The sequence below is a fragment of the Brumimicrobium sp. genome, from assembly GCF_048268645.1.
In the GTDB taxonomy this organism is placed as follows: domain Bacteria; phylum Bacteroidota; class Bacteroidia; order Flavobacteriales_D; family Crocinitomicaceae; genus Brumimicrobium; species Brumimicrobium ulvae.
This window is the reverse complement of record NZ_JBLWVE010000010.1, coordinates 1-57,671: the sequence shown is the minus strand read 5'-3', so window position 1 is coordinate 57,671 and position 57,671 is coordinate 1. Positions and strand designations below refer to the sequence as shown.

Sequence of the window (57,671 nt, the reverse complement as noted above, 5' to 3'; positions counted from 1 at the left end):
CTTCCGCAAGTATTATCGCATTTTCTTTGGCTAAACTATACATTGATAGCCTACTGATCAAAGGTGGAATACAGGTAGAATCTGGATATACATTATTGAGTATTCTTGCGGTAATTCTAGCGTTTGGAATTTACACTATCGTTAATTATTTCAACGCGAAACGAGGAGTATTAAAAACACAGTAAACATTTTCGTTAAAAATATGTTAAAAGAGAAGACCATTATCAATTTCGAACGTCTATGTTCATAAATACCAATTATATTAGCATAAACTGAACAATCAATATGAAGTTAATAAACACACTAATATTCACTGCAATCATCGGAATCAGTGGATTTGCACAAGACTTAACATTTAAAGTAACAGGAATAAAAGACACTACAGTTCATCTGGTGAAATATGTGGGTAGTAAACTTTATTATGCCGACACTGCCCAGTTGGTCAACAGTGTTGTTACATTCGACGGTAGCAAACAAGAACCTGGAATCATGGCGGTGCTTATGCCTGGACAGAATTACTTCCAGTTCATTCACAACAATGAAAAAGTACACATAGAAACAAAGTCACCAAACTATGTAAAACACATGGTAGTAAAATCCTCTGATGAAAACAAAATTTTCTTAGACTACATTCGATTCATGAAAACAAGACGTGAGAATGCCAATGCTTTGCAACAAGAAATGCAAGGATTGAATGAATCACAAACAGCTGAAAAAGAAGCTATTTCTGCTAAAATCAACAAGATTGGTAAAGACGTTTTAGCGTATCAAAATAAAGTTGTTAAGGACAATCCGAAGAAATTAGTTGCTAAAATCATTAAAATGTCATCGGATGTTCAAATTCCAGAGGCGCCAAAAAATGAGGAAGGTGAGCCCATTAATAAAAATTTCGCTTACGAATATTTTAGAGATCACTTTTTTGACAACATTGACTTAACAGACGACAGATTGGTGAATACTCCAGTTTTACAAAACAAGGTTGAGTATTTCTATTCTAAAAACATGTTGATTCAACATCCAGATTCGATCATCAAATACATTCACCCAGTTGTTGACCAACTCGACCCAAGTTCAATGATGTACCGTTTCTTTGTGACCAATATTACATCTCATTTTGAAAGGTCTAAGATTATGGGAATGGACAAAGTAACTAACTACATGATCAACAGATACTATTGTGCACCTGATAAAAACGGAAATCCAAAAGGTCACTGGATGGACGCTGAAAAACTAGATGAATTGTGTAAAGACACGAAAAAGAGATTGCGTTTAGTTCAAGGAGAGGTACCACCAAACATCATTTTACCTGATACAACAAGTAAAAAATGGTATAATTTACACGAAATAGAGGCGGATTACATCATTCTTTATTTCTGGGATCCAGGGTGTGGTCACTGTAAAAAGGTAACACCTAAGTTAGAAACGCTTTATTCACAAAAACTGAAAGCTAGAAATGTTGAGATTTTCTCAGTTGGAAAAGCTACTGGTGACGACTATGAAGATTGGAAAGAGTTCATTAAGAAAAATAAATTATCATACATTAATGTGGGTGTGACACGTGATATTTACGAGCAAGCCTCAGCTAATCCACATTCACTTATTCCTTCAAAAACAACCTTGGAGTCCATTAATTATCAAGATACTTATGATATTTATTCTACTCCACGTGTTTGGATTTTGAATAAAGACAAGGAAATTATTGCCAAATCTCTTAGTGTGGCTCAAATCGAAACAATGCTGGATGAATTGCAAGGGTTCAAAGATGCCGAAAAGCTATTTGAATTGGAAGAAAATCCAGAAGAGATGAAGCACTAAGCTTATATTAAGTTTTTAAATTACAGGGGGACGCACTTTGAGTGCGTCCTTTTTTTTGGTTCTATATGAATTTGTTTTTTAATTTATTCCTTAACACCAAGCAAATTGAATATTTGCAATTGACACACTAAACCTTTGGAGTGTAGGAAACGAAACTATAATTCCAGAGGTATTATATTAGATTTATCCATTTCTATAACTCGGAATGGGATGACGAGAAATCTCGATCTATTCAATAAGAATTAAATCAATAATGCATAATGAAAACAATTGGGGTTAGAAAATTCTGGAAGCACGTCATACTATTGGGGATGGACTTCAGTCTACCTATGATAATTAGACTGTGATTTCTCAAATCCAAAATATATGGCGAAATAGCGTGCTATTTCGCCATATATTTTGGATTTGATTTTCATTCAATTTTTAACCAAGGACTCACGTCCTTGGCTAAAAACATGCCGTACCTTCGGCACTTTTTTGTTTAGCTGCTATGACACCTATTAATTGCAAATGCTACGTTAAACTTTTATGAATACGGGAAATGAGATTTTGATTCCAAACTATAATTCCAGAAGTATAATATTAGATTTCTCCATTTCTAAATTCTTCGACCTTAGAAATGATCGAAATGACAAATTTATAGGATCTAGTTGGTGAAAAAATAGGGATACATAAAATGCATCCCTATTTGTGATTTTAATATTTACTTTTACTTATCGCTTTTACATTGCTCGTCTGGTTGAGCACCACACATTCCGCAAGCTGCTCCTTCTTCTTGTAAAACAGGATTATTACTTGCACATGTTCCAGCGAATTCTCCGTCCTTCTTTGCCCAGATTTTGATTGCTATTCCACCAAATGCTAAGGCCAATAAAAGGATTGCTATTAATACTAAGTCCATTACGTTTTATTTCTATAATTTATACTGCAAAGTTAAGGGAATTAACTTAATTATTCAAATCTATGAGTTCTCCTTTTCCTGTTCGCTCTAATGTTTTTGTCCCCGGAATTCCAACGTATTTGATGTCACCCTTTTGTCTGATTATTGCTTGCAGATTATTTGTATTTGCATTAATCAACATGTTAGATACTGTATTCGAATTAACAATGAGCCAATTGGCCGAAACCAGCTCCCTTGTATCACAGTAGCTATTGGTGTTACAATTCAAAAAGGTTGAATACGTTTTTCCTCTTAAGGTAAAATTCCCAAATCCATGTGTAACCACTGCGCTTGTATAACTGTTCTTTAAAGTCAAATCGACATCCCCCGCCCCATCAGTGATGGTCAAGCGCAATTCATCTGAACGCAAAGTATCCTGACTCTTTAATTCACTTGATCCTTCGTAATGTATAGCACGAATTGTATCCACGTAGACAAAAGCGTGGATTTTATTTTTGAAGGACCGTAAAAAATTGCACTTATTTTTGTTGCGAATAAAAAGATTTCCGTTATCCGCGACAATTTCAACATGAGGAAGCAAATTCTCCCCTCCTGACAATACTACCTTTGATTCAGCACTTTGAACAAGCGTATAATACAAATCATCATAGAGTTTTAGACTATCAATCTTTTGATCCACCAGCAATTCTAAAGTTCCATCCTCTCCTTTCGATTTAAAACACGATCTTTCACTGGCTTTTTTACAAGAAGAAAGCGCGATCATTAAAACCAACAATGTGAATATATTTTTCATTACCATCTATAACTTAGTCCGTATTCAAAATAATCTGCTTTTGCCCAATGTGATTTAATGGAAATGTTTGCCCAAAGTTTATCAATGATTTGAAATCTTCCCCCAAACTTATGGTACCACATTCCTGCTGGGTATAATGGTTTATAAAGATATCTTCCCATCGCTACAAACATATGAAACTTATGAATGGGTAAGACATATGCTCCATACACCCCCACTTGGAAATTCTTATCCCTACTGTAACCTCCACCATTATAAGCTACCGTTGAACCATTATAAATCAGATCTAAACCACCTTCAATCATACATTTATGCGTTGCTTTAAATTGTGCATAATTGGTCAAGGCAATCACACCATAACTATTTCCACCTGTTGGGTATATTTGTTTTACAGAACCAATCAATTGGGTAGAGAAATTCCACGATTTTAATTCAGTTCCTTCCCTTTCAAAAGATGCGCTGTCTTTTCTGTTTATCGGTTGCATGAAATAAGTGTAATTCAATCCCAAGAAAGGAAGGTTCAATCCTAAATTGGGTAATTTATAAGCCCCATTTGAAAAATGCGTCATACTCACTTTCATTCCCAGGACATGCTGTAAAATCTGTTTTTCAAAGCGCAGTCCAAAACTGACCAAACAATTCACATGCGATCCAATGGCATTGTTTTTAGGGTTAAGATCAACATCATAATGCTTGGTAACATAACCAATTCCTGCTTGTAATTCCGATCCTAAACTCCAGCCATTTTGTTTAACAAAAGGCAAGTAAATCCCTCCTGAAAAGGCATAAGCTTCACCAAGCACATTTGGGTTGCCCAGGTCTGAATAAAACAAATTGACACTGATTTTTGGAAAATTAAAATCATGATGCCACTGTTTTGTTCCATCAGTTTGTAAAACTCCACTTAACTCGACTGCATACGAATGTTGCTCAACCAAATGCGCCATTGTAGAACGATGAGGCATCAAGTATCCAATTTTAGGTTCGGCACCTATTCCGAAGTTATACTGTTGCGACCATAATGAACTCGTCGTCAAAACAGTAAAAAAACACAAAAGAAGAATTAAACTTGTTTTAAATTTCACGTAATAAAATAGTATTGATTTGATTCTCTTGCAAATATCGAATTTTATTTTTGAATGGCTTTCATAAATTTATTTGAAAGACCAATAAATGCTATTATTTTTGAAAAAAAACGAAAATGGACGAGCGATTAAAGGCCTTTGAGCGCCTACTAGATATTATGGACGATTTACGAGAGAAATGTCCTTGGGATAAAAAACAAACTTTAGAATCATTACGTCATTTGACCATAGAAGAAACTTATGAATTAGCAGATGCTATTTTAGACAATGATCTTGAAGAGTTGAAAGGTGAAATTGGGGACATCATGTTACACATGGTGTTTTACAGTAAGATTGCGAGTGAGAAAAATGCCTTTGACATTACCGATGTACTGAATGCAATTTGCGACAAACTGGTTCACCGCCACCCGCATATATATGGAGATGTGGTAGCTGAAGATGAAGCTACTGTAAAAGCCAATTGGGAAAAACTCAAGCTTAAGGAAGGAAAAAAATCTGTTTTATCTGGTGTTCCTAGATCTCTTCCCTCTCTTGTTAAAGCAGCAAGAATTCAGGAAAAAGTAAAAGGAATTGGATTTGATTGGGACGATTCAGAACAGGTTTTAGCCAAGGTTCATGAAGAATTAGGAGAACTAAAAGAAGAAGTCGAAAATAAAACAGACCGCGTTGAGGAAGAATTCGGTGATGTATTGTTTTCCATGATTAATTATGCCCGATTTATTGGAGTAAATCCAGAAACTGCCCTTGAAAGAACCAATAAAAAGTTCATCCAACGTTTTCAACAGATGGAAGTAATGCTTAATGCGGAAGACAAGTCCTTCGACGACATGAATTTGGAACAAATGGACGTTTATTGGGACAAGGCAAAATCCATCGTAGGTTAGAGCCTAAAACACTCCTCAATAAACAAAAACTACTTTTTAAAGATTTCACAGGCTATAAAACGTAAAAAAACATTATCTATGCGTGATAATTACTCAATAAAACTAAACATTTTGAAGAAGTTACTTTTTTTACTCCTCTTTGTTCTTTCATCGGGCGCACTACTTGCTCAAAAAAATTACACCATTCGTGGTTTTGTATACAACAGCGACAACGGTGAGGCTGAGAGCTATGTAAAGGTTCTTTTAAAACCTATTGTCATTAATCAAAGTAGTGAAATCAACGGTGCCCTAACAGATTTAGATGGATTTTTTCAATTCAACTCTATGCCTGCCGGTGATTACGTTCTTGAAATCAGAAGCCTTGAACACGAAGACATTATCGATACATTAAAGATAGGTGATAAAGAAATTACCACTTTACGCTATGAACTTCAAAAAAGTGAGGCTGTAAAAGAAATTGAAGAAGTGTCAATTGTCGGTCAAGACCAATCCAAAAGAACAAACATAGATATGTCTGTGAACAAACTGGATCAAGAAGGTCTAGAAAGACTTCCAAGTTTTGGTGCAGAAAACGATATTCTTGCGGCTTTCTCTGTAACCCCTGGAGTTGTTAGCACGGGAGATCAAGGTGGACAATTGTATGTACGTGGAGGAACACCAATTCAAAATAAAATTTTATTGGACGGAATGACCATTTACAATCCATTCCACTCAATAGGATTCTTTTCTGTTTTTGAAACAGAATTAATCAAAAGCGCAGATATCTATACTGGAGGATATTCTTCAGAATTTGGAGGACGAATTTCTTCAATTATGGACATCACCTACCGAGATGGTGATCTAAAAAAGCATGGTGGATTGGTATCTGTTTCTCCGTTTATGGGAAAAGCAGTATTAGAAGGACCAGTATTTAAAAACAAAAATGCTGCAGGAAGCGGAGGTTCGTATATTATCTCTGCAAAACATTCTTTATTAGACTACACTTCATCAGGCTTATATCCACATGCAAATGACGGTCAGGGGCTTCCTTTTACTTTTACAGATATCTACGGAAAGTTTACCATAAAAAGTCCAGAGGGAAGTAAATTCTCAGCCTTCGGATTCAGTAACAATGATGCTGTAAACTATACCAACATTGCAGATTTAAATTGGAAGTCATACGGTGGAGGAATAAACTTCATGCTTGTTCCAACTTCGAACCCTGTAATCATCAAAGGACACTTGAATGCTTCGAATTACGAAATCTTCTTTCAAGAAGAAAACGGACAAGCTCCAAGAACCAGTCAAATTGGTGGATTCGATCTTGGATTTGATTTTACTTACTTCTTGAAAAATCAATCTCAAATCACCTACGGATTTAATATTGGAGGATTCTCTACTTCGTTTAAAACATTTAACGAAGTGGGTAGAGAAATTAAAGTTGAAAATTACAATACCGAGTTAAGCGGTTACTTAAATTACCGTTTGGTGAAAGGGTTATGGGTGGTTAATCCAGGAGTACGTGTTCAAGCTTATCCTTCAGCATCAACAGTTATTCCAGAGCCACGTTTAGGTGTGAAATTAAACGCAACTGAAAACTTACGCTTTAAAATGTCTGGAGGTTATTATTCGCAAAACTTCACTTCTTCTTCTTCAGATAAAGACATTGTTACTTTATTTTACGGATTCTTAGCAGCCCCCACAAACGTGCAATCTTCATTTACAAAACCGAATGGAGCTGAAACAGAACCTAAAAACGGAATCCAAACTTCATGGCATGGTATCTTTGGTGTAGAATACGATTTCACACGTTCCTTCTCTGTGAATGTGGAAGGATACTACAAGTACTTCCCTAAGCTTTCAAACATCAACGTCAACAAACTTTATGATGACACTAAAGAATTCAGCGACGTACCTGACATTTACAAAAAGGATTTCTTAATCGAATCTGGAGTTTCTTACGGAGTTGATGTATTGTTAGAATACCAAAAAAACAGACTGTTCTTATGGGCTGTTTACTCTTTAGGTAAATCTGATCGTTGGGATGGTTTCTCAAACTACCCACCAGTATTTGACCGTAGACACAACATCAATTTAGTGGCTACTTACACTTTCTTAAAAGATAAGAGTTTAGAGGTAAGTGCACGTTGGAACTTTGGGTCTGGTTTGCCTTTTACTCCAACAGCAGGATATTATCAAGGTGAAAACTTTGATGACGGTATTACTACAGACTATACAACAACAAACCCTGATGATTTGAGCATTCTATTAGGTGGACTAAATACAAAACGTTTACCGACCTACCATCGTTTTGATATTACCATAAAAAAGCACTTCAAGTTTAAAAATGGAAATAAATTAGAAGTTAAAGGTGGAGTAACCAACATGTACAATAGAGACAACATTTTCTATGTCAACAGAGTTTCAAACGAAAAGATTTACCAATTGCCTTTCCTTCCAAGTTTAGGATTGAGTTTTAACTTTTAAGCAATGATATAATATCGATCAACCTATGGTTGGTGAAAAGCAGTCTTTTTAAGGCTGCTTTTTTTATTGGTAAATAAGAAGGAACTGGATTGAAAATTCTGAAAATAGTTTCAAGCAATTTCCTAGGATAAGCCCTATCGGCTCCCCTATTTAGATAGATGAATAAGCCGTCTAAACAGCGAGCAATAAAAGTATTAAATTAAGGATTGATCCCTTAATTCCACATCTCCATTTTATTTCTTTGTAAAACAAAAAGCCCTGACAAGCTTGCCAGGGCTTAATTTCAATATAAAATGACTATTTTAAAATCAATGTTTTTGTAACAACTGTGTTATCTGATGCAATTTTCACAAAGTACGCTCCCTCTTTTAAATGAGAAACATTCAGGTTTGCAAAAGTATCTTCAATATTAACATCCATAACAATTCTTCCAACAGCATCAACAATTGAAATACTTGCCTTATTTATACCATTAGGCAATTCAATATTTAATAACTGACTTGTTGGATTGGGATACAGTTTCGTTTCTGCTAATACTTCTTGTGAAAGCGATGTTGTTATAATATCTTTACTGAGTACAAAATTGAAGTCCCTAAGCACTGTTCCTCCAATTTGACCAAACCACATTGAGGTATGTGTAAATATGGGTAGGCTACTCACCGTATGATCATAATATTCATATTGATTGTGGATTACTGTAAAATCTGCTACTGGAGTTGTGATCACCATAGTATCTGTAATGTTATATCGCAACACATTGGTATAGACGCCAGTCAACCCCATATTCAATGTTCCTCTACCATCAACTTTAGTTCTTACTTTTCCACGAGCAGGCGCATTCATCAATTGGTTCATAAAGGTAAAAGTTGCCGTACCTTTGATGCTGTCTGTAATTTCATCTCCGAAGTCAAATGGATAAGTATAATACAAACCTTCATTAACCTCTAAGGTCAATATTAAATCACCATTATCAGCGTCATTAAAGACCAGTCCTTGACTGACTCTTTCATTGGCATCATCTGTAATAAAGGTAATGATTTCTCCTTCGGTTTCTATCGCCAAATCAGAATTAACAAAAGTTACATTATGTGCGGTTTGTTGAGGACTTTTAACATCTACCAATCGACTCTCACCATTATAGTCAATTAAATTTGAGTAATCCCAAGTTACACCATCTCCAGTAATGTTTGCGTAATCTGTAGCTGTACTATCAACAATGTAAAGTCGGATACTATCTCCTAACGCTGGAGCGTTACTTGCATCAAACTGAGCTGATAAAGAACCTGTTATTAGAGTAGCAATCAGTAAAATTTTATTTCTCATAGTGTTAAGTTTGTATTAGTTAATTATTTCAAATTTAGTCAATTAAATGAAATTTAAAAATACTAGGCAAAATAACTTTATAAGCTTATCTTATTCATAAGTAAAAAGCCTGACCTCAATTGCTTGAAATCAGGCTTTTCAATCTGTTTTAATTCTTGATTTATTTAATCACAACGTTTTTCGTCGTTGAATGAATACCATTTGAAATTTTAACAATGTAGATTCCTTTATTCATGTTAGAAACATCAACTGTTTTTACAGAAGCATCTACAGCTGCTGAATAAACGATACGTCCTAAAGCATCAGAAATCTCAACATTAGCACTTTCGATTGAAGACGGCAATTGAATGTTCAGGTTTTCAGTTGCTGGATTAGGATAAACAGCGGTTTTCTCTAACTCATTCTTGGTTACAGATACAAACTCTGTTGGTGCGTCCTTACTTAATACAAACGAAATATCAGACATTGGCGTACCACCAGCTTGACCAAACTGAACTCTCGTATGAACAAAAATAGGTAGATTACTAATTGAATGATCATAGTATTCATACTGCTCACGTGCCATTGTCATAGCACCAAAACCAGTAATAGTTACATGCATCGTATCCATAATTTTATACCTCAATACATCTGTATAATCGTTTCCCCATAGTTTTAAAGTACCTTTCCCATCAACTTCAGCAACTAAATTTCCAGTCATAGGCGCTGTTTGTGGCACTCCAAATGTATAGTCTACTTCTCCAACATAATCATCAACAATAGCAGCCGTTCCAAAGTCCATTGGGTAAGTGTACAACTGAGCTTGATCCGTTTCAAAACGAGCGACAACTTCACCAAGGCTTGCTTCTGTAAAAACAAACCCTTGACTTACTCGTCCTGTAGCATCATCTGTGGAATAATTCAATAAGAAGTTAGCAATATCTTGGGCTTTTGTAGAGAAGGGGTAACTTGTAGCATTCCCAGTAGATGTAGGATCTAAAATCTGGATATCTCTTGTTTCATTTTGATACCCCAATGTTGCACTATAATCCCAAGTGGCTGACGCACCTGTTTCAGCAGCATAATTTGGTGCTAAACTGTCTACGATGTATAAGGTAGCAGCGTCACCTACAGCTGGAGCATTAGACTCTACGAATTGTGCAAAAGCACTTCCTCCAAAAAGTACAGAAGCAACTAATAGTAAATTTCTTTTCATAATAATAGTTTTATTTGTAACAAAAATAACGAATTAAATCGAACAATAATAAAAAATTAAAAGTCCAAGTCTTTCCTTTCAGATATTCCTTAGCTTTGACATATAAAACGGAAATTAAACCATAAGCGTTGGAAAAAAAGTTAAAAAGGTATGCATACTTAGCGATTGCTGTAGTCTTATTGATCACTACTTTTTTCGCTCTTCAACTCCCCAATACGAAGCTCAATTATAATTTTGAAGAATTTTTTCCTTCCGAAGATGAAGAAACAAGCTTTTTTTATCAACACCGTGCCTTGTTTGAATCGGACAATGATTTTTTATTGATCGCTGTAGAAAGAAAGGACGGAATATTTAATCAACCCTTCTTACAAAAAGTTAATGCCTATGCAAAAGCTTTAGACACTGTTGATAATGTATTGTTCACCCGTGACATCACCCGAGAAAAAGAGACTTTCATTTACACCGGAGGAATGACCGGAGAACGTCCTTACATTCATTTAGACAGCACAAATTTTCAACAAGATTCTATAAACATTTACAAAAACAAAGAACTCATCAACACTTTGGTCAATGCCAAAGGTAATGCCATCGCTATTTTCCTTCGACATAAAGATTATTTAAGTAAAAAGAAAAGCGAACAATTGGTCAAGGATGTAAAAGCAGTTACCCACCAATTTGATTTTGAAAATGTTCGTATGGCAGGGAGAACTGTTGGACAAATTTACTACATCGAAATGATGCTCAACGAAATGACCTCCTACCTCCTCATTAGTATACTTCTTGTTGTTATTTTCTTATTGATTAGCTTCAAATCATTGTGGGGACTTCTGGTTCCGCAGATTGTTATACTGGGTTCAATGATTTGGATCGCTGGGTTTATGGCCTGGATAGACAAACCGATTAATATTTTATTAATTGTCCTTCCAGCAATTATGTTTGTGGTATCCATGTCCGATGTCATTCACCTTATTTCTAAATACCTCGAACTACTGAGGGAGAAAAAAACCAAACTTGAGGCGATAAAAATTGCGTTTAAGGAAATTGGAATGGCTACTTTTTTAACTTCTCTCACCACCTCCATCGGTTTCTTTTCTTTACTTTTTGTAAACATTATTCCCATACAAGATTTTGGTTTATACACAGGAATTGGAGTGCTCATGGCCTTTATCATTACCTATTCATCATTGCCTTTTTTATTTTACTTGACTAAAGTTCCAGCAATAGGAAAAAGAACAGACCGTAATTTTTGGAAACCCATCATGAGGAAAGTGTTCTTGATGACCATTAGAAATAGAAGGGTAATTCCACTTATAGGAATAATCGTCGTAGCTATTTTTGCGTATGGCGCCACTTTAATTGTGACCAATAATTACATCATGGATGATGTTAGTCCAAACAGTAGTGTCAAGAAAGACTTTGAATATTTTGATGCAACTTTTGGTGGTGTTCGCCCATTCGAACTTGCGATTAGTTTAAAAGACTCAACAGATAATATTTGGCATCCCGAAAGACTGGAGGATCTGGAAACAATTGATGCATACCTTCAGAATGAATACGGGGTCAATGTTAACATGTCATTGGTTCAGTATCTGAAAATTCTCAACAGGGCTTCACATGCTGGAAACACAGCTTATTTTAGTGTCCCAACCTCAAAAAAAGACATTCGACAATTCAAAAGAATGCTCAAAGTTGCAGACCAAGGAAGATTTATCGCTACGGTTTTGGATTCTACAGAGCAAACAACCCGAATCAATGGTGGAGTTCCAGATTGGGGAAACATCAAAGCCAGTGAAGAAAATAAAAAGTTATATCAATTTATTTCAGAAAATAATTTAGACCAGTATTTCAACATTAATGTAACGGGTACAGCTCAGCTTTTAGATAGAAATATGCGCTATATGTCTTCTAGCTTAGTGGAAGGTTTATCTTTTGCAATCCTGGTTGTTTCCATCCTAATGGCCCTTCTCTACCGTTCTTTTAGAATGCTCATTATCTCCATCATTCCGAACATCATTCCCTTGATTATCATTGCTGGGGTAATGGGCTTTTCTGGTATCAATTTAAAAATCACAACAGCCATTGTATTTACCATTTCTTTTGGAATTGCAATTGACGACACCATACATTTCTTAAGTAATTTTAAACTTGAACTGAAACGTGGAAAATCAAAACTTTACGCACTAAAAAGCACTTACTTAAGCACAGGTAAAGCAATTGTATTGACCTCTGTTATCCTGATCGGTGGATTTGGAATGTTATTGATATCAAGTTTTATGGGAACCTATTACATGGGACTAATGATTTGTATCACCTTGGTGGTTGCTGTGCTTTCTGACTTATTTATTCTTCCCTTACTTTTACTTTACTTTTTCCCCGATCCGAATAAAAACAAAGCTCTAGTTAAAAAAGTCCCAAGTGATTCCTAGGCGAATTAAGAAGGGCATAATAGGATAGTCGGGATCAATTTTTGTTGTTGGGTCTTGAAATAAGGAAGATAAATTTTCAGCTTTAACGAAAAACCTAAATTCTTCAATCGAGGCCGCAAAAAAGGCATTTAACTGAAGCAAATCAGTGGTTTTATTTACAGACTGCACCGGTTGAAGAATGTCTAAAACACCATTGTAAGCCATGTACTGGTACCCCGATTCGTATCCTAAATCAACACCGAGCGATACTCCTAACTTTTGGGCTTTGAACAACTTGGTCGTAAATGCAATTCTATTTAATGTAGAGAAAACAGGTTGATAATTGAAGTTGGCTGAGTTAAACCGTAGCGTTGCCGAAGGATAAAACGACCATTGACCAAGTTTTAATCCCCCTTTCAACTGAAAAGCACCAATGGAAACCAAAGCTAGAGTATCTTGTCTCCATTGATTGTTTATAAAGTAACGACCATTGTTAACACTCGTCCACACTACGTTTGCCTCTACAAACTGTGTTTCACCAAGCTGAATACTCCCCGCAACTTGTAGTTTTTGCTGCATTTTCAAGTTGTCAATACTCCATTGATAATAATTGGCTGTATGGAAGCGTTGATAAGGTGTTGGATAAAGGTTTTCAAAATTGAGTTTTCCCTTCACCGACAAGTTTTTCAGCATTTGAAAATTCATCTGGGTATAATTTTTCAATTCCCCTGTTGCCCCAAGCAAGTTAAAATAAAACTCGTTATGTAAATCCAATCGTTCACCTAAAGCAGTCCAAAGGTTAGAATGCAAAAAGACCTCGTTTGTATCTCTGTTGATTCCCAAGTTTTGGTTTCTCCAATAACTGTGATTTAATGTTGCATCTATTTGAAAAGCGGGTGAGTTAAAGTAAACTCCTGCACCATTTGAAAATCGAGCGGTTTGATACTGATCTCTTGTCGTTCCATTCGTATCTACAAAGAAGGTATCAACTATTGTTAAATCCGTTAGCTGTTCAGTATATTCACGTCCAACAATACTGTATTGATGTCTGGTTTTAAATCCAGAACCGATAATAGAATCACCGATAAATCTCATATAATTGTCCCACTGCACGTCTAGTTTTCTTATGCGAGAGCGTGCGTTTTCTCTTTGCACTGGGGTGAACTCAATTTCAAAATCACGCAATAGAGAGTCTGTGGATATACCACCATTTTGCGTCATTTCATGGGCTCCATAATAAGCTTCTAAGTGAGTTGAATATCGATTTTTAGCGTGAAAGAACTTCAGGTTTAAATCATTGAGTTTATAATCACTGTTTCTTAAAAAACCGTTACTCGTTTTTCTATTATAGCGAAAATGAATGTGTGTTTGAGGTCTAAAAAACTGGTGATATTCAAGGTCTAAATCTTGAGTCATCGAAGATCCAAAGGCATATCTAAACCCGAGGTAAGGCAATCCTGTAAATTTTGGTGTTACCTTTTGTTGAGTTGTTAAGTAACTAAAACCAGCCGGACTCACAAAAGTATTTCCTGCAAGATGGCGTTCATGAAGGTTTCCGTATCCACCACCTGGACGAAGGTTGTAGTTACCAATAAAACTGGCATCAATTGAATCTAGTTGAGCCCCTCCTGATCGATAGCCTATTTTCAAGGAGTCCATTTCGGAAAAAAACAGCGACCTCTGTCCAACAGCAGTGAAGGAGATAACTAGCAATAAAATAACGAACAGTGACCTCAATTGGTTCTATTTAATTAATGGAGATTATTCAAATTAACGATAAAGAAGCAAATTTATGATTTTAACCTTAAAAGAGCTTGAAATGCCTTAGAATTTTCACATGTTAATCTGAATTCCATAAAGGAAAGAGAGGATTGAGGATGAAGAGTAGATGAACGAACTTTATCTAATGAATGCTACTTTGAGTTTTTAATTACACGATAATAACTGTGTCGATCACGGTTAGAAATACGCAATAAAAAAACACCATCTTCAAAATCATCAATATTGAGGTTTGTAGAATTGTTATTGATTAAAAGTTCTGAAAGCGTTCTTCCTGAACCATCTATTAACTCCATAACATACTGGTCATTGGTTAGATTTTTTATAATAATATTCAACTCATTGCTGTTGGGGCTTTTTCTTACCACAACTTCTGATAAGCCCATGTAGTCTTCCAAACCTATAGTATTTACAACAATTCCTTGCGGCGCCTCAGATGCCGAATAATCACTATTCAATAGATCAACAGGGAAACTTTCTTGCATTCTTCTTTCAATTACGATATGATCTCCTGTATTATATTCGCGTTCAACATCTAAAGATGACTTTCTAGCACTTGGATCATCATGGGTGTGAATTGCATTACTCACATCGCTTCCACCAGCCGAAGTTTCTATATCTGCTAAGGTAAGTTCATCCAAAGTTGCTGAAATTGTATTAAAATCTAATACATTCACTGAGTCTGAAGTCATAAATCCAACAGGTGCATTACTAAAGATGTTATTTCCTTTAGAAACTATTTTTGGAGTACCGTTGTTGGACAAATTTGAACCTGCTTTAGGACTTGTCCAAATAATGCTTTCTTCCACGGTAATGATAGACGTCGCCGGAGATTCGTAGTTTATAGACAAAACACCACAACCTTCATGTGCTAAATTGTTAATGATCGAACTGTTATTAATGTTTACAATAGAAGAAGAATTCGAATCATAAGATTCTGATAAAATCCCACCACCTTCAAAAGCGGAATTATCTGATACACTACTGTTTGAAATTGAAACTGTAGATGAGATTTCTGAGGCAGATAAAATTCCACCTGCAGCATCAAATCCAGAATTTTCGTTAATCGTTGAAAGATTCACCTCTACTTCTGAAGATTGTTGGGAGTATGAAAAAATTCCACCACCGACTTCTGCCGAGTTGTTAGAAATAAAACTATTGTTTACAACAACTTTGGAGTATGGAGCTGATAAAGAATAAACGCCACCACCAGTATAAGATGAATTATTAAAAATCATGCTGTTGTTTAAGTTTACAGTAGAACCTGCAAAAGCAGTTGCATACAATCCTCCACCTTGGGTAGAAGAAATATTATTTGACACAAGGCAGTTGGATAAACCGACTGAAGAGTAATCACTAGCTTCAACAAACACACCTCCGCCAACATTTTTTGAAGCATTTCCATTCACCATGCAATTTACAAGGTTAACCTTAGCATAAGACAAGTTATTTCTTAGGTAAATTCCACCCCCTTTTGAAGAAGCAAAAAGCAGTCCTCCATAATTCAGAAACTCTCCTTGATCGTCAGCATTTCCACCGACAATATTGACTCCATCCATCCTTAAATTTTCTACACCAGCTAAAATAAAGACATGATAAGCGTTTTCAATGTTATTTGAAATACTCAAATCAAAACTATTGTCTGAAATGACATCATCGTTATTGAAATCTCCGCTAAAGGTGGTAACATGGTCCCCTATTTCTCTGTCATCAAGATGTTTTTCGCTACCTGAAAACCCACCATAAATGATAAGGTTTTTATCTGCTGCATGAAACGTTCTGTTTCTTTTGTCTTGAACATTTGCACCATCAAGGGTTTGAGTTGGGTGATAAACGCCCTCTGCCACCCAAATGGTATCTTGATAAACGGACTGGTCTAAAGCATTTTGGAAATCTGTAAATGCGTTCTCCCAAGAACTCCCATCATTCTTTCCTGATGTGGCCTTCTGATCAACATAGATTTGTGATTGTACATTGTTAAAAAAGAACATTACAATACCAAAGACCATGGAGATATTTCTTCGCTGATATTTCATAACATGTGATTCAGTTAGTTTAACTCATTCATTATAAATGAATTAATTCTTCATAATAGTATGAAAAATATGTTACAAAACAGCATTTTTTGTTGTGAAATATACTTTTTATTTTCAATTTGCCCGAAAACACTAGAAAACACTAGAAAACACTAGATTACTAAAAATCAGAAAGATAAGTTCTTATTAGAGAAGTCTATAATTTTCCTAAATAAAAAACAGTTCCTTTTAAAAAGGAAATCAGACCTTCATACAGTTCAGAATAATGTTTTGTTACTGGCTGATGAAATAACATTAAAAAAACATAAGACAGTGAACTTAGCATTCAGCAAACAACTCGTAAAAAAGGGGGGATATAAAAAAAACCCATGTAGCTTAAATCTGGAAACCTCAGACTGACATGTATAGAACCTCCGATTTATTTCTGTAATCCTCTGGGTTATCCTTTTCGTTTCCGACTTAGGGAGGCCCGCCATTGATAAATCAAGTACAGTTCTAATTGTAATATTTTAAGCTTCAAACAACGCTACATGGGCGGTCTTGCGACCTCAAACGAATCGAACACTAATAGGTGATCGTTTGTGATATAAAACTACTGAATAAATCGTGTTCCACCAAAATAAACCTATACTATTTATTACTTATTTTCACTTTTCATAAGCATTAGTGCCTAAGTTGCTGATTATCTTCAATCTGTTTTTTTCATAAAAAAAGCACCAAACCATTCAGTTCAGTGCCTTTTGAAATAATTAATCGATCTTTCTACTACTTTCTAAAATGAAAGATTCCCCAATTGTCCTTTAAGTTGTTCCTCAAAGGATTTCACAACTTGCTTTAATATATTTTCGTTTTTATCCTTCAAAACCAATTTCATCACTACTTCTTCGTTGTCACCAACAATAGAAAAATGATCTGCAAGGCGAAGTAACATATCATACTGACCTCCTGTTCTATCAAGTTCTGAACCTACAAACCTTTTCAAGTCAATATAGAAAGAGAATGGTTTTTCTCCAAAATCTTCCATGTCTGAAACTGCATCCATAGCATCAACCTTGAAAGATTCTTTTGATTCGTCTTCACTATGCATCACAATAGCATTGTCCTTGATCAACATCATTGACTGATTGTATTGGTAATATCCATCTCCTAAATCAACCACCTCTCCATCTTCAGAAAAGGTTTGCAATAAATTCATCATATTTTCCGTGTCCTTTCCCAATCCAAGATAAAGATTTACATTAGGAATACTTCCCATACCTACCAAGTCCTCTTTAGGCTCTTCGCTTCCAATCATCATTCCTACATTACCATTCATCATGTCAGACAATTCATCCCCCACAATTGATTCAATCATTTTTCCTTGTGTTCCAAATACACCAAATAGTGATTGGTCTGAATCTGGAGAAAAACGCTTCATTAAATCTTCTAATTTATCAACATCAAAAGACAAAGCCATTGCGACTAGTGGAGTCCCTGGCCCTATACTTTTAGTAATCTCGCTTGCACCATTCTTTTTAAAGAAATGAGCTTCCTTTAATTCATCACTTACATTAGAAATATTGATTCTTGTAGTTAAATCACCTTTATTGAAATCAAGGGCTAAAAAGAAATGTCCATCATCAACAAGATTTTCAACTTCTTCTTGCTGTTCTTTTGATAAGTTTTTCAGTGATGTATTAGAAGTCTTATATAAGTTTTCAAGATGAGAAGCCACTAAAACATCTGTTGGTTCTGCAAGAATTTTTGTTACTCTTTCATCTGCTTCCTTCAATTCAAAAGCAGCAAACGAATTGAGCAATAATCCTTTTGGATCATCTCCAAAGTTGGCCGAAACCATCACTGCTGTTTGATCGTTAAATCCTACTGCCATATTCATTTCATAAGACACCATCAAATCGCCTTCTTCCTCGAAGAAAAGTCCTGTTTTTTCAAACATGACCTGAAGACTATCCGTGTTCTCTACACTCATAAAGACATAAGCAACCTTAGGCAATCCATCATTATTTAAAGGTCCCTCAAGTGCAAAATGAATTTTATCTGACATTTTTAGTGCCGATTCAATCGTGGAAAGTTGATCTGTAATAAACGCTCCTAGATCTGGAATTTCCGTTAAGGCTGATTTATCTTTAATCGCGTTAAAGTCTATGTAACCATAACTCACCACGCTTTCAGAGTTGCTCACAAATTTCGCGACTTTGGAATTCAATTCACTTGTGCTTTTTGCTTTACAACCAATGAAGGCAGAAAATATTAAGGCTCCTGTAAAAAGGTAAAACAATTGTTTTTTCATCTTATCTATTCGGTTTTAATTTGTTATAATCTGTTTTTGATTTGATAAATATATATATTCTCTTTTTGATTCCCCGTTTTCTCACCACTAATTGTTCTTGAACTTGTAACAAACCTTTGGTTTTAAGCGACAAAACACTCCTTCTGACCTTTTACATTCAGAATATAAATATAGGCAGAGGCCATAAGATTGCTCAGTATTCCACACCAGTTACGCTGAATCAAAACTCCTATAAAATGGCAATGAATAAAATAAGCAGAAGGGAATTTTGCTTCTGCCCCATTAAGATAGTGTCTATTTCAGGTTCGATACATTAAAATTCTATTCCATTTGAGTTTCGAAAACAAATTTACGCAACTGGTGTTATCAAATTAGAATTGTCATTATGGTGAAGATTTATGTTCAATTACATCCAATGAAACATAAACCATCAATGAATTCATCTTGGAAATGGAACTTCATCCCTTTCTTATTTTAACTTTGTAACATGCATGAATTAGAGCCTTATTTTAATTGGAGAGACCATTATGTTTCATCTGAAGATGAACGCTCTCCTTTTTACAATAAAGAATATAGTGAATTTGAGTATTCTGAAGTGGTATACAATTACCTCCTGCATCCGCAGTGGGATAATTTTGGTTCTCCAACCTTATTTATCAAGATCTTATTTACAGACTATGAAGAAGGTTTTACGGTGATTGAACTTATTGGTGAATGGAACGATGCCATCAACAACGACATCATGATGCTTAAAAGAGATATTGTAGAGCACCTAATGCATGAAGGAATTGACAAATTTATTCTCATTGGTGAAAACGTGCTCAATTTCCACTATTCAGACGACTGTTATTACGAAGAATGGTTTGATGAACTTGATGATGGTTACATTGCCTTAGTGAACTTTCATGATCACGTCATACAGGAGTTCAACGAAATCCATTTGGACCAATACTTTGTTTCTGGTGGAGAACTAGAAGATTTTTCTTGGAGAACATATACGCCTAGTCAGTTTTATGAAAAGATTAACGCTTATGTTCAAAAAAGATTAATGTAATTAATGGTTTTTATCTATTAGCATTTTCGCAACAAGTTGATCGATAGGAAAAGTCAGTTCTTCTTTCTTCAACTCTTCAATCTTCTTCCAACGATGCGATTCGACTTCTTCTTCAGAGAAATCAAATGCAATTTTTGATGTTTTGATGTCATGAATTTGATCAGTTAAAACGAAATAATAAACACTTATAATTTGATCGTTTTTTCCGAAGGCTGACTTTTGATAAAAATCAGTGAGGTAAAAAAGCGTTCCTACTTCTATAGCAATTTCCAATTCTTCTTTGAATTCTCGGATCAAGCAATCTTTAATTCCTTCACCCAATTCCAAACCTCCCCCAGGAAACTTTGTGAATTTCTGACCCAACCGGCGTTCATCAGAAAGTAACACTTCATTATCTTCATTTATTAATATGCCGTAAACTCGAATATTGAAAGCCATATTTATTTTTCTAAAATTGATTGAATGTCGGGTTTGAAATAATTTTCTCCTTTAAGCACTTTGCCATCCGCTCTATAAATAGGATTCCCATCGGTATCTAATTTACTCATATTAGACCTTTGAATCTCCTCAAAAACTTCAGTGATGACATCTTGCATTCCATGCTTTAAAATCGTTCCACATAAAATATATAGTTGGTCTCCCAAAGCATCAGCTATTTCAACTAAATCTTCATTCTTCGCTGCTTCCAAATACTCATTGTTCTCTTCTTGCATTAAGCGGTGGCGCAACACAAACTGATCTTCACCAATAACTGTAGTAGGCACTTCTTTGTTTTCAATACCAAAACTGTTGTGAAATTGTGCTACATGTTTTATGGCTTCTTTTATTGTCAAGTCTTTCATAATCCACTAAATTATTGAACTAATTTAGAGATTCCTATTCCTTAAAATGTATTCTTTTATCAAAATTCTTGGTTATGGCTCAAAATTCAACTGATTTTCTTTACTTTGCATTCATGAAACGCCCTATCACATACCTACTTACTGCACTCTTTTTGATATTGAGAGTTGCTGGTTTTTCACAAAACATTTTCCCTCCAATTACCAATTACACCTCTGCAGACTATGGAAGTGAATTTGCTCCAGAGAACCTAGGTATTTGTCAAGACAGCAAAGGTGTTATGTACTTCGGAAATACAGGAAATATCCTTACTTACGATGGGAGTCGTTGGGGAGCAATACCAGTTGTTCCTACAAGGGTTTGTCATGCGCTTCACTACTCCTCAGAAGGTACTATATTTGTAGGAGTTATGGGTGATTTTGGGTACTTAAAACCCAACAGTAAAGGACAATTTAGTTATCATTCCCTTGTTGATTCAACAGTTAGAGCAAAAACGCCTTTCAATGAAGTATGGAGCATTTATGAAAATGATGAAGGTGTGTTTTTCCACAGTGAAGAGCAAATTTTTCTGTACAAAGAAAATAAAGTGCATCTGCTTGACATGCCTTCCACCGCACATACTGTCTTTGAGGTAGATGGAAAAATCATTGCCCGTATGCGAGGCATTGGATTGATGACTTGGGAAAACAATCAATGGAATAAAGTTCAAGGTTCAGATTTATTTGAACTCTTTGGTGTTTTTGGTATCGTTAAAGGCCACGAAAAATCTACTCAAATCATCGTTACTCAAGAAGTCGGACTTTACCAATGGAATACAAAACAGAACATTATTTCAGAAATCTCATCTAGCAATGATGAAGCATTGATGGAGTACCTCATTTTTGGCGCTCAAAACATCAACAACAATCGAATAAGTTTATTGACCAAAGGAAAAGGACTTATCATCGTTGACAAACAAGGTCGAGAATTAGGTCGAATTGACAAACGAATGGGATTGATTTCTAATGACATCAGTCAACAATTCACCGATGAAGATGGAAACCTTTGGATCACCACCGCCAATGGAATATCCCTCATCAATTTAGAGTCACGCCTTTCCTATTTTTCTAATGAACAAGGAATTCATGGAGGAGTTGAAGCTGTTGCACATCAAAAAGTAAACGGAAAGGATTTTCTTTTTGTTGGGACCAATGAAGGACTTTTTAGATTAAACCATGAAAATAAATCCCTTTCAAGAATCTTTGAAAAAATAGAAGGCATTAACTATCAAGTTTGGGACATTGACATCTATCAGCATCGTTTGTTTGTGAGCACTAGCGAAGGATTGTATACTGCTGATTTAACAGAAGAGCCATTCAGCATCAAAAAAACGACTCCCTACAACACCAATAGCACCTATATAGATGAAGAGAATCAAATCTTGGTTACGGGTGGATTAAACGGCATTTACATTTACCATTTATTGTCGATGGACCTACTTTATTCGATTAAAGAAAACTTAACGACCATCACTGGAATTGAAAAAAGCAGTAAAGACAATATGAGTCACTATTGGATAGGGATTCATGGTCAAGGGGTATTAAAAATAAGTAAAGGTCAGCATTACACTTACGAAATGTTTTCAGGAGTTGACTCAGGCCTTCCAAGCGACCATATCGTAGTTCCACAAAAACTTAATGGAGAAGTAGTTTTGGGCTCTACAGAAGGAATATTAAACATTGATGAAACAGAGTTAGATGGTGAAATATACACCTTCTTTATGCCTCAAGAATTTGGAGATAGCACGATTAACAATGCTCTTTTCTATCTGCATGATGATGAAGCACACACTTGGTATTGCATTGAAAACAATGTTGGCGTCTACAATAAAAACGAAAAATCCTTTACCAATAGGCCTTTTTGGGGAATAAAGAAAGGCAGAATCAACACCCTTTATCATTCTCATGAAGAACCTTATTTATGGATCGGAGCATCTGATGGACTCATCCGTTACGACATCAATGGACAAGTTCCGTTCAAGAACAATTTCAATGCAATAATTAGAGGTATATACGGTAGAAATAAAGAAATGCTGTTTGGTGGAAATCCACACGATGCTATTGAGGATATAGAAATTGAATACAACAAAAGTTTTTTAAGAATTCAATTTAGCGCCCCTTATTTTGAGGATCATCAGCCATTAGAATTTAGTTATTTTTTGGAAGGGTATGATGAGCATTGGTCTGTTTGGTCGAATAAAAACGAAATTGACTTTTCAAATCTTCCAGATGGACATTACACCTTTAAGGTAAAAGCACGAAATGTTTATTTACAAGAATCAGCAATTGATCATATTTCATTTACAGTATTAACACCTTGGTACAAAACTGCATGGGCCATTATCGGATACATTATTCTCTTGGTTTTCATTATTTACATCGTGGTTCGCATTGCTTCTTATCGCTTAAAACAACAAAACAAGAGACTAGAAATTGCAGTGACCGAGCGAACAAAAGAAATTGCAGAAAAAAACACGCGTTTAGAAGAGCAAAAGTCTGAGATTCTCACTCAAAAAACAGAAATTGAGGACAGTATCAACTATGCACAAAGAATTCAAAATGCAATTCTTCCCATTAAGGAGGAAATGCTAGAACAATTGGGCGATTCATTCATCTTGTTTTGGCCAAAAGATGTAGTCAGCGGTGATTTTTACTGGTACTACAAAAGGAATAACATTTCAGTTGTCGTTTGTGCGGACTGTACTGGGCATGGAGTCCCAGGAGCTTTTATGTCGATGATTGGTGTCGATAAACTTAACGTTTGTGTTGGAGAAAAAGGCATCACCAATCCTGCAAAAATATTAAGCTTTTTAAACGAAGGGATAAAAACATCATTGCGTCAAGATGAGAGTAAAAAAGCTACACGAGATGGAATGGACGCTGCAATTCTGACCATCAATCATGACGACAATACCATTCAATATGCGGGCGCACATCGTTCACTTTGGTTGATTCAAAATGAAGAACTTGAAGAGATTAAAGCGACAAAAGTAGCGGTAGGAGGATTCACACCGTCAGATCAAGAATATGAGTTGCATGAATTCAAACTAGAAACAACAACTCGTTTTTACATGAGCTCTGATGGTTATGCTGATCAATTTGGAGGTCCAAAAGGAAAGAAATTCATGGTCAAGAAAATGAAGAAGCTGATTTTAGAACATCATTTAATGCCGATGGAAAAACAACAAGAAGCACTCGAAAAAGCAATGAAAGAATGGGCAGAAAACGAAGAACAAATTGATGATATATGTGTCATTGGAATTGCGATTGAGATACCATAAGCGTAACAAAAATCACTGAATGAGTAACGAAAAATAATTACACTTGCAGAAACGAAGAAAATGCATTCATCCTATTATTTATACGCTTTCATAGGAGGACTCGTCCTTGGAGGCCTCAATAGCTGGTATTGGTACACGAAAGGCTACCGTGGTGGAAAACTATTTTTCATGGGAACAATTGGTTTTTTCGGAATAATCGTGCTAATTTTAAAATTGTTTACACCTAATTAATGACAGCATTTAAAGACCATATTTATGCATTTAAACGAGCCTTAACTCTTCTTTTCCAAGGGAAGTTCTTGGTGTACTTTATTCCAGGTTTAGTCATTGCTATTCTTTTTTACTTTTATACTTGGGGATTGAGTTCGTTGGGAGGTTCTTTAGGGTTCTTTTCCAAGATTCCTTGGATCGGATCATTCATTGCTGTTGGAATAGAAACACTTTTTGGTTGGGTGAATAGCTTTTCTATTTTCATTTTTCAATTTACCATTATCACTTTGCTCTCCCCTTTTCATACCATGTTAAGCGAGCAAGTTGAAACCAATGAAACAGGTCAAAAATTTGACTCCAACTGGTCCAAATTCTTCAACGATATATTGCGAACAATAGGCGTTGTAATTGTTGGAGGTATCTTTTATTTTATCATTTACATCTCGTGGGTGTTTTTTGCATGGATGCTAGGACTTTCCTTTTTATCTCCTTTGGTTTCCGCCATTTTAATTGGTTTTTTTACAGGATTTAATAGCTATGATTATTCCTTAGAACGTCACGACGTAAGTGTTCTCCAGAGTTGGATTTATGCTTTTAGTCACCCACTACAAATGATTTTAACAGGAGGAGTCTTTACACTATTATTGTTTATTCCTTATCTCGGTGTTGTAATTGCCCCTGTTTTGTTGACCATGGTGGGAACCATTAACTTTTTACGCATGAAAGAAAGAAAAAATGAAAAGTTAAAATAAACTAAAACATCTCTTCATCAACTCATTATCAGTAGTAGAATATCTAATCTCAATCGAAGCATTTCAGTCATACATCTGACTTTATTTCTACTCCCCATTGATTATCAATGTTTTATTTTTTTCTTGTGCTTTTAAGACTAAATAGTCTATATTTGAATTAAACTATTCAATATGGCATCTCTCAATCCTATTAGTGGAACCCTTGGAGCTCAGAATGCAGCTCATTTACTGCGCCGCGCAACACTTGGTCCTACTTTAGCAGATATTCAAACTTTTTCAAATCTGACTCCAGCAGCAGCTTTTCAACAATTGATTCAGGTGCAGCCAACTCCAGATTTACCCATAGATTATTTGAGTGGAACGGACTGGGTTTATCCAAATACAAAACATCCTGATCGATTTACCAACACCCTAAGTGATTTTACAAGTGCTTGGTGGATTGAAAACATGCGTATTTCTGGCGCTAATCTCACCGATCGTATGGTTTGGTTTTACCACACTCATTTTCCTTTAATTATTTCTAGGGTTGAAAACATCCCGCAATTCTCCTTAGACTATTTACGTTTGTTGCGCTTTTATGCCTTAGGGAATTATAAAGACTTATCCAAAGCCATTTGTATAGACAACGCCATTTTAATTCACTTGGATGGTAATTTAAACATCAAAGGCGTTCCTCAAGAAAATTTCGGACGTGAATTCTTGGAGTTATTCACCGTAGGAAAAGGCGATCAAGTAGGTCCAGAAGATTATACCAATTTCACAGAAGATGATGTAAAAGCACTAACTAAGGCATTAACTGGTTGGGGAATTGATCCAAGTTTTCAAACCATTGACCCTGTCACCAATTTACCTACAGGAAAGGTTAAAGGAAATGGAACAATCTCATCACAGCATGATGTTACCGACAAACAATTTTCAGCGGCTTTTAATAATCAATTAATTCAAACGGCCAACGTCACTGGAGGAAATACTACTGTCCAATCAGTATATGACGAACTAGATGACGTCATTGACATGATTTTCAACTCTCCTCACACCGCAAAGAATATTTGCAGAAGAGTGTATAGAGAATTTGTCTATTTCGAAATCACTCCAGAAATAGAAGCCGATATTATTGAACCTTTAGCCTTAATTTTAGAACAAAATAATTTTGAAATCACCTCTGTGTTAGAAGTACTCTTTGCGAGTGAACATTTCTATGATGTTGATTCAGTACAAACCAGTGACAATAACATTGGGGCAATAATTAAATCTCCTCTTGACCTTTTGGTCGGCACAATGCGATTGTTTGACTTAGAAGTACCCGATAAAACTACGGATCTTGAACGTCATTACACCTTGTACGGTCAATTACTGAACCAGTTAGAGCTTAAAGGGTTGAATTTCTTAGAGCCATACGACGTTGCAGGTTATGATGCCTATTTTCAAGTGCCCGACTTTCAGCGCTATTGGATTTCATCAAATTACCTGGCCAATCGATATAAATTTGCAGAATTTCTTATCAATGGATTCACCGATGGCAACGGAGCGGTTTTAATGCAACTTGATTTCGTGCAGTTTGTTAGAGACAATTGTACAGACCCTTCTGATTCGAATTTATTAATGCAAGAACTTGTTGCATGGATGCTACCGATTCAACTGACAACAGAACGATTTGATTATTTTAAAGACACCATTTTACTTGATCAGTTATCCCCTATCAATTGGTCCATTGAATGGAACAATTACATCAACACCAATGACGATACAAATGTGCGCATTCAGTTAGAGCGCTTAGCCTTAGCAATGATGCAATCACCAGAATACCAACTCTATTAAGCCAAGAACTATGAATAGAAGAGACTTTACACGATTAACAGCCCTTATGGGATCAGGAATGTTGGTTAAACTGAATGGTATGCCATTGCATGCATTTCAGGGGAATGGATATTTAGAACACATTGCAAAAAACAGCTTGAATGACCGCGTGCTTATTCTTATAGAATTACACGGAGGAAATGATGGTTTAAATATGGTTATTCCCATCGACCAGTATGGAAACTACTACAACCTAAGACCCAATATTGCCATTCCTCAAATTGGTTCACGAAAATACATTCCACTTGACTTGTCCTTACCGGACAACAAACTGGTCGGATTACATCCAGACATGGTTGGAGCTAAAGCAATGTATGACAATGGTCATTTGGCGGTAATTCAAAATGTATCTTACGAAAACAGTAACGGCTCTCACTTCCGAAGTCGAGATATATGGCAAATGGGTGTCAGCTATGACGAGTATGAAAGTTCAGGTTGGCTCGGAAGATATATCGAACACTACCATCCAGATTATCCAACAGGCTATCCCAACTCAAACTTTCCTGACCCTTTAGCTATAGAAATTGGAACAGGAGTATCATTGGCTTTTCATCGTGACCAAGGAATTCCAACAGGACTTTCTATTCAGAACCCTAATGCGTTCTATGATTTAATTAATAGTGTTGGCGGTCCTTCTCCGGTGAATTATCCTGACTCACACGCAGGAGATGAAATCGAATACATGATGCAAATCGAGCAACAATCAAATAATTATGCTCAACGATTAAAAGATGTTTATAATGCAGGAGCGAATTCTTCAGTAGTTTATCCAGAACAATATCCATTTATCGCCCCTCCAGGAGCCATAAATAATCCCCTGGCGCCACAATTAAAAATTATTTCTCGTTTGTTAAGCGGTGGAATTGGCACTAAAATATTTGTATGTCGTATCGGTGGCTTTGATACACATGCCAATCAAGTAGAATCGAACAACACTTCAATGGGGGCACACGCTGCCTTAATGTATCATATTTCTTCTGCAGTAAAAGCATTTTATGATGATTTAGGCAACCTAGGATTGGCAGACCGAGTATTGTCTATGACTTATTCAGAGTTTGGTCGCCGTGCTGCATCAAATGCAAGTTATGGAACAGATCACGGAAACGCAGCACCAATGTTGGTTTTTGGTACTTGTTTAAACCCGGGAGTCTTTGGAGAAAACCCAGACTTATCCAACCTTCAAAATGGAAATATTCCTATGCAACACGATTACCGTCAAGTGTATAGCTCTATTGTAAAAGATTGGTTCCAAGCCTCAGATGATGTAATCAATGATGTTCGATTCCAAGATTTTACGGCCAACAGAATAGACTACATTAAATGTAAAGAATTGAGCACAAGTGAAATTTTTAAAGAAAACCTATGGATGAACTGTTTCCCTAATCCGAGTACTTCAAAAACAACAGTTGAATATTATTTGCACAAAGCTTCTCATGTTGAAATTGAGGTCATCGATTTGACAGGTCGTTCTGTTGCAACCTTAATTAAAGGAAATACGAACCAAGGAAAACACAGCGCCGACTTTGACTTATCGAATTTCGAAAATGGAACATATATTTTCGTTTTAACAACAAATACTACATCAATTACTAAAAAAGTAATCTTACAAAAATGATTCAACCCAAAAAACTACCATTGTTTTTATTGGTATGCTTAATTGCACAGTTTTCTCTCGGTCAGAGATATTCTGTTCATAAAGAAAAGAAATCTTACTTCGAGTTCTCCGCAGGACTCAACTTTTCGATTCCAAAAGTTACTGAACGTTATTCCGTCTTAAGCTCAACAGACGAAGACTTTGAAAAAGATTATGACAAATTCGGTAAAAATACAGGAGCGCAATTTGGAATTTCTTACAGTTACAATTTCACCAATGCCATTTCAATCAATGCAGGATTTGGCTATCAAATTCAAGGGTTCAAATACTTTACAGATTATTCTTGGAACGATACCATAGAACAGCAAAATCTTGATCGTGAAATGCATCACATCCAGAAAATCACCTACTTTACTGTTCCGGTTATGGCCAGGTGGGACATGACCAACTCGCAGTTGATTCCTTTTGTTCAAGGTGGTTTATTTTTCGATTTTAGACATCAAGCCAGAAAAGAAATTATCTACGACAACACTATTGATGGTGAAGAAACAGAAAACCAAACCTCATCTTCAGGGAAGGTTGAAATGACCGATCATACGCGGAAGTTCAACATGGGCTTAATCGGTGGTTTGGGAGTCAGTTATTACACTAAATTTTTCACCATTGGACTAGAAAGTAATTTTAAATATGGCTTTTTCAAAATCATTAAAGACGAAAACAGATATATAGATCAAACAGGATTTGCATTGCCTTATTTAGACGTCATGGATCAATTTAAATTGAGCAACTGGAATGTACAATTTACAGTATCTATTCCAATAAACCATTCTGTAACTACTAACATTCTGAGACGAAGAAGATATTAAAATTAAATATGAAAAATACGAGATTCTGTTATACCATTCCGTGCAAAATGATACTTTTAGTAGTGTTGGGCTTATTTTTTTCCAGTTGTAAAGACAAATACAAACCAGAAGAATCATTCATAAAAATCTATGATGATAAGGATGGAAATAAAAACTATGTCCCTTTGAGCATGAAACGCACCAGCGATGATGGATACTTAATCCTCAGCGCATACAACGGTTGGAACATTCACATAATGAAAACAGACAAAACAGGAGAATTTCTTTGGAAGCATGATTTACCCTCTAATTATGTCAATGCCGTCCCCAATTTAATCGAAAGAAATGGGGCTTTATACTTTGTTTGTATGGATGCTGTTGGATTGTTTACCTACATCATGAAAGTTGACGAAGGAGCAGAACAAGCCACGGATGTCCAAGAATTTACTCAAATCCAATATCCTTTGTATGTCCACGACAATCAAGACGCTGTATACATTCAAAATTACAATAGAGCTACTTATGAGACAGGAGTTATTGAACTTGATGCAGAGATGACACAGATACAAAACTTTGGAAGCGTACAAATCTATACCGATGTTGAAGACAAGATTGTTCATCACATCAACTATACAGGAAAACGGTTTCCATTTTCAGTCAGTGTAACACCAGAAAACAACAATGTACTATTAACAGGTTTCAATAATTACAGTTTTTCAACAGTATTTATGAGTGCTAACCTAAATGCAACTGGAGTTTATAACGGAGCTGGGTTTGATGGAGGATTAAATGCTGTGATGCCTTTAGGAGGAAATCAATACGCATTGGCGCGATTTTCATTCAGTAACCTTTACTTTAATCCGAATGCAAGCCTTTCTCCTACTACAATTGACATTGCAGAATCTATTCCTGCGCAAGGAAAATCAGAATTAGATCCACAAAAACCTGTATTGATTAAATCTCTCTTGATTAATGGTGAGAATTATACTGTTTATCTTGCGACTACAAAAAGCAATCAACTTCAGTTGAGTTTTTACCCACAAGGAAGCGATGAACCCAAGGCACTAAAATACATTGGACAGAGTGTACCCCTCAGTGCTGCAGATTTTTCCCTCACTGAGGACGAAGGGTTAATTATTTTAACTCAAACTACAGTATTGGGAAGTTTTAATCGAATCGCAACAATAAAATTGAGCAAAGAAGAATTAGAAACGATAGTAGATTAGTGATGCTTTTAGCAATCCCAAATCATTTCTTCAAAAATCAACATTGCAGCAAGTGCAATTTGCGTATAGTTTTGTGAAGCATTTCTAAATCTACCATTTTCCGTAACCCACATGGCTTGAATTAAATCCATACCTCCTGTTATAGGGTTAATTTTATTGACTACACCAGAAACATTTGCTGCTCCGGCATGATAAATATGCATTACAAAAAGTCTAAACCATAAATCATTTTCGTGGTAAGCTATTCCATGACGGTCTAAAATAACTTTAGCCTCAGGAATACAAACCCTAGAAATCAGTCTACTCGCTCCAATAGCTGATTTTTCAAAATCTTTTCGTTCATCCACATATCGGTTGACAGTAAGACCTTGCGCTCTTGCTACGCCAGCCATCAACTGAAAAGAACCATATGCTCCGGCATTAGATTTTGCCAGTCGTCCAGGACTTTCTATCATAAGAATCGCTTGAGCATACCAAGGGTCAACATTCTGTTCTTTAAACACCTCCACCCCTCTTGAAATTGTTGGCAAGACATGGTCAAAAGCATAAAAATCTTTCTTTCCAGTTGTCATATAAACTTTTGCTTCGCTGTCCAAACCTCTACTAACGCGAATTGAGTCACGGTAAGCATCTTTTTCTTCATCAGTTCTCAAATCCCACTGATCAAGAGAAGTTACTTCAACAATCTCTCGTGTTGCACCTATATTAATTACACAAGAATCTGGTGAAAGTGTCATGATTGTTTTCCAGAAAACAGGGTGTGCAAGGTGATCCCATTCTTGTTCAAACAACTGAATATTACTCACATAATGCAAGTTCACGGTATCATTAAGGAAACGAGATTCAACTAAATTAACGGTTGGAGCAATCCCTTTGTTGGTATTTTCCAAACTGTCAATTTCATGGGCACAGGATACGCCTATCCAAGCACAAGTTATTGTGGTGATTATAGTTTTGAGCATAGTTTTATAATTCTGGTTTTATAGACAAACACTACAAAATTTGAAGTGCTTGCATACAATTATAACAAAAATTATAAAATATGTTACACCTTTCTAATTTTATTTACTAATGCTAAGGCTTTTTCCAATTGTTCTGCTGGCGTTAGGTTTGAATTATCTAAAACAATAGCGTCCTCTGTTTGAATCAATGGACTTTCTTCTCTGTTAGAATCCATTTCATCTCTTGCTTGAAGATTTGCCCTCACCTCATCCAAAGTTACCTTATCTCCTTTAGCAATCAATTCATCATACCTGCGTTGCGCACGAATTTCAGGATCAGCGGTAACAAACAACTTGAGCTCTGCCAAAGGAAAAACAACAGAACCGATATCCCTACCGTCCATTACAACTCCTCCACCAATACCCAATATCCTTTGTTGTTTCACAAGGTAATCGCGGACCTCTTTAATTCTAGAAATTAAACTGACCACATTAGAGACTTCAATCGTGCGGATTTCTTTCTCCACATTCTCTCCATTCAGGCATAGGTCGGCTTCTCCGCCCCCTTTGTTAGAAAATTTAATTTTGATTTTTGGCAAAGCAGCAATAATTCTGTTGACATCTGAATGATTTCGTGAGATCCAATTTTGTCTCATCGCATATAACGCGACCCCTCTGTACATAGCACCTGTATCGACATAAATATAATCCAATTCTTTCGCCAAGGCTTTTGCTAATGTACTCTTCCCACATGACGACCATCCGTCTATTGCTATTGTAATTTCTTTGCTCATGGGGCAAAGATACAAATTCATACAACTAAGAAACCCAAATCAATTGAGTTAATTTTACTTTCATCCGTGCAAAACCCAACAAAACCGTTACATCTTTCCCTTTAATATCCTCAACTTCTCCTACTTGTTTTGTAGAAATCAGTTTGACTTTGCTTCCTACTTTGATCTTACTTTGTTGGTACTGATCGGCTTCTTTTTTAGGGTTCTTCTTTTTCTTGGCTTGTTTCTTCAAACGCACCTCTTGCTTGGCTTCCTCTATTTTAGATTTTTCCATTGCAATATATTTTTTCAAATCCTGTAGCAAACCATCATTAACGTTCTTCTTTTTAGAACGTACTTTATACTCATCAATGTATTGTTGCAACTTGGTTCCCAAGCTTACCAACTTACTTGTTTCCTCCGCTTTATTTTTCAGGCTTTCCAACCTCTTCTCGTACTTTTCTTTGGTTTCCTCATAGAAAATACGGTGTTCCTCGGCAGTTTCTTGCGCTAAAACATGCTCTTTTGTTAAACGACTGAGGTAAGATTTTTCTTTTTGCAATTCATGAAGCAATTGATCCATCTGAACACGTTTACTGTCTAACTTAGATTTGGCCCGATTAATCAACTTCTTTGGTATTCCATTAATCTGAGCGACTTCAAAGGTAAAAGAGCTCCCTGGTTGTCCCATTGAAAACTTAAACAAAGGATTTAAAGTTTCCGTATCAAACAACATACAACCATTGACAGCTTCCGGAAGTTCATCAGCTTTTAGTTTTATGTTGCTGTAATGCGTGGTAATAACACCAAATGATTTTTTATCATATAAAGTTTCAAAAAACACTTCCGCCAATGCACCACCCAAATCGGGATCTGAACCTGTTCCAAATTCGTCCAATAAAAGCAATGAGTTTTCGTTGGCTACTTTCAGGAAGTATCGCATGCGCTTCAATCGATAAGAGTAGGTACTCAACTCATCAACAATAGACTGATTATCTCCAATATCCGTCAACAAGGCATCAAATAGACACATTGAACTGTTGGGGTGAACAGGAACGAGCAATCCACACTGCAACATTAACTGCAGCAAGCCGACTGTTTTTAAGGTTATACTTTTTCCTCCTGCATTTGGTCCAGAAATCACCAACATTCTTGAATTTTCATCCATGGAGATCCGTTGGGGGACTGTTTTCTTACCCAAGGCCTCATTGTTCAATTTCAATAAAGGATGATAACAATCGATCAAGTCAAAAGACTTACTCTCGTTGATTGAAGGAAGGTAGGCATCCAATAACAAAGCCAGTCGACATTTGGCATTGATAAAATCTAATTTGGTCAGTACTTGTTGGTATTCTTTGATCAAGGGTAAATAAGCCAACATTTCTCGTGTTAACTGCTGAAGAATCACAAAAATTTCTTTTCGTTCATCATCCCTTAACTGTTCAAACTCTTTATTCAAAGGAATTGTTTCTCCAGGTTCAATAAAGGTCACATTTCCCGATTTGGAATTACTTACTACCTGTCCATCCACCTCTCTTTTGTAGGAAGACAAGACAGCTAAGACACGCCTTTCATCATAAAAACTTTCTTTGGTATCACTTAAATACCCCTTCTTTAGGTATTTGCGCATACTTCGATCAAAAGTCGAATGAATATTTCTTTTCACCGATTCCATTTGTTGACGTATATACGACAGCTCTGGAGAGGCATTGTCTTTTACAATTCCGTTCTTATCAAAGATGGTATCGATTTTTTCGATGATCTCTTTTGTAAATTCGACATCAGAGAACAACTCAATCAAATGTGGGAAATCATCATCTCGTTTATTGAAGAAATACAGCAAAGCATTCACCATTGAAGAAGCCATACGGATACGGGCAAAACTTTCTTGAGGCAAACTTGCGTTTTGAACAGGCAACATTCTAATTTCACCTTGAAGCTCTTCGAAATCAAGTCGCGGAAAACTTTCACCTTCACGACGAATTTCAACCAACTGATTGGTTTGATTGAGAAACTTGATTAATTCCTCATTGTTTTTTACAGGCTTAAGCCTTTCAACAATCTTAAGAGCTGAGGGACCAATACAATATTCTTTAAGAATTTCTTGCAGTTTGCCGAGCTCTAAATCTTTATATGTTTGTGAATCGCATTTTAACATTGCGTACAAAGCTAAGAAATCATTACATTTGTTTCATGAAAAAATTCACCGCATTTGTTTTGATGTTATTGACAGTTATTCCTTTTATCGTAGCTGCCTACTTCTTGTATTTGAACTTCCCCACCACTCCTGTAGTAATCATTAACATTGTACTTATGATGACAGGTGTACTTTTGGCTTTCTTGGTGTACAACAGAGTTATAATCGGTGATGACAAAAACTACATCAAAGCCAACACTGACCACTACCCCCATATTGAAGGTGCTTTAATTTATGTAATGCCGAATGATTTTGTCGACAAGTTAGAAAAAACACCCGGTAGACTGTTCTTAGCAACGACAGATGAAGTGGAAGAAAACCTCACCATAATTGGTGGAGAATACAATAAATTAATCGATGAAATCACCTTAAAATACAATCAGGGGATTACCACCAAAATTCGAGGTTCACGCACTGTTGCTGTTGGAGACCATCAGTTCTTGTTTTATGGTTTTGAAGAACTCACCCACACCAAAGGGAAAAAGAAAACTGTTTACCAATGGGAAGAAAATCGACTGGTTCAAAAGAATGGAGAAGAATTAATTTCCATTAAGATTCCTGACCGATTACCTGTTTATATTTTTGATTGGAAAGAGATGGTATAAACACTCCTTTTTACAAAACATAAAAAACACAAGTCGTACCCTATTTTTTCATTACCTTACAATTTACATTTTTATAAACACAACATGAAAAGCATTGTAAACTACCTATTTTTAATTTCCATTTTATTTATAACCTGTAACACCAGCATTGCTCAAGATAGTTTAATTGGTCATTGGGAAGGAGAAGACCAAGGAGAAGTCGGAAACATTCATTTCAATAAAAATGGAATTGCTTTATTTATCTTCAATAATGACACGCTTGGGGGAGATTCCTTTACAATAGGTGGTCATGAAGCCTATTTAAAATACACTGTAGAGTACAGTGAAGAAATTCACGCTTTAGATTTTATTATATACTTAAAAGATAACGATGTAGAAGTCGGTAGAATACCTTGTATTATCAGATTCGAGAATGAAGACAATATTTTTGTTTGTATGAATTTTAACGACGAATCTAGACCAACTACTTTTGATGAAGGAGACACTATTCTAATGACTAGGATTCCTCTTGAGAAAAATGAATAACCAGCACCCTTTGAAATGAAATACCTTTTTACTATTTTTTATATTTTCTTCTCACTTTTTCTGTACGCACAATCAGAACACGATTTTTATCAACAATAGATTATTGCACAGAAATTAAACTCAAAAACACCGACACAAAATGCGGGGAGTGGGGTGGCGAAATCACTACAATTAGGGTGTATAAAAAAGATTGTAAAGGTGAATTTTATATCGACTATACAAAAACAATCATGAACTGTGAAGATATTATTGGGCACTATTCACGTGAAGACGTAGACATTTTTAAAACCATTCAAGCAACCGACGAAGAAAGGAAGTTAATTGAGCAGGCCATCACAGAGCTATTAAAAAGAAAACTGTCTAATAATGATTCCTTTGGACATAGTGGAATACAAAACAGTGTTGTTTTTAGCGACTCAACATTAATCATCAAGGACTATCCTTCTATTAGATGGTCCTCTTTTGAAAAATTGGTTCATCAAGTTACCAAACAATAAGTTTGTGGGCTAAAGGAAATAAAAAAACACCAACTTCAAAACTACGACGCTAATAATCAAACAAATACAAACAAAAATAAATTCCTTTTTTTTAACAATTTTAACATATATTAATAAATATAACTATATTTGCCTAAAACTTTAACACCAAGCAATTAACAAAGCTTAATACCTAATTTAAGCTGCACTATATTTTCATTGTATGACTAATATTGAAAAGACCACCCTTCTATCGCGTATTTTAAGAAAAGGAAATAGAACGATTTTAGCACTTGTTGTTTTTCTATCCTTACCACTGATAACTTTTTCTCAAAAGGATACCACTTTTTGGTTTGCTGCTCCAGGAGCTTCAAGCGGAATAGGAAACAGTCCTATTTCATTAAACATTACATCTTATGCTGATCCCGCAAGTGTTACCATCAGTTTACCAGCAAATGGATCATTTACGCCAATAACTATTTCCCTTGCTGCAAATGATCACCAAAGCATAGACTTAACACCTTTTATTGCAGCTCTTGTATCTCCTTCGGGAAACAACATCAACAATAACGGAATTAAAATAAGCGCTACCACCTTAATTACCGCGAGTTATGAGATCAGTAGTTCTGGTAACAAAGAAATTTTTGGTTTAAAGGGTAAAAATGCTTTAGGAACAGAGTTTTATACGCCATTTCAAAAGCACTGGAACAATGCAGTTGTTGGGCCTGCCGCATTCTCTTCTTTCGATATTGTAGCTACAGAAGATAATACAACAGTCCTAATAACTCCAAGAGCTGCGATTACTGGACACGCACAAGATGTGACTTTTTCAATTACATTAAATAAAGGACAAACCTATAGTGCTAGAAATATGAATATTTCTGCAAGCTCTACCCTTTCGGGTTCAATTGTTTCATCCGACAAACCAGTTGCCGTTACGCTATTTGAAGACGGGTTAGAAAACGGTGCGTGTATAGATGCGATAGGAGAGCAAATGACGAATATTCAGCGATTAGGAACTAAATTTGTCGTAAGAAAAGGAACAGGAACCACCGATAGGATTTATGTTTTAGCTGCAGAAAACACTACGAACTTAACCATCAACACTTCTGTTATCACAACCGCTTCAATCAGTTGGGGAGAAGCACATGAAATCATCTTGACGGATGACGTTGCTTATATCGAATCGAACAAGCCTGTCTATGTTTATCATGTAAGTTCTATGGGGTGTGAACTCAGTTCTTCATTGGTTCCTAACGTATACTGTGCAGGTGATGACCTGGCTTCAGTTTATAGAAGTTCAGGTGACGATTTTGGAGTAATCTTATACACCCGAACAGGTAACGAAGGATTATTTACTGTAAATGGTGCAACTGGAATCATTAATGCATCAGACTTTACTGCTGTTCCAGGATCAGGTGGAGCGTTAATGGTTGGACAAAAGTTTTTTACGACAGGAGAAATTCCTTTAAATTCTTTAACAGATATTGAAAACACAGGAGACATATTTGGTTTAGCTATTTTACAAGGAACAGTAAGTACTGGATTTAGCTATACCTATCTAACAGAATACATGAGTACCCCTTTTGCAAATGCGGGAAGTGATGCAACAGTTTGTGCTAATGTAGGTCTTCCCCTCAATGGAACAGTTGGAGGTGGTCCTGCAGAAGGCTCTTGGAGCAGCACTGGATATGGAACATTTACGAATGGTCTCAATGATCTAAACAATGAATATGTTCCGAGTTCTCTAGACGCTATAATTAGCCCAATTGAAATCATCCTCACCTCCAGTAGCGCATTGTGTCCTGCCCAAAAAGACACTTTCCTACTCATTGTGGAAGACCCTCCATTGGTCAATGCTTCTGTTGATCAAACAGTTTGTGCAAACAATGCGGATGTTGACCTTAACGGTTCTGTTCAAGGAGGTTCTACTACAGGAGAGTGGACAACCTTTGGGAGTGGAACATTTACTCCAGATGCAAATACACTTAATGCTGTTTATACTCCATCAGCTGCTGACATCACAAACGGAAGTGTAAAACTAATGTTAACCTCAACCAACAATGGAAATTGTTTAGCAGAAAAAGACTCCATTCAAATTACCATCACTGCACCGCCTGTAGTTGACATTCTACAAGACACCGTTATTGTTTGTGCCAACAATAGCATGGTTTCACTTAGCGGTACCGTGAGTGGACCAACTACAACAGGAGTATGGAGTTCTACAGGTGACGGTATTTTCAATCCGAACAATGTTTCTTTAAATACAAGCTATTACCCTGGGGTAAACGATTTATCTACACCGGGAACATGGGCATACCTTCGATCTACATCAAATGGGAAATGTAAATATGAACAAGACAGTATATATATTGAATATACAGATGCGCCGGATGTAGAGGCTGGAACTAATCAATTGATCTGCACCAATGACTCACTTATTCCTTTAAATGGATCTATTGTGGGTGGAACAAGCACAGGAGAATGGACAGGTGGAATGGGAACTTTTTCCCCTTCTAATACAGACTTAAATGCAATTTATACACCAACGGCGTCTGAAATTTCGTCTGGACAAATTGCACTAACATTGACATCTACGGACAATGGCAGTTGTAATTCAGAAAATGATGTTGTTCAGTTTATATTTGTTGCACCACCTTATGCTAACTTCAATACTGCTGATAATTGTTTAAATGAGAATTCGAGTTTTGATAACTTCTCACTTGCAGGTTACGGTTCAATTACACAAAGTGCGTGGTCATTTGGTGACGGAAACACCTCAGCACAACTTAATCCTACCCACACTTATACCCAAGATGGTCAATACGATGTAGAACTTATAATTACAAACAGCAATGGGTGTACTGACACCATCCAAAAGAACATTGAAATCTTCCCTCTACCAACAGCAGATTTCGACTATCTTGCAACATGTAACAACAATCAAAGAACAGTTAGCTTTACGGATCAATCAAATTCTGTCGACCCAATTAATACATGGTTTTATGATTTTGGAGGTCAAGGTACTATCAATCTACCAGATTATGATTTTGTTTTTAATAATCCAGGAACGTATAGTGTGATGCACATTGTTTCAACCAACCACAACTGTTCAGATACAATCGTAAAACCTATTCAAATCACCCCACCACCAAAGGCAGGATTCACCTTCAATTTCACCAGTGGAACCAACGTAGGAACAACCTATAATTTTATAGATACTTCCTTGTACTCTACTGGTTGGGACTGGACCTTTGGAAATGGTGAAGCATCCAATTTAGAAAATCCAAGTACAGTTTATTTTGAAAACGGGACATTCCCAGTAGTTCAATATGTTTATGATGACCTAGGCTGTTTTGACAGTACAATTGTATGGGTATCCATTGATAACGTTACTCAAGAGATTCAAAAATTAATTCCCAACGTAATTTCACCAAACGGAGATGGCTATAACGATGTATGGAAATTATCTTTTATTGAATTACTGTATCCAGAAGCAACAGTTGAAATTTACAACCAATGGGGACAACAAATATTCATGTCTCAAGGGTACACAGAACCATGGGATGGAACCTATGAAGGTGAAGACGTTCCTGATGGAAATTATTACTATATCATTAATCTCAACCCCAACCAGGAAGACCAACTATTTAAAGGTGCTTTGTTGGTATTAAGAAAATCGAAATAGAAAACAATGAAGAAACAACTATACATATTTGCCTTAATCGTGCTGACAACTTTTTCAGCAAAAGCACAACAAATAGGAATGTATTCTGACTTTATGATGAATAGGTTTTTCTATAATCCTGCCTATGCAGGAAGTAAGGAAGTGCAAGAAATGAATGCTGGTTACCGTGCCCAATGGGTTGGTTTTGACGGAGCTCCTTCTAGCTTTTATTTCAACCTAATGGGATCATTGAAAAACAAAGGTAAGGTTGGATATGGACTTGGAGTGTACAATGAAAATTCTGGGTTGATGAACAGCACTGGAATTCGACTGAACTATGCACACCATTTCAAACTCGGTGAAAAAGTGAAGCTCGGCTTGGGAATACAACCTGGTTATTTTCAATATAGAATTCGTTTATATGATGCCATTAAAGCAGATGAAGGAGATGATGTATTTACAGGAAACGTTCATTCAACCAATGCATTTGACATCAATATGGGATTCAACATTTATTCTGACAAATTCTTTATTATGGCCTCAGCCCAAAGAATTTTAGGAGGAATGATCAAGTTTACAGGTTTCAATTCTCAACTTCAATTCCATGCCAATGCAATTGCAGGTTACAACATTCAGTTCGAAAAACGCAAACTAGAATTACAACCCAGTGTATTGATTCGATATACCGAACCCGTTCCTTTGCTTATTGCGCCAATGTTAAAATTAAAATATGACGATAAATATTCTTTGGGAGTGATGTATCGTCATGATGATGCAATTGGAGTAAATGCAGGATTCACATGGAATAAACGATTAACCATAGCTTACGGATATGACATTTCAATCAACGCACTAAGAAAATACAATTCAGGATCGCATGAAATCATGCTTTCTTTTATCATCAACAACAAAAAACCAACATTAGAAGAATTGGATGATAAACTCAACAATAGCATTCTTGAGGATACCAATAAAGAAACTACTAATTAAGTAAGACCCTATCATTATGAAAGCAAAGAAAATATTCATTCTCCTTTTCGCATTTTTGTCTTATACACAAATTGTCGTCTCACAAGTTGACTCTGTATTCTGGTTTGCTGCCCCATGGGTAACACCTAGTCATGCCGATAATGACCCTGTTAAATTTAGAATATCTACATTCAACAAGCCCACTACGGTGAGGATTTACCAGCCTGCTGGAGGTTATGACAATACTGTTGTTATTCCACCCAACTCACTTGAATCGGTTGACCTTTCAGCAATCATCAATACCCTAGAGGCTAAACCGGCCAATACAGCACTTGATTACGGTGTAAAAATAGTTGCCGACACCTTAGTTACAGTGGTTTATGAGATACTAACATCAGGAAACAACCCTGAGACCTTCTCTCTGAAAGGAGGAAATGGTGTAGGGACCGAGTTTGTTACCCCATTCCAAACCAGATGGCCCAACTGGAACATGTCTTCTGGAAGTACACAACCAAAACAAATGTTTAGCATTGTAGCCACTGAAAACAATACGACAGTTTGGATTACACCGCGTACCGATATTGTTGGGCATCCTGCTGGAGTGACTTATTCGATCACCTTAAATGAGGGTCAGGTTTACACTGCTGAAAATATTTATCAAAATGTTAACCAACCTGGAAGAAGTTTAAGCGGTTCTATTATCACCTCCGACAAACCAGTTGCGGTGACGATATCTGAAGACTCTGTTACTGGAGAACCAAGAACATGTAAAGATTTAATGGGAGACCAAATTGTTCCTATTGAAGTGATTGGAAACGAATATATTGTCAACAAAGGAAGTATGTTTTCCGATGTTCAAGAAGGAATATTCGTTGTTGCAACACAAAACTTCACAGAGGTAACCATTACCTCCATTGGAGGAACAACAACTCAGCAATTGAATCGAGGAGACACATGGAACCACACTATTGTCGATGACTTATCACATGTGATTTCAGACAAACCAGTGTATGTATTGCAAGCAACAGGATTTGGATGTGAATTAGGTTCAGCGATCCTTCCTCCAATCAACTGTTCTGGTTCTGCTCAGGTAAGTTTTACCAGAACCAATAACCAAGGATTCTTTTTGAATATTCTATGTCCAACTTCAGCAGTCAATGACTTCTTATTGAATGGAAGTAACGCTTTGATTCCAGGGTCTGCGTTTGATGTTGTTCCAGGCACAGGAGGGCTTTGGAGTGGTTGTCAATTGAATTTTAGTAGCTTAACAGATATCCCTGTAAACTCAATGAACCTTCTTGAAAACACCTCTGACTTTTTTGCCATGGGAGTAATTAATGGAGGAACAACAACAGGAACCTATTACCACTATATGTCTTCTTTCCTTCGTCGAACAATTATTGATGCAGGACCAGACACTACACTTTGTAATGGAGACCCTTCTATTGCCCTATCGGGAAATATAAAAGGAGCAACCTCTACAGGTGAATGGTCTGTTTTAAATGGAACAGGTTCATTTCAAGATGCAACTTCATTGACCACCACATACACTCCTACCGCTAGTGATTACACACAAGGGGAGTTGTTATTCTTATTAACTTCTACAGGAAGTTGTAACCCAGTTACAGACACAATGCGCGTTAACTTCATACAATCTCCAATTGTATCTGTTGATCCTGATCAAACCTATTGTAAAAATAACATTCCAAACATCATTATTACAGGAGGAGTTCAGTTTGCAACTACAGCAACATGGTCAAGTAATGGTAATGGTGGTGTTTTTGGAAATCCAAACAATTTAACGACGACCTACACTCCTTCTCCTGCAGAAATCGATGCAGATAGTGTTGCATTATTCCTTACTTCAGCAGGTAGTTTCTTTGCTTGTGATAATGATGCGGACACTGTTGTTATCCGCTTCACACCAGCTCCACAAGTTAATGCTGGAACTGATGTGAATATCTGTTCAGATGAAACAGAAGTAGATTTAGAAGGGATTATTGGTGGAGCAACCACAACTGGAGAATGGACAACCACTGGAGCTGGTTCTTTTTCTCCTAGCCAAAATGATTTAACGACAACCTATTTAATCGATCCAACTGATGTAGCGAACGGAAGCTTCCAATTGGTCTTAACTTCGCTTGACAACCAAGATTGTTTAGCAGAAACAGATACCTTATTGGTGAATATTACTCCACAGCCAACATTAGACATTACCACTTCAGACTCTATTTGTGAAACCAATCAACTGATTCCATTAACAGGAACAATAACCAATGGATTTGGAGCACAATGGACCACTTCAGGTTTTGGTACAATTGCCAATTCAAATTCACTGAACACATCTTATACTGTGAGTCCAGTAGATACGACCAATGGTTATGTAGATTTTTTCCTTTCGACCACAGGCGTATGTTCAGGAAACATGGACTCCTTGCGGGTACACTTTGTAAAATCCCCAATTGTAAATGCAGGGGCTGACCAACAGTTGTGTGAGAATGCAGCAGTTCAACTTTCAGGAAACATCACCTCTCCTTCACCGGCTGGAGCGTGGTCATCATTAGGTACAGGAACATTTACCCCTGGAAACGCATTTCTTTCAACGGTTTACATTCCGTCCCCTGGAGATGTAGCCAATGGTAGTGTTACCTTAATTTTAGAATCCACCAACAACTACGGTTGTGCCGCAGTAAAAGACACCATGGAGGTTCTCTTTAGAGAGATTCCTACGGCTGATTTCAATGTTGCTTCAGTGTGTCAGTATGACAATGCTGTTTTTATCGACAACTCTTCCTTCTCTACAGGTTCTCTTACCAATTGGGAATGGATATTTGGTGATGGAACCACATCAACATTAAGTGATCCACAACACATTTATGACCAAGGAGGTGATTACACAGTTCAGTTAATAGTGACAGGGAGTAACTCTTGTACGGACACACTTGATCAGAATTTAACAGTAAATTACGCACCAATACCGAACTTCTCTAATACAGTAGCCTGTGAAATGAATGAAATCTTTTTCAACGATTTAAGTACAATTCCTTTGGGAAGCATTACAGATTGGAATTATAACTTCTACGGGTTCGGAAGCAGCACTGCCCAAAACCCAAGTTTCTCTTTCCCAATTGCAGGTAGCTACCCAGTGACTTTAACAACAACTTCTGATTTCGGATGTACAGCTGATACTACCATTACGGTAGCGGTGATCCAAAGTCCAACGGCTGACTTCTCAATGAATCCGAATCCAGCACTTGTAGGTCAAGATGTTCAATATACAGATTTATCAACAGGAACAAACATACTAGGGTGGTACTGGGATTTTGATGATGGTGAAGCGTCCAATATTCAAAACCCAATTCATGACTATACAAATGGAGGAAGTTACTATGTAACACTTAAAGTTACCGACGAAAATAATTGTACAGATACAATTACAAAATTGATTACCGTTGAATTATTGCCTGTTCTCCCAACTGGCTTTACACCAAATGGAGATGGAGATAACGATGTGTTTATTATTCGTGGTGGTCCATTTAATTCCGTAGATTTTAAAGTTTACAACAATTGGGGGGAATTGATTTTTACCTCAACACAACAAAGTGATGGCTGGGATGGTACCTACAAAGGAGAAAATGCTCCATTAGGGGTCTACACCTGGACCTTTGTTGTCGAAATGGGGAATGGTCAAATTATTAAAAAATCAGGGGATGTTACCCTTATAAGATAATAGAACAATGTATAGAATTCTAATCATACTAATATCAGCAATAGGCTTGTCGCTATCAACCCGAGCCCAAGATGCACACTTGTCAATGTATGACGCTGCACCCTTGTTTTTAAATCCAGCTTTAACTGGCATTGTCGATGGGGATTTCCGTTTGCATGGCCAATACAGAACTCAATGGAAATCGGTAAATTACAAACCATACACCACATATTTGTTGAGTTTCGATATGCCTTTTAAAAAATGGGGATTTGGAGTTCAAGTCAACCAATTCCGTGCAGGTCAAGGAAACTATAACTCCCTTCAAGGATTGGTTTCGGCTGCTTATAATACCGCACTTGACAAAAACAAAAATCACATGATTTCTTTTGGCGTTCAAGGAGGCGGTGTTCAGAAATCTCTTGAGTATCCCCTATTGTCATTTAACAACCAGTATTCTCCCAATAATGGAGGTTTTTTCGATGAAACCATTGCCACTGGTGAAGACATAGAAGCGAGAACGATTTACTTGCCTTCGGTTAATGCTGGATTAATGTATTATTTCGCACAACAAAACAGACGTTTGAATCCTTTTATTGGAGTTTCTGCATTCAATTTGGTGAGTGCTAAAGAATCATTTCAAGGAATTGACAACCGATTACCAATGCGTTTCTATGCACATATCGGAACAAGAATAAATCTCACTGAGACTTTTTATTTAATTCCTAAGTTCTTGTTTATGCAACAAGAGAACTTCAGTGAGCAAACCATCGCGCTTGAAGCAGGATATTATTTAAAGAACAGTGAATTATATTTATTAGGAGGACTTATTTACAGAAATAAAGATGCCGCAGCAATCACCATTGGTGGTAAGCTCGACCGATTCACATTAAAACTTGCCTATGACATCAACATGTCTACTCTTTCTACAGCATCTTCAGGAAGAGGAGGTTTTGAAGCCTCATTGACCTACGTTCATAGTAAACGAAGAAATAAAGATTTCGAAAAAATTTGTCCTCGATTGTAATTCATCACCATAGCAGCCCAAAATGAAAAATATACTATTCATATTATTTTGCACAATACAGTTTGTGACCTTTTCACAATCCAAAATGGTTTGGTTAAACACAGCTGATCAACTTTATGAAAAAGAAGACTACCACAACGCATTGATTTATTATCAAAAAGTACTGAATGATACCATTGCGCTTTCACAACCAGTCTTACCTTATGAGGTTCAATTGACGAACCGTGCACTGTCCAAAAAGAAAAAAGAAATGGACAGTCAACTCGTGACAATAGAAGATTATACCAATCATCAAATTGCCATGTGTTACAAAAACACTTTTGACTACAAACGCGCTGAAGAACAGTTTTCCAAAACATACCAAACAGAAGGTTATCCAAATGATGCCTACTATTATGGAAATGCGCTAAAAAACAATGGAAAATGCGAACAGGCCATAGAAGTATTTGAATCTTTTATTCGATCAAGTCCCGAATCAGACTCCTTGGTTGAAGTTGCGAAAACACAAATGCGTGGATGTTTATTTATCCTTAACGATTCAGGAGCAAAAACCGAGGCTGTTGTAGAACTTGCTGACTCAACTTTTAATACAGGATCAACTTCATTTGCTGTTTCATATTTCAACAGTGAAGACAAAGTGATGTTTACATCTGCTCGTCCTGGAGGAGTTATTCTAGACCCTGAACAACAATCTGAATATTTATGTGACGTATACTGGGCCGAGAAGGACAATAACACGTGGAAACCAGCAGTCAACTTTGGACGACCTTTAAACAGTGCTCAGCATGATGCTGCATCATCTATCAACAACACGAATACAATATTTTATACACGATGGAGTGAAAACAGAATTCATCCAAAAATTTATTTGGCCAGAATGATGAATGGTAAATTCTTTGAGGCATACGAATTGGACGAAAGAGTAAATGTTGAAGGATATTCATCTCAACAACCATACATTTCAATGGACGGCAAAACCTTATACTTTTCGAGTGATCGACCTGGAGGTGAAGGCGGATTTGATATTTGGAAAATAAAGTTGGATGAAGAGGGAAGTTTTGTCGGTGGTCCAATCAATTTAGGACCTAATGTTAACTCGTCCGCAAATGAAGTAACACCTTTCTTCCATGAAGCTACTTCTACCCTATTTTTCAGTTCCGATGGTTACAATTCTATTGGTGGGTTCGATGTGTTTAAAAGTGACTGTCATCCCGACACGAAAATCTATTCCCTTCCATTAAATATGGGAACACCGATTAATTCAAGTTTTGATGATACCTATATGATTTGGGATGCAAAATTAGAATCAGGATTTCTTTCTTCTGATAGAGAAATTTGCGAATTCGGACATTGTTATAACATTTACGAAGTTAGAAATAGCGCAATTGTAATTTCCCTAGATGGTTATGCTTACAATATGGAAACTGATGAAATTCTACCCAATACAAACATCAGCATTAAAGATGTTACTGGAGAAAAAGCAAACTACCAAGTTTCTACAGATGAAAATGGTTATTATGCCATCGACATCAACATTGGAGAAATGATTTTTATGAAAGCCCAAAAAGAAAATTATTTTGCTGATGCCGCAGTTGTAAATACCGAATCAATTACACAATCTACAAAACTACAACAAGACTTCTATCTCGATCCAATTCCTGAAGATGAAATTAGACTTGAAGGAATTGAGTATGACTTTGATTCTGACCGACTTCGTCCGGCTTCAAAGCAAATATTAGATACTTTGTATAAACTGCTAGAATTAAATGACAATTTAATGGTTGAAATGAATTCTCATACAGATTACAAAGGTTCTGACGCATACAATCTAGACTTATCGAAAAGAAGGGCTCAGTCTTGTGTGAATTATTTAGTTCAGAAAGGTATAAATAAGGACCGATTAAAAGCAATAGGATACGGTGAAGGGAGTCCAACAATTTGGGTGGATGAACAAAAAAATCCAATTTTAGACGCTGAAGGAAACAAACAAGTACTTACTGAAAAGTTTATCAAAACACTAAGTAAAAGTAATCAAGAAAAAGCAAACCAATTAAATAGACGAACGGCCTTTAAAGTTGTTGGTGAAGGGTTTAAAGTTGAGTCTGAATAATTGAGAACAATTTATTTTGGACTCATTTTAATAAAACACTATGAAAAACACAAAAGTTTTAGAAAACGAACTTTTTACATCTATTATTTGCAGTGATGGAATTGATTTTAGAGGAGTAAAAATAGGAGACTCAATCGATGTTCTTCCGACTATTGAAGGATTGGATTTTGAGACCAGAGGAGGAGCCCTTCCCAATTACAAGTATTTTATAGAGTTGGGTACAATAGAAGAATTAACCCTTGTGTATTTATACGATGCTGAAACTAAACTCATTCAACAATTAGAACTGACTTTAAAAACATACCCTAAGTTTTATTGGGAAGAAGCGGGTGGCACAGATGAAATGGAGTTTTTTACAAAAATAAAATCAAATGCTATAGATACGTACCTTTCTGAATTTACACATTGCGAAAACTTAGTGATAGCACATTTTGAAAATCAGCTGGGAAATCCAGAATCAACTTCAAATCATGCTGTCTTCAAACATGACCATCAAGCATTTAAATCTTTTAACTGGATGCTAGAGGGTAAAAGATTGACCTTGATGAGTTATTTAGACGACACCAAATATCCACAAGGAGCAATAACACGAGAATTAAAACTAATTTTAAGATAGTTATCCTTTACACTACATTCCGAAAAAACGTATTATTCACTTGTCTACGCATGAAACTGATGCGTGTTTTATATTTCGGCACATTTAAGACTGAGTTGGGTTTTATTTAAAAAATGTAACCAAATCATCTGGTATACATTATAACTGTACCCCAACAATAAAAACCTAGTCTTATGAAAGCACTTTCAAGCATCTTATTTATCTTTTTGTCAATCGGTTCATTTTCACAAGCATCAAGAACAGCAGATGATATAATTAATCAACCTGAAAAAAAAGCAGGTATTTATCGAATTTCTGGTACATATTTGGGCACATCAGTTGTGAACATGAATTATGGTTCTTCAGAAATTTTATCGGTGATGGACAAGGCAGAATTAAAAAATGTTGAAATAATCCAAATCGATTTGGTGTACACCAACTATCCAAAAGAGCAGGACATCACAGAGTTGAACAAACAACGCATTTTAAATATGCTGAGTATTCGTTCCGATCTCATTAAAAATGAATCAATCTCTTGGAGTATTGTACGTCAGATGTATTGCAACAATGAATCACAAGCCAAGATGATGTTTCATGGAGCGGTAATCTACTATTTGCCTGAACAAACATCAGCATTGAGTTATACAGAAATATCAAAATATAATAACTTACCTAAAAATGACAGTGTAGAGATTACGAAAGAAAGCCTTAAAAAATTTAAAGACAATCCAGTAATCATCAATGCTTTTAAACGTAATCAATGGAAGAATTCCACTATAGTTGCCGATGTAACCTGTAGCATGTATCCGTATATGGAACAGACCGCATTTTGGTTTTTATTAAAGATGAATAAAACAGAACAAGCCAATATCGTACTTTTCAATGATGGGAATGGTCGACCTAATTCAAGCAAACGAATCGGTCACACTGGAGGTATTCATAGCGTGACCACAAAAGACTATGCAGAATTTAGAAAACTACTTCTAAAAGGTGTGTCTTACGGTTGTAGTGGAGATTCACAGGAGAATGATGTTGAAGCCATTTTGGAAGCCCAAAAAAAATACCCACATGCCACAGAAATTATTCTCATAGCAGATAACCATTCACCTATAAGGGATTATTCTTTAATTAAGGACATTAAAGTTCCAGTACGCGTCCTATTATGTGGAACGAAGTTCAACATCAACAATCAGTATTTAAATCTTGCCCGTAAAACTGGAGGGTCAGTTCATACAATAAATGAAGATCTTACCAATTTAATCGATAAAGCTGAAGGAGAAACTTTTAAGTTTATGAATAAAAGTTACATCATTCAAAATGGGAGAGTTGTTAGAAATAAAAGAGAAAAAACGAGAATGTAATTATTTTAAGAAGTCTGTGGAATCATTTAATTTATGATTTAAGCAGATCAAAATCCAGCAAATAAGCGTAGTTTTGCATTAAAATAATACATGTCCTCAGAAAATCAAAAGAAGTCCAGACTTCATCCCCGTAATAAAAACAAGAACAAATACGACTTAAAAGCACTAACGACAATTAGTCGTGATTTAAAGTCATTTATCCAACCTAACAAATACGGGATGGAGTCTATTGATTTTTCAGATGCACGTGCAGTAAAATCATTAAACACAGCGATTTTAAATCATTATTATGGAATAAAATTTTGGAATTTTCCGGCACAGAATTTAACACCTCCCATTCCTGGAAGAGCAGATTATATTCATCACATCGCTGATCTTCTAGCCGAAGGAAACTCCGGTACGACTCCTCAAGGAGATCAAATTACTTGTCTGGATATTGGTGTAGGAGCAAGTTGTATCTATCCTATTATTGGAGTAATAGAATATGGTTGGAATTTCATTGGTGCAGATGTAGACCCAAAGTCAATTGCTTCTTCCGAAAATATCATCAAAGAAAATCCATCCTTAAAAGGTAAAATAGAATGTCGTTTACAAACAAATCCGAAAAATATTTTCTTCGGGATTATGGAGAAGGATGAAAAGATCGACATTACCATTTGCAATCCGCCATTTCACTCATCAAAAGAAGAAGCCCTTAAAGGAACGCGAAGGAAAGTCAAAAATCTGACCGGTAAAAACACTAAATCTCCACAACTTAACTTTGCTGGAGTAAGTAATGAACTCATTTTTAAAGGTGGTGAATACGTATTTATCCACAACATGATTAAAGAAAGTAAAGCATTTGCAAAGAATGTGACTTGGTTTACAACATTGGTTTCAAAACAATCAAATCTAAAGGGTTTACACAATGCCTTAATCAAAGTTGGCGCAAAAGAGGTGAAAGAAATACCTATGGGAACTGGAAATAAAATCACACGTGTGTTGGCTTGGAGGTATTAGAAATCATCCTCTAAATAAGAAGAAATCTTTTTTCATATCTTCGATTAAACCATGTTCGTTGGTTAAGATATAATCGATGGCTTTCGAAGTAAATTCATCTCCTTTATCCGTAAGAGCAACTACATCATCGGAAATGCGGATCATGTTGTTTTTAAGTGCTAAATTTAAGATTGTTTTACTGCGGACTTTTTGCCAATTAATGTGTTCATTGAGGTGGTTGACATGGCGCTCCTCTATTTCATTATGGTTTTTAAGATGTAACAAGAAAGTAATCAACATAACTTCTCTACGTTGTTGCTTTTCACGATAAATTACAGCAATAAATCCTTTGTCTGGAGCAAACAAGTATATGATCAGGAAAACCAAACCTAGCATTGTGGCGATACTCCCAGCGATGGAAGCATCTAAACTACTGGCTAACCAATAACCAGATATGGCACTAAAGACACCAACAAAGCAAGCCAGACCGATCATTTTTTTCAGGTTGGTAGTTAATAAATAAGCTGAAGCCGCAGGCGCAATCATCATAGCTACGACAAGAATTGCCCCAACCGCATCGAATGCACCGACCGTTGTAATGGAGGCCACACTCATCAATCCATAATGAATGATTACAGGAGAAAATCCTAAAGAAGTCGCTAGGCCAGCATCAAAAGTGCTCATTTTTAACTCTTTGAAAAAAGCGAACAATAGAATTAAAGTCACCAACAAAATGGTACCAATTACCCATAAAGATTTAGGACCTAAATCCACTGTTCCGTAATAAATTCGATCAAAAGGAGCAAAGGCTAATTCTCCGAGCAAAACGGCATCAACATCTAAATGGACATCATTGGCATATTTCGCAATCATTATTACCCCAATACTGAACAAGACAGGGAAAACCAGACCAATAGCAGTATCTTCTTTTACTAGTTTTGTTTGCTGTATTTTCTCTACTAACACCACTGTCAAAACTCCGGTTAAAGCGGCAAATAAAATAAGCAAGGGCGAATTTAAATCTTGAGTTATAAAAAAACCTACCACTAATCCTGGCAGGATAGAATGGCTAATTGCATCACTGATCATGGCCATTTTACGCAATACCAAAAAAGTACCTGGGATAGCACAAGCCACTGCAACTAAGCAGGCAATCATCTGTATTTCGAATTGTGCGCTAGTCATCTTTCTCGTTTTGGTTATACAAATTACTTGCACGCAGGAAACCTTCTTCGGTTAAACTCCACATCTCCCCTTCTACTTTTACATAATTTTTATCGATGAGCTTTTTCAATCCTTTTCTACTGTATCCTCTAAAGTTATTTAGAATTTTGATGGCGTGAGGGTGAGAAATGTCCTCATGATCTTGTACAATATGGTACATAAAAGTCAATGTTTTTTGAAGCTCTAAATCATTTCTATTTCTAATCAAGCGGATTCGTTTAAACAACAACCCACGATTAGGAGAAAAGACAAAAGAAAAAAGTACAAATACAGAAGCCACTAAAACAATCACTGGACCGGTAGATAAATTATTTTGCGTTGCGCTGATTGCCGTTCCAAACACACCCGCACTTGCACCAAATATAGCGGCTAAAAAAACCATCACTCCAAGACTATTGGTCCATTGTCTTGCTGCGGCCGCTGGGGCTAAAAGCATGGCGCTCATCAAAATCACACCTACAGTTTGTAATCCTAAAACAATAGCCAGCACGATAAAACTTGTAATTAAAGCATCTATAAATTTGGTGTTAAACCCTAGAGTTTGTGCGTAATCTTTATCAAACAACAAAATTTTAAATTCTTTCCAAAAAAACAACAAGACCAAGACACATAAGCCAGCAACAAAAGCCATCAACCAGACATCACTTTCTACCAGGGTAGCAGCTTGTCCAAACAAATATTTATCTAATCCTGCTTGATTTGCGTCAGGTCGTTTTTGAATGAATGTTAGCAACAGTATACCAAACCCAAAGAACAAAGATAGTATCAGTCCAAGTGCAGTATCAGCTTTCAGGTGTGTTTTAGTGGTGATTCCCCGGATCCAAAAAGCACCGATAAGTCCACTAATTAAGGCGCCTATCAATAACACATTGGAATCTTTTGCTCCAGTAAATAAAAATGCCAAAGCAATACCAGGTAATGCGGCATGAGAAATAGCATCGCCCAATAAACTTTGTTTTCGCAGTACAGCAAAGCTGCCCAACATACCTGTTACTGCTCCAAGGACAGCAGTTCCTAAGGTAATGGTTCGCAAAGTATAATCGCTAAAAACGAGTTGTATATATTCAATTATTCCCATTAATTATTTACCGTTTTTTTTCAATTTGTGCCTTCGGTTTCACATTATTAATTTTTCATTTTAATCATTTTTGCACACTTACCTTGTAATTGATTCCGTATGTCTTCGTTAAATTGTCATCGTTAAAAATATCTTTCACTGGGCCAGTTGCAATTTTTTTCACATTAAGGAAAGTCACCCAATCAAAATACTCGGGTACTGTTTGTAAATCATGATGTACAACCACTACTGTTTTTCCCGCTTTTCTCAACTCTTTTAAAATATTAATAATGGTCACCTCAGTTGTTGCATCAACACCTTGAAAAGGTTCATCCATAAAATAGATGGAAGCATTCTGAACCAAGGCTCGGGCTAAAAATACACGTTGTTGTTGTCCTCCAGAAAGTTGAGAAATTTGACGATTTTTAAACGACAACATTCCGACTTTCTCTAGCGCTTCCAGAGCTCTTTTTTTCTCCTTCAGGCCAGGTCGCTTGATCCATCCTAAATCACCATAGGTCCCCATCAAAACTACATCAAACGCAGTTGTAGGAAAGTCCCAATCGACACTCCCTTTTTGCGGTACGTAGGCCACATGTTTTCGTTGTGATTTATATGGTTTGCCAAAAATCGTGACACTTCCTGCTATGGGTTTTAGAATTCCAAGAATAGCCTTAATTAAAGTTGATTTTCCCGCACCATTTGGCCCAACAACTGCCATTAATACACCCTCTGGAATTTGCAAGTCAATATCCCAAATCACGGGTTTATAATTATACGCTACTGTTAGGTCATCTACTTTAACTGCTATTCTCCCCATTATTTCAGTGCATTTACAATCGTTTCGACATTGTATTCAAACATTCCGATATAGGTCCCCTCTTTTTCTCCAGGGTTCCCCAGGGCATCAGAATATAAAGTCCCTCCAATTTCTACCTGATGATCTTTTGAGTTTACTGCGGCTTGCAATGCTTCAACCGTTCTTCTCGGAACAGAACTTTCTATAAAAATGGCTTTCACTTTGTGATCAATAATATAAGCCGCTGTTTGTTGTACGTCTTTTACTCCTGCTTCGGTGGCCGTAGATAATCCTTGTAGTCCCACAACATCAAATTCAAAAACCTCCCCAAAATAGTTAAAGGCATCATGTGCTGTAACCAACCTGCGTTGATCAACAGGAAGTGTTGCGATTTGTTCTGTTACTTTCGCTTTCAAGGCTTGTAATTGTTTCCCATAACTCTCAGCATTTTCCTTAAACATATCTGCTTTTTCCGGAAGTGACTCACCTAGTTTTTCAGCTACAAAATGTGCTATACGTTCCCAATATTCAATATTAAACCAAATGTGAGGATCGTAGTTAGATTCAAAAAGCGTTGAACTTAATAAGTCACTTTTGTCAAGCACATCCGTAACAGCAATGGTCTTCATGTTTTGACTTTTCATTCTTTCGAAGACATCCTCTAGCTTTCCTTCTAAATGCAAACCATTGTACATAACCATATCGGCATTAGACAATTTAAGTACATCTCCTTCACTTGCCTTATACAAATGTGGATCTACACCTGCGCCCATTAATCCTTCAACTTGAACAATATCTCCACCTACATTCTTCACCAAGTCTGTAATCATTGTGGTGGTTGTTACGACAGTGAAGCGTTTATTCTCTGAATGATCATCACTACAAGACTGTAAAATCAAGAGGCAAAATGCTATATATACAATTATTTTCATTAATCTAAATATTTGTTGCGAAGATACGAAAATTATAAATAGTGTTCAGTAATTCAAAAGGATTATTGTCTTAGAAATGAATCATTTTCAACTCTATCATGCAGGTGAATCATAAAAAGTAAAACCTTCTCAATTACTGTAATCAAGCATACCGTATTATTTACAAGTCAATTAAAGTCTAATTCAGCTAAAATATTTTAATTTAGCCACACAAAATAGACAGACTATGAAAGCATATGTATTTCCAGGCCAAGGGGCCCAATTTATAGGAATGGGAAAAGACCTTTACGAGACTTCTCCTGTAGCAAAAGAATTATTCAACAAAGCCAATGAGATTTTAGGTTTTGACATTACAGAAATTATGTTCAGTGGAACAGATGAGCAGTTGAAAGAGACAAAAGTAACTCAACCCGCAATATTTTTACACTCTGTAATCTTAGCTAAAGTTTTGGGTGATGATTTCAAACCAAACATGGTTGCTGGACACTCATTAGGTGAGTTTTCGGCACTTGTAGCCAATGGAGTATTGTCTTTTGAAGATGGGTTAAAGTTGGTTTATCAGCGTGCTTTAGCAATGCAAGAAGCTTGTGAAGCAGAACCTTCTACAATGGCGGCTATCTTAGGATTAGATGACGAAGTAGTAGAAAAAATCTGTGCAGACATTGACGAGGTGGTAGTTGCAGCAAATTACAACTGTCCTGGACAATTGGTAATCTCAGGTTCTAAAAAAGGAATTGAAATCGCTTGTGAAAAAACAACTGAAGCTGGAGCAAGAAGGGCTTTACCTCTTCCAGTTGGTGGAGCATTTCACTCACCATTAATGGAGCCTGCACGTGAAAAGCTTGCAAAAGCAATTGAAGAAACACCGTTTACGGAAGGACTTTGTCCTATTTACCAAAACGTAACTGCAAATGCAGTAAGCGATATCAATGAAATTAAGAAAAACCTTATTGCACAATTAACTGCGCCAGTTCGTTGGACACAAACCATGCAACAAATGATTGCTGATGGATGTGAAGAAGTAATCGAAGTGGGTCCAGGAAAAGTTTTACAAGGTTTATTTAAAAAAGTAGATAGAAAGTTCCCTACTTCTAGTGCTACGATAGGAGAATAATGTGTTAATGTTGTAGGGACGTTTTGCAGAGCGTCCTTACAACAAAACACCCTTATAGTAAGTCTTTATTTCTAAAGCTCATGTCATTTAGCTTTCTGAAGTGCTTTCGGGTCAAGTTACTTTGAAGAATATCTAAGTGTTCAATTCTATGACAGTCTGTTCCTAGATAATCTATAACCTCATGGTCGACCATGAGCTCCGCTTGTCTTTTGATTTCTTTTCCATAATGTCCTGTAAGTGAATTCAAATTCATTTGAATATGAACGCCTTTCTCGCGGAATCTTTTGGCTGGCTCAACTCCATCTTTCAGATAAAACAAATACCTTTCATAGTGCGCGAGTATGGGTTGATAGCCTTTCGATTTCAAATCAAAAATCAATTGATCAATATTATTGGGCTTTGCTCCAAATGAAAACTCAATCAAGACATTGTTCTTTCCAAAGGTTAAAATTTCATCCTTGGCCAATAATTCTAGAAAGTGATCATCATAATAATATTCGGCCGCTGCTTCTATTTCAATTGGAATATTTAGTCTTTTAACTTCAGCACGCACCTCTTCTAGGCCTGAAAGAATAATTTCGGGGGTATTTTTATAATAATCATATAAAATATGGGGAGTTGTAATCACTTTTTCATATCCCAATTCAACAAAGCGCAATAACATTCCTATGGTATGATCCATACTTTGTGAACCGTCATCTATTCCAGGAATAAGGTGACTGTGCATATCTACTTTAAGAGCGCTAATATCGAAAGGCGCTTTGTTTTTTTGGCCAAAAATCGACTTAAAAACGTTCATAGTTTATGATTTATATTGATTCTCATAGTAAGTTTGATACTCACCAGAAACAACATTTTTTACCCATTCTTGATTGTTTAAATACCAGTCTACTGTTTTATCTAAACCTTCCTCAAAGGTAATTGAGGGCTTCCAATTGAGTTCTGCCTCTAATTTAGATGCATCAATAGCGTATCTTCTGTCGTGTCCAGCCCTGTCTTTTATAAACTTGATTTGCTTTGCCGTTTCTCCTTCCGCTCTTCCGAGTCGTTGGTCGATTATTGTAGCCAAACGTTTTACAAGATCAATATTGGTCCATTCATTTAGTCCACCAATATTATAAGTTTCACCATTTCTTCCTTCATGGAAAATTAAATCAATCGCACTGGCATGGTCTTCAACCCAAAGCCAATCTCTAACATTTAATCCATCACCGTAAATAGGTAAATCTTTACCCTCAACCGCATTGTGAATCATTAATGGAATGAGTTTCTCAGGAAATTGGTGACTTCCATAATTATTCGAACAATTAGAGATACGAATATTCAATCCATAAGTATGGTGATATGCCCTCACAAAATGATCTGAACTAGCTTTTGAAGCTGAGTAAGGACTTCTTGGGTCGTAAGCTGTAGTTTCTTCAAACAATCCTTCTTGCCCTAAACTTCCATAAACCTCATCGGTTGAAATATGGTAAAAAATATGTTTTGATAAGTCTGTCCAATGGGCTTTACACACATTCATTAAGTTTACTGTTCCCACAACGTTCGACAGTACAAACTCCATAGGTCCAGAAATAGATCGATCCACATGTGATTCAGCTGCTAAATGGATAACATCTGTAATTTTATAAGTTGAAAAAACATCATTAATATCTTCGACGTTACAAATATCTCCTTTTACAAAAGTGTAGTTTGACTTCGTTTCAACATCTGCAAGCGTTTCTAAATTACCTGCGTAAGTTAATTTGTCAAAATTCACAAAATTGTAATTCGGATAACGATTCACCATTCGTCTAACGACATGCGAACCAATGAACCCAGCGCCACCTGTTATTAAAATAGTTTTCATTTAATTTTCTATCTATAATGTTATTAAATAATCTAATCCTCGCGACCTGTGAAATAAGATTTGAGTCGATTCCCTAAGAACAGTTTACCATAATGTG

At 36.3% G+C, this 57,671-nt stretch carries 43 protein-coding genes (1 of these 43 running past the window's edge); 24 read left to right on the top strand and 19 right to left on the bottom strand.

The features are described from left to right. Positions 1-185, top strand: the 3' portion of a protein-coding gene (locus tag ACN0U3_RS09400) for a hypothetical protein (protein ID WP_417266012.1). Its footprint begins 991 nt before the window's first position; the window shows 185 of its 1,176 coding nt (coding positions 992-1,176); the start codon falls outside the window, past its left edge; the stop codon is at positions 183-185. A 100-nt stretch (positions 186-285) separates the two neighbouring features. Further along, on the top strand, positions 286-1,815 hold the full coding sequence (locus ACN0U3_RS09395; protein WP_417266011.1) for a thioredoxin-like domain-containing protein: 1,530 nt from the start codon (positions 286-288) through the stop codon (positions 1,813-1,815). A gap of 709 nt (positions 1,816-2,524) precedes the next feature. On the opposite strand, the gene ACN0U3_RS09390 is transcribed toward ACN0U3_RS09395, so the two are convergent. The 3 genes from ACN0U3_RS09390 to ACN0U3_RS09380 are packed head-to-tail and all read right to left on the bottom strand — an operon-like array spanning position 2,525 to position 4,594. Next, a complete protein-coding gene (locus tag ACN0U3_RS09390; RefSeq protein ID WP_299201135.1) occupies positions 2,525-2,716 on the bottom strand; it encodes a membrane or secreted protein in 192 nt (63 codons plus the stop codon). A 46-nt stretch (positions 2,717-2,762) separates the two neighbouring features. Further along, positions 2,763-3,509, bottom strand: coding sequence for a GIN domain-containing protein (locus ACN0U3_RS09385; RefSeq protein ID WP_417266010.1), 747 nt, complete (start codon positions 3,507-3,509; stop codon positions 2,763-2,765). Continuing rightward, positions 3,509-4,594 carry an acyloxyacyl hydrolase gene (locus ACN0U3_RS09380; RefSeq protein ID WP_417266009.1) on the bottom strand — a complete coding sequence of 362 codons (1,086 nt, stop codon included), beginning with the start codon at positions 4,592-4,594 and terminating at the stop codon, positions 3,509-3,511. Before ACN0U3_RS09380 ends, ACN0U3_RS09385 begins: the two co-directional genes overlap by 1 nt. 116 nt (positions 4,595-4,710) lie before the next feature. Between ACN0U3_RS09380 and mazG the strand changes: the two genes are divergently transcribed. Both mazG and ACN0U3_RS09370 read left to right on the top strand, forming a co-directional pair. Continuing rightward, the gene (mazG, locus tag ACN0U3_RS09375; RefSeq protein ID WP_299201126.1) at positions 4,711-5,478 is read left to right on the top strand and encodes a nucleoside triphosphate pyrophosphohydrolase; all 768 of its coding nucleotides are present in this window, start codon (positions 4,711-4,713) and stop codon (positions 5,476-5,478) included. Between the two features lie 111 nt (positions 5,479-5,589). Further along, entirely contained in the window at positions 5,590-7,944 is a 2,355-nt protein-coding gene (locus ACN0U3_RS09370) for a TonB-dependent receptor (RefSeq protein ID WP_417266008.1), read from the top strand. A gap of 297 nt (positions 7,945-8,241) precedes the next feature. Here ACN0U3_RS09370 and ACN0U3_RS09365 read toward each other — a convergent pair whose 3' ends face one another. Together ACN0U3_RS09365 and ACN0U3_RS09360 are read right to left on the bottom strand one after the other, a co-directional pair. Beyond that, positions 8,242-9,267 carry a T9SS type A sorting domain-containing protein gene (locus ACN0U3_RS09365; RefSeq protein WP_417266007.1) on the bottom strand — a complete coding sequence of 342 codons (1,026 nt, stop codon included), beginning with the start codon at positions 9,265-9,267 and terminating at the stop codon, positions 8,242-8,244. A 160-nt stretch (positions 9,268-9,427) separates the two neighbouring features. Further along, positions 9,428-10,462 (bottom strand): T9SS type A sorting domain-containing protein, encoded by a 1,035-nt coding sequence (locus tag ACN0U3_RS09360; protein ID WP_417266006.1) that lies wholly within the window; start codon positions 10,460-10,462, stop codon positions 9,428-9,430. A gap of 128 nt (positions 10,463-10,590) precedes the next feature. On the opposite strand from ACN0U3_RS09360, the gene ACN0U3_RS09355 reads away from it, so the two are divergent. Further along, complete coding sequence (locus ACN0U3_RS09355) at positions 10,591-12,888, top strand: efflux RND transporter permease subunit (protein WP_417266005.1); 2,298 nt, start codon at positions 10,591-10,593, stop codon at positions 12,886-12,888. Here ACN0U3_RS09355 and ACN0U3_RS09350 read toward each other — a convergent pair. The 3 genes from ACN0U3_RS09350 to ACN0U3_RS09340 all read right to left on the bottom strand — a co-directional run bounded on the left by ACN0U3_RS09350 (position 12,859) and on the right by ACN0U3_RS09340 (position 18,972). Beyond that, entirely contained in the window at positions 12,859-14,604 is a 1,746-nt protein-coding gene (locus tag ACN0U3_RS09350) for a putative porin (protein WP_417266004.1), read from the bottom strand. The two genes, ACN0U3_RS09355 and ACN0U3_RS09350, sit on opposite strands and share 30 nt — an antisense overlap. Positions 14,605-14,780: 176 nt before the next feature. After that, positions 14,781-16,682, bottom strand: a complete 1,902-nt coding sequence (locus ACN0U3_RS09345) for a T9SS type A sorting domain-containing protein (protein WP_417266003.1) — start codon at positions 16,680-16,682, stop codon at positions 14,781-14,783. Positions 16,683-17,454: 772 nt separating this feature from the next. After that, positions 17,455-18,972: a hypothetical protein gene (locus ACN0U3_RS09340; RefSeq protein ID WP_299201106.1), complete on the bottom strand. Its 1,518-nt coding sequence runs from the start codon at positions 18,970-18,972 to the stop codon at positions 17,455-17,457. 487 nt (positions 18,973-19,459) lie between these two features. On the opposite strand from ACN0U3_RS09340, the gene ACN0U3_RS09335 reads away from it, so the two are divergent. Continuing rightward, entirely contained in the window at positions 19,460-20,026 is a 567-nt protein-coding gene (locus ACN0U3_RS09335; RefSeq protein ID WP_299201104.1) for a hypothetical protein, read from the top strand. On the opposite strand, the gene ACN0U3_RS09330 is transcribed toward ACN0U3_RS09335, so the two are convergent. Then, entirely contained in the window at positions 20,027-20,464 is a 438-nt protein-coding gene (locus tag ACN0U3_RS09330; protein WP_417266002.1) for an NUDIX domain-containing protein, read from the bottom strand. It abuts the gene before it with no gap. A gap of 2 nt (positions 20,465-20,466) precedes the next feature. After that, positions 20,467-20,868, bottom strand: a complete 402-nt coding sequence (locus ACN0U3_RS09325; RefSeq protein WP_417266001.1) for a hypothetical protein — start codon at positions 20,866-20,868, stop codon at positions 20,467-20,469. Positions 20,869-20,942: 74 nt separating this feature from the next. Between ACN0U3_RS09325 and ACN0U3_RS09320 the strand changes: the two genes are divergently transcribed. The 6 genes from ACN0U3_RS09320 to ACN0U3_RS09295 all read left to right on the top strand — a co-directional run bounded on the left by ACN0U3_RS09320 (position 20,943) and on the right by ACN0U3_RS09295 (position 30,669). Further along, positions 20,943-24,185: a SpoIIE family protein phosphatase gene (locus ACN0U3_RS09320; protein ID WP_417266000.1), complete on the top strand. Its 3,243-nt coding sequence runs from the start codon at positions 20,943-20,945 to the stop codon at positions 24,183-24,185. A gap of 230 nt (positions 24,186-24,415) precedes the next feature. Continuing rightward, on the top strand, positions 24,416-25,147 hold the full coding sequence (locus tag ACN0U3_RS09315) for an EI24 domain-containing protein (RefSeq protein ID WP_417265999.1): 732 nt from the start codon (positions 24,416-24,418) through the stop codon (positions 25,145-25,147). Between the two features lie 171 nt (positions 25,148-25,318). Beyond that, entirely contained in the window at positions 25,319-26,965 is a 1,647-nt protein-coding gene (locus ACN0U3_RS09310; protein WP_299201092.1) for a DUF1800 domain-containing protein, read from the top strand. 10 nt (positions 26,966-26,975) lie between these two features. Beyond that, entirely contained in the window at positions 26,976-28,619 is a 1,644-nt protein-coding gene (locus ACN0U3_RS09305) for a DUF1501 domain-containing protein (RefSeq protein ID WP_299201089.1), read from the top strand. After that, the gene (locus ACN0U3_RS09300) at positions 28,616-29,464 is read left to right on the top strand and encodes a porin family protein (protein ID WP_417265998.1); all 849 of its coding nucleotides are present in this window, start codon (positions 28,616-28,618) and stop codon (positions 29,462-29,464) included. Before ACN0U3_RS09305 ends, ACN0U3_RS09300 begins: the two co-directional genes overlap by 4 nt. 8 nt (positions 29,465-29,472) lie before the next feature. Beyond that, a complete protein-coding gene (locus ACN0U3_RS09295) occupies positions 29,473-30,669 on the top strand; it encodes a hypothetical protein (RefSeq protein WP_417265997.1) in 1,197 nt (398 codons plus the stop codon). Positions 30,670-30,677: 8 nt separating this feature from the next. Here ACN0U3_RS09295 and ACN0U3_RS09290 read toward each other — a convergent pair whose 3' ends face one another. The 3 genes from ACN0U3_RS09290 to ACN0U3_RS09280 all read right to left on the bottom strand — a co-directional run bounded on the left by ACN0U3_RS09290 (position 30,678) and on the right by ACN0U3_RS09280 (position 34,541). Next, positions 30,678-31,631, bottom strand: coding sequence for a transglycosylase SLT domain-containing protein (locus ACN0U3_RS09290; protein WP_417265996.1), 954 nt, complete (start codon positions 31,629-31,631; stop codon positions 30,678-30,680). Positions 31,632-31,714: 83 nt separating this feature from the next. Continuing rightward, on the bottom strand, positions 31,715-32,404 hold the full coding sequence (gene cmk / locus ACN0U3_RS09285; RefSeq protein WP_299201075.1) for a (d)CMP kinase: 690 nt from the start codon (positions 32,402-32,404) through the stop codon (positions 31,715-31,717). 25 nt (positions 32,405-32,429) lie between these two features. Continuing rightward, a complete protein-coding gene (locus tag ACN0U3_RS09280; RefSeq protein WP_417265995.1) occupies positions 32,430-34,541 on the bottom strand; it encodes an endonuclease MutS2 in 2,112 nt (703 codons plus the stop codon). Between the two features lie 35 nt (positions 34,542-34,576). Here ACN0U3_RS09280 and ACN0U3_RS09275 point away from each other — a divergent pair, with 35 nt between their 5' ends. The 11 genes from ACN0U3_RS09275 (at position 34,577) to rlmF (ending at position 50,620) form a co-directional block, all read left to right on the top strand. Then, positions 34,577-35,185, top strand: coding sequence for a hypothetical protein (locus ACN0U3_RS09275; protein ID WP_299201069.1), 609 nt, complete (start codon positions 34,577-34,579; stop codon positions 35,183-35,185). Positions 35,186-35,269: 84 nt separating this feature from the next. Beyond that, complete coding sequence (locus ACN0U3_RS09270) at positions 35,270-35,710, top strand: hypothetical protein (RefSeq protein WP_417265994.1); 441 nt, start codon at positions 35,270-35,272, stop codon at positions 35,708-35,710. A gap of 176 nt (positions 35,711-35,886) precedes the next feature. Continuing rightward, positions 35,887-36,207, top strand: coding sequence for a hypothetical protein (locus ACN0U3_RS09265; RefSeq protein ID WP_417265993.1), 321 nt, complete (start codon positions 35,887-35,889; stop codon positions 36,205-36,207). Between the two features lie 202 nt (positions 36,208-36,409). Then, positions 36,410-39,874, top strand: coding sequence for a PKD domain-containing protein (locus ACN0U3_RS09260; protein ID WP_417265992.1), 3,465 nt, complete (start codon positions 36,410-36,412; stop codon positions 39,872-39,874). A gap of 6 nt (positions 39,875-39,880) precedes the next feature. Then, a complete protein-coding gene (locus tag ACN0U3_RS09255; protein ID WP_299201058.1) occupies positions 39,881-40,843 on the top strand; it encodes a type IX secretion system membrane protein PorP/SprF in 963 nt (320 codons plus the stop codon). A gap of 16 nt (positions 40,844-40,859) precedes the next feature. After that, positions 40,860-44,552 (top strand): PKD domain-containing protein, encoded by a 3,693-nt coding sequence (locus ACN0U3_RS09250; protein WP_417265991.1) that lies wholly within the window; start codon positions 40,860-40,862, stop codon positions 44,550-44,552. 7 nt (positions 44,553-44,559) lie between these two features. Then, positions 44,560-45,555 (top strand): PorP/SprF family type IX secretion system membrane protein, encoded by a 996-nt coding sequence (locus tag ACN0U3_RS09245; protein WP_417265990.1) that lies wholly within the window; start codon positions 44,560-44,562, stop codon positions 45,553-45,555. Positions 45,556-45,640: 85 nt separating this feature from the next. Beyond that, a complete protein-coding gene (locus tag ACN0U3_RS09240; protein ID WP_417265989.1) occupies positions 45,641-47,665 on the top strand; it encodes an OmpA family protein in 2,025 nt (674 codons plus the stop codon). Between the two features lie 40 nt (positions 47,666-47,705). Next, on the top strand, positions 47,706-48,281 hold the full coding sequence (locus ACN0U3_RS09235) for a hypothetical protein (protein WP_417265988.1): 576 nt from the start codon (positions 47,706-47,708) through the stop codon (positions 48,279-48,281). 173 nt (positions 48,282-48,454) lie between these two features. Then, the gene (locus ACN0U3_RS09230; RefSeq protein ID WP_417265987.1) at positions 48,455-49,621 is read left to right on the top strand and encodes a hypothetical protein; all 1,167 of its coding nucleotides are present in this window, start codon (positions 48,455-48,457) and stop codon (positions 49,619-49,621) included. A 90-nt stretch (positions 49,622-49,711) separates the two neighbouring features. After that, positions 49,712-50,620, top strand: a complete 909-nt coding sequence (gene rlmF / locus ACN0U3_RS09225) for a 23S rRNA (adenine(1618)-N(6))-methyltransferase RlmF (protein ID WP_417265986.1) — start codon at positions 49,712-49,714, stop codon at positions 50,618-50,620. A gap of 3 nt (positions 50,621-50,623) precedes the next feature. On the opposite strand, the gene ACN0U3_RS09220 is transcribed toward rlmF, so the two are convergent. The 4 genes from ACN0U3_RS09220 to ACN0U3_RS09205 form a co-directional block, all read right to left on the bottom strand. Then, positions 50,624-51,784 carry a metal ABC transporter permease gene (locus ACN0U3_RS09220; RefSeq protein ID WP_417265985.1) on the bottom strand — a complete coding sequence of 387 codons (1,161 nt, stop codon included), beginning with the start codon at positions 51,782-51,784 and terminating at the stop codon, positions 50,624-50,626. Then, positions 51,777-52,901, bottom strand: coding sequence for a metal ABC transporter permease (locus tag ACN0U3_RS09215; protein ID WP_417265984.1), 1,125 nt, complete (start codon positions 52,899-52,901; stop codon positions 51,777-51,779). Before ACN0U3_RS09215 ends, ACN0U3_RS09220 begins: the two co-directional genes overlap by 8 nt. Positions 52,902-52,965: 64 nt before the next feature. Continuing rightward, positions 52,966-53,700 carry a metal ABC transporter ATP-binding protein gene (locus ACN0U3_RS09210; RefSeq protein ID WP_417265983.1) on the bottom strand — a complete coding sequence of 245 codons (735 nt, stop codon included), beginning with the start codon at positions 53,698-53,700 and terminating at the stop codon, positions 52,966-52,968. Next, on the bottom strand, positions 53,700-54,611 hold the full coding sequence (locus ACN0U3_RS09205; RefSeq protein ID WP_299201028.1) for a metal ABC transporter solute-binding protein, Zn/Mn family: 912 nt from the start codon (positions 54,609-54,611) through the stop codon (positions 53,700-53,702). The genes ACN0U3_RS09210 and ACN0U3_RS09205 overlap by 1 nt, the downstream gene beginning before the upstream one ends. A gap of 226 nt (positions 54,612-54,837) precedes the next feature. On the opposite strand from ACN0U3_RS09205, the gene fabD reads away from it, so the two are divergent. Then, on the top strand, positions 54,838-55,725 hold the full coding sequence (gene fabD, locus ACN0U3_RS09200; RefSeq protein WP_417265982.1) for an ACP S-malonyltransferase: 888 nt from the start codon (positions 54,838-54,840) through the stop codon (positions 55,723-55,725). Positions 55,726-55,777: 52 nt separating this feature from the next. Here fabD and ACN0U3_RS09195 read toward each other — a convergent pair whose 3' ends face one another. Both ACN0U3_RS09195 and rfbB read right to left on the bottom strand, forming a co-directional pair. Continuing rightward, entirely contained in the window at positions 55,778-56,524 is a 747-nt protein-coding gene (locus ACN0U3_RS09195) for a tyrosine-protein phosphatase (RefSeq protein ID WP_417265981.1), read from the bottom strand. A 3-nt stretch (positions 56,525-56,527) separates the two neighbouring features. Further along, positions 56,528-57,574 (bottom strand): dTDP-glucose 4,6-dehydratase, encoded by a 1,047-nt coding sequence (gene rfbB / locus ACN0U3_RS09190; RefSeq protein WP_417265980.1) that lies wholly within the window; start codon positions 57,572-57,574, stop codon positions 56,528-56,530. Positions 57,575-57,671 lie beyond the last annotated feature (97 nt).

Coding starts and splice junctions, on each gene's coding strand:
- ACN0U3_RS09395 (WP_417266011.1), top strand. CDS start 286: ATGAAGTTAATAAACACACTAATATTCACTGCAATCATCGGAATCAGT.
- ACN0U3_RS09390 (WP_299201135.1), bottom strand. CDS start 2,716: ATGGACTTAGTATTAATAGCAATCCTTTTATTGGCCTTAGCATTTGGT.
- ACN0U3_RS09385 (WP_417266010.1), bottom strand. CDS start 3,509: ATGAAAAATATATTCACATTGTTGGTTTTAATGATCGCGCTTTCTTCT.
- mazG (WP_299201126.1), top strand. CDS start 4,711: ATGGACGAGCGATTAAAGGCCTTTGAGCGCCTACTAGATATTATGGAC.
- ACN0U3_RS09365 (WP_417266007.1), bottom strand. CDS start 9,267: ATGAGAAATAAAATTTTACTGATTGCTACTCTAATAACAGGTTCTTTA.
- ACN0U3_RS09360 (WP_417266006.1), bottom strand. CDS start 10,462: ATGAAAAGAAATTTACTATTAGTTGCTTCTGTACTTTTTGGAGGAAGT.
- ACN0U3_RS09345 (WP_417266003.1), bottom strand. CDS start 16,682: ATGAAATATCAGCGAAGAAATATCTCCATGGTCTTTGGTATTGTAATG.
- ACN0U3_RS09340 (WP_299201106.1), bottom strand. CDS start 18,972: ATGAAAAAACAATTGTTTTACCTTTTTACAGGAGCCTTAATATTTTCT.
- ACN0U3_RS09335 (WP_299201104.1), top strand. CDS start 19,460: ATGCATGAATTAGAGCCTTATTTTAATTGGAGAGACCATTATGTTTCA.
- ACN0U3_RS09330 (WP_417266002.1), bottom strand. CDS start 20,464: ATGGCTTTCAATATTCGAGTTTACGGCATATTAATAAATGAAGATAAT.
- ACN0U3_RS09325 (WP_417266001.1), bottom strand. CDS start 20,868: ATGAAAGACTTGACAATAAAAGAAGCCATAAAACATGTAGCACAATTT.
- ACN0U3_RS09320 (WP_417266000.1), top strand. CDS start 20,943: ATGGCTCAAAATTCAACTGATTTTCTTTACTTTGCATTCATGAAACGC.
- ACN0U3_RS09315 (WP_417265999.1), top strand. CDS start 24,416: ATGACAGCATTTAAAGACCATATTTATGCATTTAAACGAGCCTTAACT.
- ACN0U3_RS09310 (WP_299201092.1), top strand. CDS start 25,319: ATGGCATCTCTCAATCCTATTAGTGGAACCCTTGGAGCTCAGAATGCA.
- ACN0U3_RS09305 (WP_299201089.1), top strand. CDS start 26,976: ATGAATAGAAGAGACTTTACACGATTAACAGCCCTTATGGGATCAGGA.
- ACN0U3_RS09300 (WP_417265998.1), top strand. CDS start 28,616: ATGATTCAACCCAAAAAACTACCATTGTTTTTATTGGTATGCTTAATT.
- ACN0U3_RS09295 (WP_417265997.1), top strand. CDS start 29,473: ATGAAAAATACGAGATTCTGTTATACCATTCCGTGCAAAATGATACTT.
- ACN0U3_RS09290 (WP_417265996.1), bottom strand. CDS start 31,631: ATGCTCAAAACTATAATCACCACAATAACTTGTGCTTGGATAGGCGTA.
- cmk (WP_299201075.1), bottom strand. CDS start 32,404: ATGAGCAAAGAAATTACAATAGCAATAGACGGATGGTCGTCATGTGGG.
- ACN0U3_RS09280 (WP_417265995.1), bottom strand. CDS start 34,541: ATGTTAAAATGCGATTCACAAACATATAAAGATTTAGAGCTCGGCAAA.
- ACN0U3_RS09275 (WP_299201069.1), top strand. CDS start 34,577: ATGAAAAAATTCACCGCATTTGTTTTGATGTTATTGACAGTTATTCCT.
- ACN0U3_RS09270 (WP_417265994.1), top strand. CDS start 35,270: ATGAAAAGCATTGTAAACTACCTATTTTTAATTTCCATTTTATTTATA.
- ACN0U3_RS09260 (WP_417265992.1), top strand. CDS start 36,410: ATGACTAATATTGAAAAGACCACCCTTCTATCGCGTATTTTAAGAAAA.
- ACN0U3_RS09255 (WP_299201058.1), top strand. CDS start 39,881: ATGAAGAAACAACTATACATATTTGCCTTAATCGTGCTGACAACTTTT.
- ACN0U3_RS09250 (WP_417265991.1), top strand. CDS start 40,860: ATGAAAGCAAAGAAAATATTCATTCTCCTTTTCGCATTTTTGTCTTAT.
- ACN0U3_RS09245 (WP_417265990.1), top strand. CDS start 44,560: ATGTATAGAATTCTAATCATACTAATATCAGCAATAGGCTTGTCGCTA.
- ACN0U3_RS09240 (WP_417265989.1), top strand. CDS start 45,641: ATGGTTTGGTTAAACACAGCTGATCAACTTTATGAAAAAGAAGACTAC.
- ACN0U3_RS09235 (WP_417265988.1), top strand. CDS start 47,706: ATGAAAAACACAAAAGTTTTAGAAAACGAACTTTTTACATCTATTATT.
- ACN0U3_RS09230 (WP_417265987.1), top strand. CDS start 48,455: ATGAAAGCACTTTCAAGCATCTTATTTATCTTTTTGTCAATCGGTTCA.
- rlmF (WP_417265986.1), top strand. CDS start 49,712: ATGTCCTCAGAAAATCAAAAGAAGTCCAGACTTCATCCCCGTAATAAA.
- ACN0U3_RS09220 (WP_417265985.1), bottom strand. CDS start 51,784: ATGACTAGCGCACAATTCGAAATACAGATGATTGCCTGCTTAGTTGCA.
- ACN0U3_RS09215 (WP_417265984.1), bottom strand. CDS start 52,901: ATGGGAATAATTGAATATATACAACTCGTTTTTAGCGATTATACTTTG.
- ACN0U3_RS09210 (WP_417265983.1), bottom strand. CDS start 53,700: ATGGGGAGAATAGCAGTTAAAGTAGATGACCTAACAGTAGCGTATAAT.
- ACN0U3_RS09205 (WP_299201028.1), bottom strand. CDS start 54,611: ATGAAAATAATTGTATATATAGCATTTTGCCTCTTGATTTTACAGTCT.
- fabD (WP_417265982.1), top strand. CDS start 54,838: ATGAAAGCATATGTATTTCCAGGCCAAGGGGCCCAATTTATAGGAATG.
- ACN0U3_RS09195 (WP_417265981.1), bottom strand. CDS start 56,524: ATGAACGTTTTTAAGTCGATTTTTGGCCAAAAAAACAAAGCGCCTTTC.
- rfbB (WP_417265980.1), bottom strand. CDS start 57,574: ATGAAAACTATTTTAATAACAGGTGGCGCTGGGTTCATTGGTTCGCAT.